Here is a 46,164-nt window from a genome sequence, read left to right as displayed (position 1 = left end):
GGCAGGGCGCCGCCCTGCACCCGCCAAGGGCCAATGGCCCTTGGATCCCGCAACAGGAAGGCAGCAAGCGGCCGCGCGGGCACGGCCGGGGCGGGCAAAGGGCGGCCGGAAAGCCACGCCACGCCCCGGCTCCGGCCCTTCGGACCAGCCGCCCTGAAATCGAAACAAAATGCCCCTCCCCCTCCTTGACCTTGTGCCATAAATAACGTAGCCCTTTTCTCAAGAGACTAAATGTCGACATTTATACAGTCGGCAAAACACAGGAGGCAGCATGTCCGCCAAGCAAGCCATCTGCACCCAGGGTGCCCCGGCCGCCATCGGCCCCTATTCCCAGGCCGTCGTCGCCGGGAATTTCCTCTTCGCCTCGGGCCAGCTCCCCATCGACCCCGACACGGGAACCCTGCTCGACGCAGGCATCGAGGACCGCGCCCGCCAAGTTTTCCGCAACCTGGACGCCGTTGCCCGGGCTGCCGGATGTTCCCTGGCCCATGCGGTGAAGACCACGGTCTTCCTCACCGATCTTGCTGATTTCAAGGCCGTCAACGCCGTCTACGCCGAGTTCTTCGGGCAGCCCCATCCCGCGCGCAGCGCCATCCAGGTCGCCGCCCTGCCCCTTGGCAGCAACATCGAAGTGGAAGCCATATTCACCCTCGGACGCTAGGGGATCCACCGGGGAATCCGCCGCCCGCCGAGCCGCAGCCCCCTCAGGCAGGCGGGCGGCCCCCCCGGCCTCCCTGCGCCCGGCCGACCCGCATCAACCTCGAACCAAGGAGTTGTCATGAACCTGGCCATCTTCCCCCGCCGCGGCTACCTGCAAGGCCCCACGCCCATCGAGGCGTGCCCGGCCTTCTCCAAGGCCCTGGGCGGCAAGGTCAACGTCTACATCAAGCGCGACGACCTGCTGCCGGGCTGCGCCGGGGGCAACAAGACCCGCAAGCTCGACTTCTGCATGGCCGACGCCCTCGAACAGGGCGCCGACACCATCATCACCTGCGGCGCCGTGCAGTCCAACCACTGCCGCCTGACCCTCTCCTGGTCCGTCAAGGAAGGGCTGGACTGCCACCTCGTCCTTGAGGAGCGCGTCAAGGGCAGCTACGACCCCGAATCCTCCGGCAACAACTTCCTCTTCCAGCTCATGGGCGTGAAGAGCATCACCGTGGTCCCCGGCGGCTCCAACATGCTGGGCGAGATGCAGGCCCTGGCCGACAAGCTGCGCGCCGAAGGCCGCAAGCCCTACATCATCCCCGGCGGCGCCTCCAACACCATCGGCGCAACGGGCTATGTGGCCTGCGCCCAGGAAACCCTGGAGCAGCTCTTCGAAATGGGCCTGCGCATCGACCACATGGTCGTGCCCAGCGGCAGCGCTGGCACCCACGCAGGCATCGTCGTCGGCATGGAAGGCTGCAACGCCAACATCCCCGTTTCGGGCATCAACGTGAGCCGCACCAAGGCCGACCAGGAAGCCCTGGTGCTCAAGCTCGCCCGGGCCACCGCCGAGCGCGTGGGCCTGCGGGGCGAACTGCGCGCCGAGGCCGTGACCTGCTTCGACGGCTACGTCGGCCCCGGCTACTCCATCCCCACCGACTCCATGGTCGAGGCCGTGAAGCTGCTGGCCCGCACCGAGGGCATCCTTCTCGACCCCGTGTATTCCGGCAAGGCCATGGCCGGGCTTGTGGACCTCGTGCGCAAGGAGTACTTCCCGGAGGGCTCGAACGTTCTGTTCCTGCACACCGGCGGTTCCCCGGCGCTGTACGCCTACCTGAAGTCCTTCAGATAGGCCGCAACGGGCGCCGCCTCCGCATGCGGCGCCCGCCACCCGAACATCATCGGAAGGAGTCTGCACCATGGAAAAGCGTCTGGAAATGCACGGCGGAATCCTCGGCGGCCTCGTCCCCCTGTTCGTTCTCGTCGGAGGCCTGGTCTGGCTCTCCGTGGCCGAGCGCGGTGGAACAAAGCCTTTCTGGGCCTGCGCCTGGATCGCCATCGTCGTGGGCCTGTTCTTCGCCAGGAACAAGGCCGAGTACTGCAAGGCCGCCATGCGCGGCATCGGTGACCGCACCGGCATCGTCATCGTCACCGCCTGGCTCTTCGCCGGCGTCTTCGGCAAGCTCATGGTCGCCGGAGGGCTGGTGGACGGCCTGCTGTGGATGGGCATGGTCACCGGCGCCCAGGAATCCGTCTTCACCGTCATGGTCTTCATCGCCGCCATGCTCTTCGCCCTGGGCACCGGCACCAGCACCGGCACATGCATCGCCCTGACCCCGGTGCTCTATCCCGCCGGATATTTCCTCGGGGCGGACCCGGCCATGCTCGGCCTGGCCATCCTCTCGGGCGCGGCCTTCGGCGACAACCTCGCCCCCGTGTCCGACACCACCATCGTCTCTGCCTTCACCCAGGGCGCGACCATGAAGGACGTGGTCCGCAGCCGCTTCCCCCTGGCTATCACGGCGGCGACCCTGGCGGCGGTGATCTTCCTGGTCTTCGGCGGCGGCGGCGAGCTGCGCCCCCTGCCGGAAATCCAGGCCCGCATGGACCCCACCGGCGCCTTCATGCTCCTGGCCCTGGTGGTGGTCGTGGTCTCGGCCCTCTCCGGGCGCCACATCATCGAATCGCTCATCTACGGTAACGTCGCGGCCGCCGTCGTCGGCATGCTCACCGGACACACCACCCTGGCCGCCATCTTCAGCATCCCCGAAAAGCGCGGCATCTCCACCGGCATCATCCAGGACGGCATCAACGGCGTCGTCGGCGCCATCATCTTCGCCATCCTCATCCTGGCCGTGACCCAGATCCTGGTGGAAAGCGGCATCATGAAGCGCATCCTGGCCGCCGCCGAGAAGGCCATCATCGGCACCGTGCGCCAGGCCGAGCTGTTCATCGTCGGCGTGACCATCCTGGCCTCCATCCCCATCTCGGCCAACGCACCGGCCGAGCTGCTGGTGGGCCCCTCGCTGGTGCGCCCCGTGGGCGAGAAGTTCGACCTCGCCCCCGCCCGCCGCGCCAACCTCATGGACTGCGCCGTGTGCACCGTGTTCTTCACCCTGCCCTGGCACATCGTGGTCGCCGCGTGGTACGCCGCCCTGGTCACCGCCTCCGAGGCATACGGCATCGCCGCGCCCCCCATCAGCGCCGCCCTGTACAACCCCTACTCCTGGACCCTGCTCGCCGTGCTGCTCTTCTCCGCCGTCACCGGCTGGAACCGCAAGTTCGGCGGCAACGACCAGGCCGTGGCCGAAGCCGAATAGCCCACAAGCAAAAACAACGAAGCAACGCAAAGGGGCCGGGAGTCATCCCGGCCCCTTTGCGCCGCTCCCGCTCCCGCCCCCGCCCCCGCGCACGGGCCGCGGGACCCCGGCGGCTCTTGACCAGCCTTCCCCGGGAATATATCAGCACGGGAAACTTCAACAGAGGGGCCTATGCAGGGCATCACCAAGCGGACCTACTGCGACCAGATCACGGAATACATCAAGGAACGCATCCTCGCGGGCGAATTCGCCCCGGGCGACAAGCTCAACGAGGTGCTCCTGGCCTCGCGCCTGTCCATCAGCCGCGCCCCCATCCGCGAGGCGTTGCAACTGCTGGTCCAGGAGGGGCTGGTGGTCTCCATACCCCAGCGCGGCAAGTTCATCGCCGCCCTGACCTCCCGGGAGATCCGCAACAGCTACTTCACCGGCGGCGTGCTCGAAGGCGCCGCCGCCGCCTCGACCATCCACCTCTTCAGCGACGACGACTTCACCCGCTTGCGCGCCCTGGTGGACGACATGGCCCGGACCGTGGCCGAGGGCGGCGACATGGACCGCCTGGCCGAGCTGGACACGGCCTTTCACGGCATCATCTTCTCGCGCACGGACAACGACCTGCTGGTGGAGCTGTCGCGCCGCTCCTGCCAGGGCTTGTCCAAGTTCCTGCTCTTCCGCCACTGGCGCACGGCCTTCACGCCCCGGGAGGTGCTCGAACGCCACAGCGCCGTGCTCGACGCCCTGCTCACCCGCGACCCCGCGCACATCGAACACGCCATCCGCGACCACTACAGGGAATCGGGCCGCCGCATGGCCCGCTGGGGCACGGACCAGGCAACCCCGCAGGCCGCCGCCCAGGGCTGACCAGGGCGCCCGGGGCGCCCGGGGCCGAAGCAAAAGCCGGTTCGCATCCGCGAACCGGCTTTTGCTTCGTGCGGGCGCAGGTCGGCCCTGCCCGCGGCCCGGGGCGGACCGCCGCCCGCCCCGCCCCTAGCCTTCGGTCTTGGTCGCCTCGCGGATGGCCTCGATGACGTTGTCCAGGGACGAGAGCCTGGTCAGCGCCAGGTAGAGGTGGTCCGAGTCGCGGACCTCGATGGTCAGGTGCAGGTCGCTGTTGCCGTCGACGTTGGAGACGAACGTGCCCGAGGCGATGTTCACGTCCAGCTTGTCCAGGGTCGCGGCGATGCGCGCGAGCATCCCGCGCTCGTTGCGGCAGACCACGCGGACCTTGGCCGGGAAGGGCTGCTCCTGCTGGCCCTCCCAGCTCACGGCCAGCAGCCGCTCGGGCTCCATAGCCTGCACGTTGGGGCAGTCGGTGGTGTGGACGGTCACCCCACGGCCCCGGCTGATGTAGCCGATGATGGCGTCGCCGGGCACGGGGTTGCAGCACTTGGAAAAGCGCACCAGCACATCGTCCACGCCCTTGATGCTGATCTTCTCGCCGGGGGCGGCCGGGCGCTCGGCGGGCCCGGACGCGGACGCCGGGGCGCGGCGCCCGCCGTCCTCGGGGCGGCGCACGTCGCGGCGCTCGTCCTCGTCCAGGCGCGGGGCCAGCCGGTTGAGCACCTGGCGCGGGGTCAGCCGCGAGTAGCCCACCGAGACGAACAGCTCCTCCACGTCCTTGAAGGAGAAGAATTCCGCCACCGGGCCCAGCAGGCCCTCCTTCTGGGCCCGGGACACGTTGATGCCCATGCGCCGCCCTTCCTTCTCCAGCATCTCGTGGCCAAGGGCGATGGCCCGCTCGCGCTCCTCGGTGCGGATGAAGTGCTTGACGCGCGTGCGCGCCTTGGCGGTCTTGATGAATTTCAGCCAGTCACGGCTGGGGCGGCGGTTCTTGTCGGTGATGATCTCGATGGTGTCGCCGTTGCGCAGCTTGCGCGACAGGGGCACCAGCCGCCCGTTGATCTTGGCCCCGGCGCAGTGGTCGCCCACCTCGGAGTGGATGAGGTAGGCGAAGTCCACGGGCGTGGCGCCCTCGGGCAGTTCGCGCACGTCGCCGCGCGGGGTGAACACATACACCTCGTCCTTGAACAGGTCGAAGCGCAGCGACTTCATGAATTCCTTGGGGTCGGCCTCGTCCTTCTGCCAGTCCATGATCTGCCGCAGCCAGGAGTAGCGCTCCATGTCGCGGGTGGCGGTCTTCACCGAGCCCTTTTCCTTGTAGCTCCAGTGGGCCGCCACGCCCAGCTCGGCCAGCTTGTGCATCTCCTCGGTGCGGATCTGGATCTCGATGCGCTCGCCCTCGGGCCCGACCACCGTCGTATGCAACGACTGGTACATGTTGGCCTTGGGCATGGAAATATAGTCCTTGAAACGCCCGGGCACGGGCTTCCAGTCGGCGTGGACCAGCCCCAGCACGGCGTAGCAATCCTTGATGGTCGCCACCACCACGCGGAAGGCGATGAGGTCGTGGACCTCGTCCAGGGTCAGGCCCTGCTGCTCCATCTTGCGCCAGGTGCTGTAGACGTGCTTGACCCGGCCGGACACGTCGGCCTTGATGCCGTTGTCCTTGAGCTTGCGGGTGATGAGCTGCACCACGCGCTCGATGTAGTCGCGCCCGGTTTCGGCGTAGTGCGTCAGGCCCTTGGTGACCTGTTCGGACACGTCGGGGCGGATGTGCCTGAAGGCCAGGTCCTCCAGCTCGGTCTTGAGCAGGTGCAGCCCCAGGCGGTTGGCCAGGGGCGCGTAGATGTCCATGGTTTCCTGGGAGATGAGCTTGCGCTTGTGCGGCTTCTGGAAATCGAGGGTGCGCATGTTGTGCAGGCGGTCGCACAGCTTGACCAGGAGCACGCGGATGTCCTCGCTCATGGCCATGATCATCTTGCGCATGTTCTCGGCCTGGGCTTCCTCCTTGGAGTCGAAGGACATCTGCATCTGGCTGATCTTGGTCACGCCGTCGACGATGTCGGCCACGTCCTCGCCGAACTGCGAGTCGATCTCCTCCACCTCGGCCTTGGTGTCCTCCACCGTGTCGTGCAGCAGGCCGGCCGCGATGGTCGCGCCGTCCAGGCGCATCCCGGCCAGCTCGAAGGCCACGTCCAGCGGGTGGGAGAGATACGGCTCGCCCGACAGGCGCACCTGCCCGGCGTGGGCCGCGGCGGAGAACACATAAGCCTTCTGGATCAGCGCCCGGTCCGCCTCGGGCAGGTAGCTGCAACGGTCGAGGATATCCGTGATGCGGATCATGCGCGCCGCCCTATTGCCGCATGGTGGAGCGCTGAAGCGCCTTGGGGATCCACCACTGCTCGAAATTGTGGGAAATGCCCGCCGGGGCGGGCTCGATGCCCTGGATGCGCCCGGCCACCACGGGCAGGGCCAGGGGACAGTACAGGAAGGTGTAGGGCTGGTCCTCGTGCAGGATGCGCTGCACCTCGTCGTAGACCGCCTTGCGCTCGTCCTGGCCCAGCAGGTGGCGGCCCTTGTCCAGCAGGGCGTCCAGCTCGGGGTTCTTGTAGCCCACGAAGTTCAGCCCGCCGGGCACGGCCTTGGAGGAATGCCAGACGTTGTACAGGTCGGGGTCGATGATGATGTTCCAGCCCATGACCAGGGCCTCGAAGCGCCCGGTGTCGATGAACTCCTTGATGAAGGCCGACCACTCCACGGTGCGGATCTTCACGCGCACGCCCACGGCGCCCAGGTTGGCCTGGACGATGGTGGCGGCCTTGATGCGCGACTCGTTGCCCTGGTTGGTCATCAGGGTGAACTCGAAGGGCCGCCCGTCCTTGTCCAGGGTGCCGTCGCCGTCGCTGTCGGTCCAGCCGGCCTCGGCCAGCAGCGCCCGCGCGGCCTCGGGGTCGAAGGCGTAGTCGCGGATGGCCTCGTTGTAGACCCAGGTGCCGGGCTTGTAGGGGCCGACGGTCGGCTGGCCCAGGCCCAGCAGCACGCCCTTGACGATGGCCTGCTTGTCGATGGCGTGGGCGAAGGCGCGGCGCACGCGCACGTCGGCGAACATGGGGTTGGCCAGGTTGTAGCCCACATAGGTATAGCCGAAGGACAGGTACTCGTACTTGCGGAAATCCGCGTCCCAGTCCGGCCCGGTGGTCTGGAAACGGTACTGCTGCGGGGTCAGGTCCATGAGGTCCAGGTTGCGGGCCTTGAGCTCCATGAACATGGTCGCCTGGTCGGGGATGATGCGGTAGATCACGCGGTCGAAATGCGGGCGGCCCTCGAAGTAGTCGGGGTTGGCCGTAAGCACCAGGCGGCTGCCCGGAATCCACTCCGCCAGCCGGTAGGGCCCGGCCCCCACGGGGGCGCGCGCGAAGGGGGTGTCCAGAAGGTTCTGGCCCTCAAGCACATGCCTGGGCAGGATGCTCAGCATCCACGAGGTCAGGGCCCGGGCCAGGGGCTTGTCGTAGCGCACCTCGAAGGTGTAGCGGCCCGTGACCTTGAACTCCTTGACAAGCTTGTAGTTCTCCGCATAGGCCGTGGGAACGTCGGGGTCGATGTACAGCTTGTAGGTGAACTCCACGTCCTCGGCGGTCAGCTCCCGGCCATCGTTCCACAGGATGCCGGGGCGCAGCTCGAAGCGCAGCAGCCGCCCCCCGTCCAGCACCTCGTAGGACTTGGCCGCCCGGGGCTCGATCTCCAGGTTCTTGTTGTACCTGAGCAGCGAAACGTAAAGCAGGCTGGAGACCTCGAAGGAGGCCGAATCCGACGCCAGGGGGGGGATGAGGTTCGAGGGCTCGCCGATGGTGGCGGTGACGTAGGTTCCGCCGTCCTCGGGCGCGGCGGGGAGCGCCTCTGCCCCCCGGGGCGTGGCGCCGGACTGCCCGCCGCCCCCGGGGCCGGAATCGCAGGCGCCCACAAGCAGGCACGACACGAGGAAAAAGCAAATAAATAAACGAGTGTGAGGCATGGGATTTCCGGCCTTGCCTTTATTGTGAAGTGTGATACATACATCCGCCCCCCGGCAGCAACCTGTTGCCGGGACCTGCGAGTATGGACCACGGCGCCTGAAAAGCCAAGGGGCTCTTGCCAAGCCCGCAAATTTTGGTACCAACCCGGGCAGGGGTGAAAACCCCGACCACGAATCAGAACAGCCCACCGGAAGCCCGACCGGGTGCGCACACGAGGCCAAGGTAAATGGACAGCGGAGAAGAGAAGGTCGTCGAGAGCCTTCTCCAGGAATTCATCAACTTCACCGTTCCCGAATACATCGTCGAGGGCGCTCACGCCATCCTCGCCGCGGGCGGGGTGCAGAAGCTTTCGCTCAACAAGCGCGAGGGCTACTGGGACGTGGAAGGCCAGATCGAGGGCGACGATTTCCAGGCATACAGCCCGGAACTCGGGCTGAACCTCGCAGCCGGGGCCGTGAACTTCTACTGCAACTGCCCGGACTCGTTCTCGGGGGTCTGCCGCCATGTGGCCGCCACGGCCCTCAAGCTCTACCAGACCTTCGAGGTCAAGGACGAGGGCGCGCCCGCCCGGCCCCACGCCGAATGGCGCCAGACCTTCCGCTCCTACTTCTCCACCGAGCCGGACCCCGAGGCGGGCAAGCACTATCTGCTCTACCGCTTCTACCCCGAGCACGGCAGGCTCCAGGTGGCCTTCTTCCGCGCCCGGCAGAACAAGTCCGGGCTGTCCAACGTGCAAAACGAGGTCACCCTCGCCCAGATCATAGAGAACCCCGACTGGTGCGAGATGGCGCCCATGCTGCCGACCCTGGCCCGCCAGATCGCCCATTACCTGGACTACGCCGGGCACCGGGTGGAGATCCCCTCGGGCCTGCACTCCTGGTTCTTCCGGGCCATCCGCAACGAGTACTACCTCTTCTGGCAGGACACCGAGCAGCCCGTGCGCATCGAGCTGAAGACCATGCGCCTGCAACTCTCGCCGGTCATCGGCGAGGAGGGCCTGGCCTTCGACGTGATGCTCTCGCGCGAGGGCAAAGTACCCTTCTCCATCCGCGGGCAGGAGGTCTTCCTCTACGGGCGCATGCCGCTTTGGGTCTGCCTGAAGCAGACCTTCTACCCGGTGCAGACGGGCCTCGAACCCGAGCTGATCAAGTCCATGGTCGAGTCGCCGCCGGTGATCCCCCAGGAGGACATCTCCGAGTTCCTGGACCGGGTCTGGACGCGCCTGCCCGCCTCGGACCTGCACGGGCAGGACGAATTCATCGAGCGCATGAAGCCCATCTTCGTGCCCGCGACCTACAGCCCCAAGCTGTACCTCGACGAGGAGGGCAGCCTGCTGACCCTGCGCGTCCAGAACATCTACGACACCGAGCACGGCGAGGCGTCCCTGCCAGGGCCCAACCCCGACCTGCAGACCGGCAGCTACCAGTACGGCGGCAAGTCGTACCTGCTGCTGCGCGATCAGGCCGCCGAGGGCGAGCTGACCCAGATGCTCGTGGACATGCACTTCCAGCCGCGCAACAACGAAAACTGGTTCCTGGAGCCCGAGGAGGCCATCACCTTCCTGCTGGACGCCTACCCGACCCTGGTGGCCAAGTACCGCGTGTTCGGCGAGAAGAACCTCTCGCGCTACAAGGTGCGCCTGACCTCGCCCACCATCGTCGCCGAAGTCCAGACCGAGGAGGAGCAGAAGTGGTTCAACCTCGAGCTGGCCGTGGACTACGACGGCCAGCGCGTGGACATGGACACCATCTGGGCGGCCTGGACCAGCGGCAAGCGCTATGTGCAGCTCAAGGACGGCACCTACACGAGCCTGCCCGAATCGTGGCTCGAAAAGCTCGGCCACAAACTGCGGGCAATGGGCCTGGACCCCGCCAAGCCGCCCAAGAAGGAGTTCCAGCAGTTCGAGGCCCCGGTGCTGGACAAGATCCTGGAAGACCTGCCCGAGGCCCGGGTGGACGGCTTCTGGGAGGAGCTGCGCACCAAGATCCACCACTTCACGGCCATCCGCCAGATCGACACGCCCAAGGGCCTGAACGCGAGCCTGCGGCCCTACCAGGCCCAGGGCCTGTCGTTCCTGAACTTCCTGCGCGAATACGGCTTCGGCGGCATCCTGGCCGACGAGATGGGCCTTGGCAAAACCATCCAGACCCTGTCGTTCATCCAGTCCATGGTCGAACGCAAGATGGAGGGCCCGAACCTCATCGTCGTGCCCACCTCGGTGCTGCCCAACTGGGAGCGCGAGGCCGAAAAGTTCGTACCCGAACTCACGCGGCTGACCATCTACGGCTCGCGGCGCGACAACCTCTTCCACCACATCGGCGAATCGCACCTGGTGATGACCACCTACGCCCTGCTGCGCCGCGACCTGGAGGAGCTCCAGAAGTTCGAGTTCAACTCCATCATCCTGGACGAAGCCCAGAACATCAAGAACCCGAACACCATCACCGCGCGCAGCGTGCGCAAGCTCGAAGCCAGGCTGCGCGTGTGCCTCTCGGGCACGCCCATCGAGAACAATCTTTTCGAGCTGTGGAGCCTGTTCGAGTTCCTGATGCCCGGCTTCCTCGGCTCGCAGCACTCCTTCCAGCGCGGCATCGTCAAGCCCATCAAGGACGGCGACGAGGAGACCCTGGAGTTCCTGCGCACCCGGGTCAAGCCGTTCATCCTGCGCCGCACCAAGGGCCAGGTGGCCAAGGACCTGCCGCCCAAGATCGAGAACGTGCAGTACTGCGCCCTGGCCGACGAACAGCTGGAGCTCTACGCCAAGCTGGCGAAAAAGCTCAAGGAACAGGTCCTGGCCGACGTGGACGAAAAGGGCATGGCCAAGAGCCAGATGTCCATCCTCGACGCGCTGCTCAAGCTGCGCCAGATCTGCTGCCACCCGCGCCTGCTCAAGCTCGACATGCCCGGCGTGTCCACCAACCTGCCCTCGGGCAAGTTCGACGCCTTCAAGGACATGGTCACGGACATCATCGAAGAGGGCCACAAGGTCCTGGTCTTCTCGCAGTTCGTGCAGATGCTGCACATCATCCGCTCCTGGCTGCAGATCAGCGACATCCCCTTCACCTACCTCGACGGCGCGTCCAAGGATCGTTTCGAGCAGGTGGACCGCTTCAACCAGAGCCCGGACATCCCCATCTTCCTCATCTCGCTCAAGGCGGGCGGCACGGGCCTGAACCTGACCAGCGCCGACTATGTGATCCACTACGACCCGTGGTGGAACCCGGCCGTGGAATCCCAGGCCACGGACCGCACCCACCGCATCGGCCAGACGCGCCAGGTTTTCTCCTATAAGATGATCTGCCAGAACACGGTGGAGGAGAAGATCCTCCAGCTCCAGGACATGAAGCGCGGGGTGGCCGAGTCCATCATCCCCGGGCAGGATTCCTGGAAGTCCCTGACCCGCGACGACCTGGAGATGCTCTTCGAAGTCTAGGGGTCCGGACGGAAGCCGGAAACGCCGAACGGCCCGCCGCGCGATGCGCGGCGGGCCGTTTCGTCTGGGCGCGCCCGGGCGGGCCGCCCGGGGCCTAGCCCTCCCGGCGGCCCCACAGCAGCACCGCGCGGTAGCTCACGCGCACCCCGCCGGGCACGGCAAACAGCTCCGCGTAGCGCCGGGCGAAGGCCCGCCAGCGGGCCGGGGCGTGGGCGCGGGGGGCCGGGGTGGCCGTGGCGCCGGTGCGCCGCAGCCCGTCCAGGGCCGCGCGCACCGTGGGCGCGGTCTGCGCGGTTTCCAGCTCGCGCCAGTCAAAGCGCACTCCGGGCGTGCGGGCCAGGATGTCCGCATACTCCCGGCCCGGACGCAGGGGCAGGACGGAGCCGAAGCCCGTCTCGGTGCTGACGCGCGCCAGCTCGGCCAGGGTGCCCTCGACGAACAGCGCCAGGGCGAAGGCCCCGCCCGGGGCCAGAAGCTCCAGGTTGGCCGGGATGGATCGCCACGGGTCGCGATACCACTGCATGGTCGAGGAGCTGAGCAGCAGGTCGGCCCGGCCCGGACGCAAGGGCGCGGCCTCGCCGTCGGCCACCAGGGCAACCTCGCGCGGGCCGCGCAGCGCGAGCCGGGCCAGCATGCCCGGGGCGATGTCCAGGCCCACATAGCCGCTCCAGGCGCAGCGCGCCCGGGCCAGCCCCGTGAGCAGCCCGCCCCCGGCGCCGATCTCCACGGCCAGCCCGCAGGGCCCGGCGGGCAGCGCCGCCGCGCAGGCCCGGGCCACCTCGGCCTGGGCCAGGGCCGCGCCCTCGTAGCTTTCAGCCGCGCGGCTGAAACGCGCCGCAACCCGTTTCTTCATGCAGGATGCCCAGCAGGATGTCTTCGGGAACATGGTGCCCGGCGTCCACCAGGGAGCGCCAGGAGCCGGACAGCAGCCCGGCGACGTGGGCCGAGGCGTCCAGGGGCAGCACGCGGTCGCCCGCGCCGTGGACCACGCGCACCCGCGCGCCGTCCTCGCCCGCGGCCAGCAGGGCGCGCGAGGTCAGCAGGTAGTCCAGCCCCCGGGCCAGGGCCGGTCCGTGGTCCACGGGCGCCTCGGGCAGCTCCCCGCGCAGGCCGCAGGAGCGGTGGAAGGCGCGCACCGTGCGCCCGGGGCCCTGGGCGGCCACGGCCTGGCGCATGGTCAGCACCGGCTCGCGCGGGACGTAGTCGCAAAAAGCCACGAACGGCGCCACCAGGACGACCTTCTCGAAGCGCGGGAACAGCTCCGCCCGCAGGCGCAGGACCATATGCGCCCCCGTGGACCACGCCACCAGCACCCGCCCCCCGGCGCCCAGCCGCCTTGCGAGCTCCGGCTCGTCCGCATCCACGAAGGGCACGATGAAGTCCAGCACCCGGGACAGGCGCGGGAACAGCGGCGCGTATCCGGCCCAGCCGGAGACGAAGGCCCCCGGGTTCACGGCAGTGCCCCGCGCGAGCGGGCTACGGCCAGCTCCTCGAAGGCCGTGTGGACGCGCTCCATGTCGGCCTCGGTGAGGTCGGCCCGCAGGGATACGCGCAGGCGCGCCGTGCCCGCCGGCACCGAGGGCGGGCGGATGGCCGGAACCAGCACCCCGCGCTCCATGAGGAAGTCCCGCGCGGCCAGGGCCGCCTCGTTGCCGCCCAGGATCACGGGGATGATCTGGGTCACCGAGCGCCCGGTGGCGAAGTCCAGGGCCGCCAGGTGATGGCGCAGGTCCGCGGCGTAGTCGAGGAGCTTGCGGGCCTTGGCGCCCCCGGCGGCCACCAGCCGCAGGGCCGCCAGGCTGGCGGCAACCACCGTGGGCGGCAGGGCCGTGGAAAAGATGAACGGCCGCGCGAAATTGCGCAGCATGGCCACCACGTCCTCGCGCCCGGCCACATAGCCCCCGTGGGATCCCAGGGCCTTGGAGAAGGTGCCCATGTGCACGTCCACGGCGTCGGCAAGGCCCAGCTCGTGGGCCAGCCCGCGCCCCTCGCCCAGCACGCCCGTGGCGTGGGCCTCGTCCACCACCGTCAGGGCCCCGTGCTCCTGGGCCAGCTCCACGATATGCGCCAGGTCGGCCACGTCGCCGTCCATGCTGAACACGGTGTCGGTGACGATGATCTTGCGCGGGGCGTCGGCGTGGCGCTCCAGCAGCCCGGCCAGGTGGTCCATGTCGCCGTGGCGGTAGCGCACATGGGCCGCGCGGGCCAGGGCGACGCCGTCCACGATGCTGGCGTGGTTCAGGCGGTCGGAGAAGACCACGGTGTGACGGTCGGCAAAGACGGTCATGACGCACAGGTTGGCCACATAGCCCGACCCCAGGACCAGGGCCGCGCCCTGGCCCTTGAACTCCGCCGTCAGGCGCTCCAGCTCGTCGCAGGCCGCGAAGTTGCCCGTCACCAGCCGCGAGGCGCCGGAGGTGGTGCCCAGCTCCTGGGCGGCGCGCTCGGCGGCCGCGCGCAGCTCGCCGCGCCCGGCCAGCCCGAGATAGTTGTTGGAGGCCAGGTTCAGCAGGCGCCGCCCCTGCCACAGCAGGGTGCGGTCCGCCCCGCGGTCCACGGGGGGGATGGCGCGCCACTGGGAGCGGGCGCGGGCCTCGGCCAGCCGGGCGGCCATGTGGGCATTCCAGTCGAAGGTGCTCATAGGAGGTGTCCGCCTACCGGAAAACGCGGCGATGCGCAACGGCGCGGCGCGGGCTCAATCCGCCGCGCCGGGGCAGCTCCCGCAGTCGCCGCCGCCGGCGCAGGCCCCGCCCACGGCATGGCCGTCGAAGGAGGCAGGCTCCTCCTCGGGCTCCACATGGATGGTCACCAGGGTACCCGGCAGGCGGGAGACGATGGACAGCTCCACGGCGTCGCACAGGGTGTGGGCCCGGGCCACGCTCGTCGCCCCGGGCACCAGCAGATGGAAATCCACAAAACGGCGCGGGCCGGACTTGCGGGTGCGCAGGCCGTGGTACAGGGCGCCCTGCCCGGCCACGGCGCGGATGGCCTCGTGGATGGCGCGCATTTCGTCCTCGGGCAGGGCCTTGTCCATGAGCCCGCCCAGGGAGCGGCGCACCAGCCCCACGCCCGTGACCACGATATTGGCGGCCATGACCACGGCGATGATCGGGTCGAGCACGGCCCAGGAGGGCGGGGCCACCAGCAGCACCGCCAGCCCGGCCACCAGCCCCGCCGAGGTCCACACGTCGGTCATCAGATGCCTGGCGTCGGCCTCCAGGGTGATGCTGTCGTAGCGCCGCGCGGCTCGCAGCATGCCCCGGGCGGTGAACCAGTTCACCGCCGAGGCCGCCAGGGCCATGACCAGCCCCAGGCCCAGGCGGTCCAGGGGCTGGGGGTCCAGGAAGCGGCCCACGGCGGCCCAGACGATGCCCCCGGCGGCGACGATGATCAGCACGCCCTCGGCGCCGCTGGAAAAATACTCGGCCTTGCCGTGGCCGTAGGCATGGCCGTCGTCGGCGGGCTGCACGGCCACCAGCAGCGCCCACAGCGCCAGCATGCCCGCCGCCAGGTTCACCAGCGATTCGGTGGCGTCGGAAAGCAGGCCCACGGAGCCGGTGAGCGTCCAGGCCCCGAACTTCAGGCCCAGGGTCAGCACCGAGGCCGCGATGGAATAGTACGCATAGCGCACAGGGGAAGACATGAGGGCTCCCGGCCAGAGGTTGCGCGCGGCCGGACCGTGCGGCCCGGCGCATCAGGACGCCACTATAGACGCCTTGGGCCCCGGGTTCAAGGCGCACCGCCGGGCCGAACCCCACCGGGGCGCCCCCGCTGAAACACGACAGAGTTATTCACATGTTGAAACCAGTCCGCAACATCGTCACGAGATGCATCTTCGAGCATAATGCTTGCAAAAAGCAGATGTTGCATGTACGGAACAAGGGATTATCCGTTCGCGATACATCCTGCTTTTGTGGAAAAACCCACGCGGAACCGGCACAGGCAAAGCGCCGCGCCCTTCCGCGCACCTGTCCGGACGAGGCCGCCACATGATCCGATTCGCCGACATCCGCATGAAACCCAAGCTGGTCCTGCTGTTCCTGTTCACCGGCGCCCTGCCCCTGCTGGCCGTGGGCTGGATGGGCACCCGCCTGGCCTCCGAAGCCCTCATGGACCAGGCATTCAACCAGCTGCGCACCGTCCAGGACATCAAGACCGCCCAGATCGACGACTTCTTCCGCGAGCGCGAGGACACCCTGCGCATCCTGGCCGAAAGCGTCCAGACCCAGGAGGCCCTGCGCGAACTGGAGCGGCACAGGGACGGCACGGACGGCCTGCCCGAGCACGCCACGCAGGCGCGCGTCTTCAGCGCCGCACACAACCAGTACCGGCCCTATTTCACCCAATACGCGCGCACCTTCGGCTACCACGACGTGTTCCTGGTCTCCGCCGACGGGCAGATCCTGTTCTCCACCCGCTCGGGCGCCGCCCCGGGCACCCTGCTCACCGTGGGCCAGCTGGCGGACTCCAACCTGGCCGGGCTCTGGCGGACGGTAAGCCGCACCATGCGCCTGGGCTTCGCCGATTTCGAGCCCTTCGCCCTGGCCGAGGGCCTGGAGTCGGCCTTCCTGGGCCACCCGGTCTTCGCTCCGGGCGGCGCCCTGCTGGGCATGGTCGCCGTGCAGCTCTCCCCCGACTCCTTCGAGGCGCTCATGCGCACCCGCCAGGGCATGGGCGAACGCGGCGAGTCGTACCTCATCGCCCGCGACGCCGACCGGGGCACCTTCGAATTCCGCTCGTCCATGCAGACAATGGGCGACGGCGCCTACGTCATCGGCCTCTCCCTGTCGCCCACGGCCTACTGGCTCAAGGCCTTCGAAGCCGGGGCCGAGGGCGGTGCGGGGCGCTTCGCCGACAGCCTGGGCGCGCCCGTGCTGATCGCCTACACCCCCGTGCGGCGCCACGGGCTGGACTGGGCCCTGATCTCCAAGATGGACGAGGCCGAGGTCACCGCGCCCGCCACGACCCTGCTGGGGCGGCTGTCCCTGGCCGGGGCCGCGCTGCTGGCCGCCGTGGCCATCGGCTCGTTCCTGTTCACCCGCCGCCTGGTGCGGCCCATAGACCAGGACGTGGCCTTCGCCCAGGCCATCGCCGACGGCGACCTCTCGGCCCACCTCGACCTGGACCAGCGCGACGAACTGGGCGTGCTGGCCCGGACCCTGAACCGCATGGCCGGCAGCCTGCGCGACATCGACTGGCTGGCGCGCGGCAAGCAGGGCCTGGACGACGCCCTGCGCGGCGTCCACGCCCCCGAAGACATCGCCCGCCGCTTCATCACCTATTTCGCCTCGTTCTGCGAGGCCCAGGTGGGCGCCGTCTATGTGCGCCCCGAGGGCGCCGATTTCCTGGACCTCGTGGCGGGCTACGCCTTCTCGGACCGCCGGGGCAACTTCTCGCGCTTCGCCCTGGGCCAGGGGCTGGTGGGCCAGGTGGCCCTGGAGCGCCAGACCGTGGTCTTCTCCCAGCTCGACCCCGACCAGGCCCCGCCCATCAGCACCGGCCTGGACGAGCGCGTGCCCGCCCATGTGCTCGTCGCCCCCGTGACCCACGACGACGAGCTGCTCGGCGTGGTGCTGCTTGGTTCCGCGGCGCCCTTCTCGCCCCTGGCGCGCCGCCTGATGGCCGAAAGCCTGGACAACCTGGCCGTCCATTTCCTCACCGCCCGCTCCCACCAGGTCATCCAGGACCTCCTGCAACAGGCCCGGGGCCAGGCCCAGGCCCTGCGCGAACAGCAGGAACAGCTGGCCCGCGCCAACGCCGACCTGGAGGCCCAGACCTCGGCCCTGAAAACCTCCGAGGCCGAACTCCAGGCCCAGCAGGAGGAGCTGCGCGTCACCAACGAGGAGCTGGAGGAGCAGACCCGGGCCCTCAAGGCCTCGGAGGAAAAACTCCAGGCCCAGCAGGAGGAGTTGCGCGTCACCAACGAGGAGCTGGAGGAGCGCACCCGGGCCCTGGAAAAGCAAAGTTCCGCCCTGCGCCAGAAGAACATCGACCTGCTGCGCGCCCAGGACCTCATCGAGCAGAAGGCCCACGACCTGGAGGTCGCGAGCAAGTACAAGTCCGAATTCCTGGCCAACATGTCCCACGAGCTGCGCACCCCGCTGAACAGCATCCTCATCCTCTCGCAGCTCCTGGCCGACAATCCGGCGGGCAACCTGACGCCCAAGCAGGTGGAATCCGCCCGGGCCGTGAATTCCTCGGGCGCCGACCTGCTCTCGCTGATCAACGAGATCCTCGACCTGTCCAAGGTCGAGTCGGGCAAGGTGGAGGTGGTGCCCGAGGAGCTGCCCGTACGCCGCGTCACCGCCGACCTCGCGCGCATCTTCACCGAGATCGCCAGCGACAAGGGCGTGCCCTTCGTCGTCGACGTGGCCGAAGACGCCCCGCCCGTGCTGACCACCGACGCCCAGCGGCTGCAACAGGTCCTGCGCAACCTCATCTCCAACGCCTTCAAGTTCACCGACCAGGGCACGGTGACCCTGGCCATCTCGCGCCCGGGGCCGCAGGCCGACCTCTCGGCCAGCGGCCTGGACCCCGCCGCCGCCCTGGCCTTCGCCGTCACCGACACGGGCATCGGCATCCCCGAGGACAAGCAGGCCGTCATCTTCGAAGCCTTCCAGCAGGCCGACGGCACCACCAGCCGCAAATACGGCGGCACGGGCCTGGGGCTGTCCATCTCGCGCGAGCTGGCGCGGCTGCTGGGCGGCGAGCTGCAACTGGCGAGCACCCCCGGCCAGGGCTCGACCTTCACCCTGTTCCTGCCCGAGACCTACCGCGCCCCCGAGCCCGACCCCGAGCAGGACAAGGGCGCCTGGACATCCCGCTCGGCCCGCAAGGCGGCGGCCAGAAAGGCCCAGGCCAAGGCCCAGGACGCCGGGGACGCCCCGGCGCCCGAGGCGCCCCCGGCCCAGCCCCCGGCCCCGGCGCCCGAGGCGCCCCGGGCGGCGCCCCCCCGGGAACCCCGGGCCGACGAGCACCACCGGGAGGCGTCCGCCGAGCCCCAGGCCCCGCCCGCGCCCCTGGAATCCACGGACCAGATTCCCGACGACCGCAAGTCCATACGCAAGGGCGACCGGGCGCTGCTCATCGTGGAGGACGACCCCAACTTCGCGCGCATCCTCGTGGACATGGCCCACGACCGGGGCTTCAAGTGCCTGGTCGCCGGCGACGGCGAAACGGGCCTGCACTTCGCGGACTACTACCGGCCAAGCGCCGTGGTGCTGGACATCGGCCTGCCCGGCATCGACGGCTGGACGGTCATGGACCGCCTGAAGAGCAACCCCGAGCTGCGGCACATCCCGGTCCACTTCATGTCCGCCGCCGACGAGACCCTGGACGCCATGCGCATGGGCGCCGTGGGCTACCTGACCAAGCCGGTGACCCTGGAGGCCGTGAACAAGGCCCTGGCGCGCATCGAAGGCGTGCTGTCCAAGCCCGTCAAACGCCTGCTGGTGGTGGAGGACGACGCCCTGCAACGCGAGAGCATCCGCGAGCTGATCGGCAACGGCGACGTGGAGACCGTGACCGTGGAAACCGGCGAGGAAGCCTGCGAGATGCTGGAGACCGAGGCCTTCGACTGCATGATCCTCGACCTCGGGCTGAAGGACATGTCCGGCTTCGAGCTCCTGCGGCGCATCCGCAACGACGGGCTGGCGCGCAGGCTGCCCATCATCGTCTACACCGGGCGCGAGCTGAGCCGCGAGGAAGAGGAGGAGCTCTCGCGCCACGCCGAGAGCATCATCATCAAGGGCGCGCGCTCCCCCGAGCGCCTGCTGGACGAGACCACCCTGTTCCTGCACCGCGTGGAGGCCAACCTGCCTGCGGACAAGCAGCGCATGCTGCGCATGGTCCACGACAAGGAGGCCCTGCTGGCGGGCAAGAAGATCCTGCTGGTGGACGACGACATGCGCAACGTCTTCGCCCTGTCCAGCGCCCTGGAGGCCCACGGCATGGAGGTGGCCATCGCGCGCAACGGGCGCGAGGGCGTGGAGAAGCTCTCCGCCAACCCCGACACCGACCTCGTGCTCATGGACATCATGATGCCCGAGATGGACGGCTACGAGGCCATGCGCGCCATCCGCAAGCGCAAGCGCTTCCAGGCCCTGCCCATCATCGCCCTGACGGCCAAGGCCATGAAGGGCGACCGCAACAAATGCATCGAGGCCGGGGCCAGCGACTACATGGCCAAGCCCGTGGACACCGACAAGCTCTTCTCGCTGCTGCGGGTCTGGCTGTACCAATGAGAACCGACACCGAAGAACCGACCCCCGCGCCCGGCGCCCCCCCCGACAACGGGGCCGACGTGGTCGACATCGAGGTCGACTGCCTGCTGGAGGCGGTCTTCCGCCGCTGGGGCTACGATTTCCGCGACTACTCGCGGGCCCACGTCCGCCGCCGCCTGCTGCACCGCATGGACATGGCCGGCATGGGCAACGTGGCGGAGATGATGCACCGCGCGCTGACCGACCGCGAATTCTTCGGCTCCCTGCTGGCCGCGCTGTCCATCAACGTCACCGAGATGTTCCGCGACCCGCCCTTCTACCGCGCCCTGCGCGAGGAGATCGTGCCCCGCCTGCGCACATGGCCCTTCGTGAAGATCTGGCACGCGGGCTGCGCCACGGGCGAGGAGGTCTACTCCATGGCCATCGTGCTGCGCGAGGCAGGGCTGGAGGGCCGCGCGCGGATATACGCCACGGACTTCAACCCCGAGGCCCTGCGCCGCGCCAAGGACGGCATCTACCCCCTGGAGGCCATGCGCAACTACACGCGCAACTACCAGGCCGCCGGGGGCGAGGGCTCCTTCGCCGACCACTACACCGCGCGCTACGACAGCGCCCTGCTCGACCGCTCCCTGCGCGCCAACATCGTCTTTTCCGAGCACAACCTCGTCACCGACGGGGTTTTCGGCGAGATGCACCTCATCTTCTGCCGCAACGTGCTCATCTACTTCAACGCCCAGCTCCAGGCCCGGGTGCTGGACCTGTTCCACGACAGCCTGTGCCCGGGGGGGTTCCTGTGCCTGGGCACCAAGGAGAGCATGCAGTTCTCCGGGCACCCCCAGGCCTTCGAGCAGGTGCTGGCGGGGCAGAAGATCTTCCGGCGCAGGCTGGCGCCCGGCGCGGCGCGGGAGGACGAACCATGAGCCCCCGCCCGAGGGCCGTGGTCGTGGGGGCCTCGGCCGGCGGCATGGAGGCCCTGGCCCTGGTGCTCGGCGCCCTTGAGGCCGACTTCCCCCTGCCCGTGCTGGTGGTGCAGCACATAAGCCCCGCAGCGGCCACGGCCATTCCCGAGCTGCTGGACGAGCGCTGCCGCATCCGCGTCAAGGAGGCCGACGAGAAGGAGACCCCAAGGCCCGGAACGGCGTATCTCGCACCCCCCAACTACCACCTGCTGGTGGAACGGGACGCGACCCTGTCCCTGTCCACGGAGGGGCGGGTCTGCTTCGCGCGGCCCTCGGTGGACGTGCTTTTCGAAACGGCCGCGCTGGCCTTCGGCCCGGCCCTGGTCGGAGTGGTGCTCACGGGCGGCAACGAGGACGGCAGCAGGGGCCTGGCGGCCATAGCCCGCGCGGGCGGGCGGACCATCGTGCAGGCTCCCGCGACGGCAGTCGCTCCCGAAATGCCCCGGGCGGCCCTGGCGGCCACCCGGGCGGACCATGTCCTGCCCCCGGAGGACATCGGCCCCCTGCTTTCAAGGATGGCGCAAGACGATGACTGAACGCATCAAGATCCTCGCGGTGGACGACCGGCCCGAAAACCTCCTGGCCATCGAGGCCCTCTTCGACGGCCCCGAGGTCGAAGTGGTCAAGGCCACGTCGGGACAAGAGGCCCTGGGGCGCATGCTCGGGGAAGACTTCGCCCTGGTGCTGCTCGACGTGCAGATGCCCGAGATGGACGGCTTCGAGACGGCGCAGCTCATGCGCGGGCACAAGAACACCCGCGGTGTGCCCATCATCTTCGCCACGGCCATCAGCAAGGAGCGCAAGCACGTCTTCAAGGGCTACGACGCGGGCGCCGTGGACTACATGTTCAAGCCCCTGGACCCGGACATCCTGCGCAGCAAGGTGGACGTGTTCCTGCGGCTGTACCGCCAGCGCCGCGACCTGGAGGACAAGACCCGCGAACTGGACGCCAAGATCCAGGAGCTGGAGACGCTGCGCAGCCAGCTGGAGCGCTCCAACGCGCTGCTGGAGCGCCTGTCGTCCATCGACGGGCTCACCGGGATATACAACCGCCGCCGCTTCGACGAGGTGCTGGACATGGAATGGCGCCGCGCCCTGCGCCACCAGTTCCCCCTCTCGCTCATCTTCGTCGACCTGGACTGCTTCAAGAACTACAACGACCACTACGGGCACCTGGCGGGCGACGACTGCCTGCGCCACGCGGCCGAGGTCATGAGCGGCGTGCTCAAGCGCCCCTCGGACACCATCGCCCGCTACGGCGGCGAGGAGTTCGCGGCCATCCTGCCCGAAACCACCGCCCGGGACGCCGCCGCCCTGGCCGAGCAGATGCGCGCCAGCGTCCAGGGGCTGGACCTGGACCACGCCTGCTCCTTCGTCTCGCACTGCGTCACCGTGAGCATGGGCGTGGCCTGCATGATCCCGGAGCGCGGCATCCAGCCCTCGACCCTGGTGGCGGCGGCGGACACGGCCCTCTACGAAGCCAAGCAGACCGGGCGCAACCGCGTCATCGTCCACCCCGACGCGACCCTGTAGCCCGCCGCTTCCGGCCCGGGTCGCCGCTCCGGTCAGTATATCTTGCGCCGCGAGAACGACGAGCCGATGACGCTGAACGTGTTCTCGGCGATGAACAGGGCGTGCTCGTCGGTGGTGAAGACAACCTCCTCCAGGCGCTTGAGCTGCACGTTGTTGACCACGGTCATCAGGATGTCCTTGGGGTTGCCCGTGTAGGCGCCCCGGCCCTGGATGAACGTGCCGCCCAGGCTCAGCTCGTCGCGCAGGCGCTGGCAGATGCGCTCGCTGGCGTCGGAGATGATGTAGACCACCTTGCGCTGGGAGAACAGGGCCAGAAAATACTCCATGACCACCGAGGTGATGAAGACCATGATCAGCGAATCGATGACCAGGTCCACGTCAAGTGCGGCCAGGGTCATGGAGAACAGGCCCAGGTTGAACAGGAAGTAGAACTTGCCGATGCCCAGGTTGTAGCGCTGGAAGAGCATCACGGCGACCACGTCCAGCCCGCCGTTGGACCCCAGGGAGCGCAGGACCATGCCCACCCCCGCCCCGCAGACCACCCCGGCGGCGATGGCCGCGTGCAGCGGGTCGCGGATGCCGAAATCGGCCTGGATGACCTCGAAGGCCACCGAGGACACGACCATAGCCCACAGGCTGTAGTAGAGGAAGCGGCGGCTGATGAAGAACCAGGCCAGGGCGAAGAGCGGGATGTTCAAAAGGAAATAGAGCACCCCGGGGCTGGCCAGCCCGGTGGAATAGTGGGCCAGCAGCGCCACGCCGAACACCCCGCCGGACACGAAGCCGTGGGGCGCCACGATGGCCTTGGCGCCCAGGGAGAACAGCACCGAGCCCACGAAGATGAGCCCGAGGTTCCAGGGCACGGAATAGGTCAGGTCGAAACGCGAACGGGTCATGGCCTCCCCGAGGAGCGCCGCCTGGCGGCGCGCCGGTCTTATGGCTGCTGCGGCGGCACCGGGCCCGGGGGCCCCGGCGCGGACGGACCCCGCGTCCGCCCGCACCGCGCGCCCTCAGCTCCGGCGCCGGTACCAGACATTCATGCTTTCGATGCCGCCCGCGATGTGCGTGTTGTTCACCAGCGTTCCGGCGAAACGGTAGCCCTGGCGGGCGAAGGTCGCGTTCATGCCGTGCGAGGCGGCCCGGGCGATGGTGTAGAACAGGTCCACCCCGCGCCCGGCCATGTCCTTCTCCAGGGCCCGCAGCAGGTGGCGGGCCAGGGCCTTGCCCCGCTGCCGGGGCAGCACGGCGAAGTCGGTCATCTCGGCGTTGCGCGCGGCGTAGTCGGGCTCGGCCGAGGCCAGCCCCACCAGCTCCCCGTCGTGCCAGGCGCCCATGAAGACCACGCCCTGCTCCAGGGCCCGGCGCAGGTAGGCCGGGTCGTGGATGGGGAAGGGATAACTGGCGAAGACGCGGGAGTAAAGCCCGGCCATGACCTCGACGTGCTCCGGGCCGGGCGGGGCCAGGGCCAGCCCCGGAGCCAGGGCCGGGGCGCGGCGCGGCGCGGCGGCCTTGGCCCGCGCCGCGCGCACCACCCCGGCCAGGGCCGCGGGGTCGGCGGGCTCGCGCCGCCGGGGGCACAGGAACTTGCCCAGGAACACCCCGTCCTCGCGCCCGGCGAAAAACCCCGGCACCACGGCCTCCTCACGATAGCCCCGGCGCAGGAACCAGCGCGTCTCGCACGCGGGAACCTTGGCGAAGACCTTGGTGTAGCCCCGGTGCCTGGCCATGTCGTCCAGCACATCCACGATCTGCGGGCAGTCGCCGGGGTCCAGGTGCATCAGGTACACGCGGTTGGACTGCGGCCCGTGCTGCACCGTGGAGCCGCCCAGGGCGGCGATGCGGTCGGCGCTAGTGGTCATGGCGCCTGCGCTCCAGCCGCTCGTTGCCCCGCGGGGTCAGGCTGCGCGTGTCGTCCCAGTCGGTGATGAGCTTCTCGATGCCCACGGCGGTCCACTCCTCGGCGTCGTCGGTCATGAGGCTCAGGGAGCAGGCGTCGCAGCGCCGGTCGCACCCGGCGGCGCGGTAGTCGTCGGGCTCGTCGTAGGTGGCGATGACGCCTTCGTAGTTGCGCAGCACGATCTTGTTCACGCCCCAGGACAGGATGTAGTTGGGCATGACCGGAATCTTGCCCCCGCCGCCGGGCGCGTCGATGACGTAGGTCGGCACGGCGAAGCCGCTGGTGTGCCCGCGCAGGCTCTCCATGATCTCCATGCCCTTGGCCACCGGGGTGCGGAAGTGGGCCAGGCCCTCGGAGAGGTCGCACTGGTATATGTAATAGGGCCGCACCCGGGCGCGAACCAGCTTGCGCACCAGGGCGCGCATGATGCGCGGGCAGTCGTTGACCCCGGCCAGGAGCACGGTCTGGTTGCCCAGGGGGATGCCCGCATCGGCCAGGCGCGCCAGGGCCCGGCGCGACGAGCGCGTGAGCTCGCGCGGGTGGTTGAAATGCGTGTTCAGCCACAGGGGGTGGTGGGTGCGCAGCATGGCCACCAGATCGTCGGTGATCCGGTAGGGCAGCACCACGGGCATGCGTGTGCCGATGCGCACGACCTCCACATGGCCGATGCGCCCCAGCTCGCCCAGCAGCCAATCCAGCCGCTCGTCGGACAGCATCAGCGGATCGCCGCCGGAGAGCAGCACGTCGCGCACCGCCGGGGTGTTGCGGATATAGGCCAGCCCGGCCTCCAGGTCGCGGCGCGAGGGCACGCCCTCGGCGTCGCCGACCTTGCGCTTGCGCGTGCAGTGGCGGCAGTACATGGAGCACAGGTTGCTGACGTGGAAGAGCACCCGGTCGGGGTAGCGGTGGGTGATGCCCGGGGCGGGGCTGTCGCGGTCCTCGTGCAGCGGGTCGGCCATGTCGTGGGGGCCGATCTCCAGCTCGCGCGGCGAGGGGAACGACTGGCGGAACACGGGATCCCCGGCGTAGTCGTTGGCGTCGATGAGCGAGAGGTAGTACGGCGTGACGGACATGGGAAAGCGCCCGGCGGTCAGGGCCACGCGCGCGCGGTGCTCGGGGTCCAGGCGGAATCCGGCCAGGCGCTCGAAGGTTTCCACGTCGCGCACCGAATGCCTCAGGTGCCAGCGCCAGTCGGTCCAGTTGCCCTGGTCGGCCCCGGCGCTGATGCGGCGGGCGACCTCGCGTTGGTGTTCGTTGAAAGCCTGCATGGTCCTCCTCGGGTTGCGGTTGGCGCGGCCTACAGGATCTGCGCGAGGAACTCGCGGGTCCTGGGCTGCTCCGGGGTCTCGAAAATCCGCTCGGGCGGGCCCTGCTCCACCACGACCCCCTCGTCCATGAAGTACACGGTGTCGGCCACCTCGCGGGCGAAGCCCATCTCGTGGGTCACGACCATCATGGTCATGCCCTCGGCGGCCAGCTCGCGCATGACGCCCAGCACCTCGCCCACCAGCTCGGGGTCCAGGGCGCTGGTGGGCTCGTCGAAGAGCATGGCGTCGGGCTCCATAGCCAGGGCGCGGGCGATGGCCACGCGCTGTTTCTGCCCGCCCGAGAGCATCCCGGGATAGGCGTCCACCTTGTCGCCCAGGCCGACCTTTTCCAGGTAGCCCAGGCCCGTCCTGCGCGCCTGGGCCCGGGGCACGCCCTTGACCTGCACCGGGCCCTCCATGACGTTGCCAAGCACCGTCATGTGCGGAAACAGATTGAAATGCTGAAAAACCATGCCCACATGGGTGCGCATGCGGTTGATGGCCCGCTCGTCCTCGGGCACCACCTCGCCCCGGATGCGCACCTCGCCCTTCCGGAAGCGCTCCAGCTTGTTCACGCAGCGCAGGAGCGTGCTCTTGCCCGAGCCGCTGGCGCCGATGACCACCACCACCTCGGACTGGCCCACCGTCATGTCCACCCCGCGCAGGACGTGGTTGTCGCCAAAATACTTGTGCAGGCCGCGGATCTCGATCATTGGCGCCCTCCTAGGCATAGCCACCGGCCTCCAGGCGGCGCTCCACCCTGCGGAAAAGCACCGTGAACAGGCCGGTGTAGAGCAGGTAGAACAACGCGGCGATGGTCAGCATCTCCATCATCATGAAGTTGCTGGAGGCCAGTTGCTGGGACTTGAGCAACAGCTCGTTGATGGTGATGGTGCTGGCCAGGGACGAATCCTTGAGGGCGATGATGAACTGGTTGCCCAGGGGCGGCACCGCGCGCTTGAGCGCCTGGGGCAGGATGATCCGGCGCATGGCCCGGGCGTGGGTCATGCCCAGGGAGCGCGCGGCCTCCATCTGCCCGCCGGAGATGGAGCGGATGGCCCCGGCGAAGATCACCGCGATGTAGGCGCCGTTGTGGACGCCAAGGGCCAACACGGCCGAGGGCACCGCCGCAAGCCCCAGCACCCCGCGCAGGCCGTAGTAGATGAACAGCAGCTGCAACAAAAGCGGCGTGCCGCGGATAACGTAGATGTACAGCCGTGCCGGGCCGTTCAGGGCTAGGCGCGGCGACAGCTGGAGGAAGGCCGTACCCAGGCCCAGGGCCAGGCCCAGGGCGATGCCCAGCACGGTGACCTGCAGGGTCATCCACGCCGCGGGCAGAAAATAGGGAAAATAGTGCGCGAGCACCGAAACGTCGTAGTGCATGGTTGCGTCCTCGGGATGGCGAAGGAAGGCGGGGCGGACGCGCCGCCCCGCCGGGGATGGCTAGCGGACCGAAACGTCCACCCCGAGCCAGCGCATGGAACAGGCTGTCAGCGTGCCGTCCTCGCGCATGGCCGCGAGAATGGCGTTCACCGCGTCGCGCAGGGCGCCGTCGTCCTTGCGGAAGGCCACGCCGATGTCCTCGCTGCGCAGGGGGCCGCCCAGCAGGCGGACGGCGAATTTGCCGCTGTTCATGGCCCCGATGCCGACCACGCGGTCGGTGATCACCGCGTCGACGACGCCGTTGTCCAACTCAAGGAGGGTCTGGGTATCGTCCTTGTACAGGCGCACCTCGCCCGCCCCCAGGGCCTTGGCGTCGCCCTCGAAGGTCGTCCCCGTGACCAGCCCCACCGCGCGTCCGGCCAGTTCGGCGGGCACGGCGTAGGGCGCGTCCTCGCGCACCAGGAGCTGCGCGCCGGAGTAATAGTACGGCTGCGAGAAATCCACGACCTTCTGCCGCTCCTCGGTAATGGCCATGCTGCCCAGGATGCCGTCGTAGGCTCCGGCGCGCAGGCCCTCGATGATCCCGCTCCACTCGGTGGTCACGGGCTTCAGCTTCACGCCCAGGCGCCTGGCCACCTCGGTGGCCACGTCCACGTCGAATCCGACCAGCTCGTTGCTTTCGTTGTAGAAATTGAACGGCGGATAGCCGCCGCTCATGGCGAAGCTGATCTCCCCGGCGGCCTTGACCCGCTCCAGGGCGGTTTCCGGCTCCCGGCCGCATCCGGCCGTCAGGACGACGAGACAGCACGCGGCCAGCAGCGGCAGGGCGCGCAATGGTTTAGGAAGGTTCGGCATGGGCTGCTCCTTGGCTTGCGGTTGACAGGGACGCCCCCCGGGCGCCGCCGCGGGCGAGGCGCAAGACGCGCGGCCAAGGCGGGCGGACCAAAGGAAACCGGGGCACGATGGGGCATGACGCCGGGCGTGGCGTAAAAATCAGCAACACCTGGCATGCGCATGATCCGGGTGAATCAAGGGCGGCAGGAAGAGGATCAATCGAAGAAAATCACTCCACAAATCTTGATACCCGAAACAAACTTCGACATTATATACGGTATCATGGCGGCCATGTCAAATAGGATAGAGCTGCATCATTTAGAGATGACATTACTTTCGAAATGAATAAACCATGTGCATTCGAACATTAAAATCAAAATTATATATTTTTTACCGGAGATGAATACTATAAATTCGCCACTGAACCACGCGGCAAAAGAAGTACAACGGCACAGGATGACGTTTTGGCCCGCCTCTCCACACGGCCCTGCGGGCGGAGGGTTTCCGGCGGCGGCTTTCGCGCCCTTTTGCGGCGGGGCGGGCGCGTGTGCCGCCTGCGCCACCCCCGCGCCAAGACCGCGCACACGCGCAACGGGGCACGAAGCGGCACCCCGTTGCGTGGCGAAACGGCGCGCGGGGATAGCGAAAAATAAATACGAACCATCAGATAATATGATTCGGTCCGTATCGGCGGCGGACTGTGGACATTTGAAGAGATTGACATGCCAATCGATGCGCCGAACAACTTTCGCTGAAGCGTTGATAAAGCGGGAGAAACGGCCGCAACCCCGACTGGCGCGTCTGCCCCGGGCGGGCCGCGCCGCCCCCGGGCGGGTCCGCCGGGCCGGGCCGGGGGCCAGCGGAGACAAAAAACAGGAAAAAAGAATTAAAACGGAAGGCTAAAGCAGAAAAACAGGGCTCCCAGGTGCAAAAGGGTGCGCATTCCTCCTGTTTTTGACCCCACGGCCCCCGGGTCATAGGAGGATAGTCATGATACTCCGGTCCCGGCCCGCAGATGGGCCGCCCCGGAGGCGAAGCCCGCGCATGGGGCAAGGGCGGCTCGTCTTTCTCAATATGCTGCCACAAGCATAATGCGGCCGGGGACCAGAAGACGCCAACCGGCGGCCGCGCAACCAGAGGGAGGTCAACCATGGACATTTCGAGGCGAAGTTTCCTCAAGGTCGCGGGAGCCGGGACCGTGGGGCTGACCCTGGGCCAGCTCGGCCTGGACCTGAGGCCCGTCGCGGCGCACGCCTACGCGATGAAGATCGACGGCGCCAGGGAGGTCATCTCCATCTGCCCGTTCTGCTCGTGCTGCTGCAACGTGCTCATGCACGTCAAGGACGGGACGGTGGTCAACGTCGAGGGCGACCCGGACTATCCGGTGAGCCAGGGGGCGCTGTGCGCCAAGGGCGCGGCGCTGCTGACCATGCACGTCAACGACCACAGGCTGACCAAGCCGCTGTATCGCGCCCCCGGCTCCGCCCACTGGGAAGAGAAGGACTGGGACTGGACCCTGGCGCGCATCGCCCGCCGGCTCAAGGATACCCGCGACCGCGACTTCAAGACCGTCAACGACAAGGGCCAGACCGTCAACCGCGTGGAATCCATCTTCCAGCTCGGCACCTCGCAGATGGACAACGAGGAATGCGCCGTTTCGCACCAGATGCTCCGGGGCCTGGGGGTCGTGCATATCGACCACCAGGCGCGTATCTGACACAGCGCCACTGTACCGGCTCTGGCAGAGTCGTTCGGACGCGGCGCGATGACCAACCACTGGACTGACATCGAAAACGCCAACGCCATCCTCATCATGGGGAGCAACGCGGCGGAGCACCACCCCATCTCCTTCAAGTGGGTCCTCAAGGCCAAGGAGAAGGGCGCGGTGGTCATGCATGTCGATCCCAAATTCTCCAGAACCTCCGCGCGCAGCGACTTCCACGTCCCCCTGCGCTCGGGCACCGACATCGCCTTCCTGGGCGGCATGGTGAAGTACATCCTGGACAACGACAAGTTCTTCCACGACTACGTCGTCCAGTACACCAACGCGGCCTGCATCGTGGGCGAGAAGTTCTCCTTCTCCAACGGCCTGTTCGCCGGCTTCGACAAGAAGACCAGGCGCTATGACCGCAGCCTGTGGGCCTTCGAGCGCGACGAGAACGGCCTGCCCCGGCGCGACACGAGCCTCAAGCACAAGCGGTGCGTGCTGAACCTCATGCGCGCCCACTACGGCCGCTACACCCTGGACCGCGTGTCCAGCACCACCGGCGTCTCGCGCGAGAACCTGATGCGCGTGTACGAGGCCTTCGCCGCCACGGGCGCCCCCGACAAGGCCGGAACCATGATGTACGCCCTGGGCTGGACCCAGCACACCGTGGGCGTGCAGAACATCCGCCTGGCGGCCATCATCCAGCTCCTGCTGGGCAACATCGGCGTGGCGGGCGGCGGCATCAACGCCCTGCGCGGCGAACCCAACGTCCAGGGCTCCACGGACCACGCCCTGCTTTACCACATCCTGCCCGGCTACCTGCCGATGGTGCAGGCCAAATGGCCGACCCTGGCCGACTACAACAAGGCCAACACCCCGGTCTCCAACGACCCGCAAAGCGCCAACTGGTGGCAGAACAGGCCCAAGTACATGGCCAGCCTGCTCAAGTCCTGGTTCGGCGACAACGCCACCGAGCAGAACGAGTTCTGCTACGGCCTGCTGCCGCGCCTGGACGAGCACGGCGACTACTCGCTCATGTACCTCTTCGACAGGATGTACAAGGGCCAGATCAGCGGCGGCTTCGTCTTCGGCACCAACCCTGCCCAGAGCGCGCCCAACACGCACAAGACCCGGCGCGCCCTGTCCAACCTGGACTGGCTCGTGGTCGGCGAGCTGCACCACACCGAAACCTCGGACTTCTGGCGCGGCCCGGGCATGAACCCCTCGGACATCGGCACCGAGGTCTTCCTGCTGCCCAGCGCCCAGCGCGGCGAGAAGGAAGGCAGCATCACCAACTCCGGGCGCTGGCTCATGTGGCACTACATGGCCCAGCAGCCCATCGGCGAGAGCCGCTCCCTGGGCGCCATGGTGGTGGACATCATGAACGCCGTGCGCAAGCTCTACCGCCAGGAGCCCGGAGCCTTCCCCGAGCAGCTGCTCATGCACGACTGGCCCCAGGCCTTCGACCCCGACCGCATCGCCAAGCGCAACAACGGCTGGTTCACCCGCGATGTGGAAATCGGCGGCGTGGCCTACAAGAAGGGCCAGCAGATACCCGGCTTCGGCAACCTCCAGACGGACGGCTCCACGGCCTGCTCCTCCTGGCTGCAATGCGGCTCCTACCTCGACTCCGGCAACCTCGCCAAGCGGCGCGACCTGAGCCAGACCCCCATGCAGGCCAACATCGGGCTGTTCCCGAACTTCGCCTGGGCCTGGCCCATGAACCGGCGCGTGCTCTACAACCGCGCCTCCGTGGACGCCAACGGCAGGCCGTGGAACCCGGCCAAGCCGGTCATCTCCTGGGAGGACGGCAAGTGGGTGGGCGACGTGCCCGACGGCGGCTGGCCGCCCATGGCCAGCGGCAAGGGCAAGCTGCCCTTCATCATGGCCGCCGACGGCTACGGCCAGCTCTACGGCCCCGGCCGCCTGGACGGCCCGCTGCCCGAGCACTACGAGCCCGCCGAAACCCCGCTGGCCAGGAACCCCTTCTCGGGCCAGCTGAGCAACCCGTGCATGAAGCGCATGATCAGCGACGCCGACCCCCTGGCCAAGCCCGCCGACAAGCGCTACCCCATCGTGCTCACGACCTACTGCCTGACCGAGCACTGGTGCGGCGGCGGCGAGACGCGCAACACCCCCGTGCTGCTTGAGGCCGAGCCCCAGCAGTATGTGGAGATGTCGCCCGAACTGGCCAAGGAGAAGGGCATCGCCAACGGCGACGTGGTGGTGGTGGAAAGCGCGCGCGGCCGCGTGGAGGCCGTGGCGATGGTCACTGTGCGGATGCGCCCGCTGCCTGTGGAAGGCCGGATCATCCACGAGATCGGCATGCCCTTCTGCTTCGGATGGACAACGCCCAAGTGCGGCGACGCCGTGAACCGGCTGACCCCCGCCGTGGGCGACCCCAACACGACCATCCCGGAGTACAAGGTCAGCCTCGTGAACATCCGCAAGGCCGACAAGGTGACCGAACTGTAGCCAACCCGCCGGGCGGGCGGGAACGCGCCCCCCGCCCGGCGGACCACCAAGGAGTCGGACATGCCCAAGGCATTCTTCATTGACACCACGCGCTGCACGGCGTGCCGGGGATGCCAGGTCGCCTGCAAGGAATGGCACAACCTGCCCGCGGTGCAGACCCGCCAGACCGGGACGCACCAGAATCCCCCGGACCTGAACCCGTTCAACTACAAGCTCGTGCGCTTCAGCGAGCACCTCATCGACGGCGTCATCCGCTGGTACTTCTTCCCGGACCAGTGCCGCCACTGCTTCCAGCCGCCCTGCCTGTTCACCGCCGAGGACTATGTGCCCGGCGCCATCGTGCAGGACGAGGACACCGGAGCGGTGCTCTACACCGACCTGACCAGGCACCTGAGCGCCGAGGAGTTCGAGGAGGTGCGCCACGCCTGCCCCTACGACATCCCGCGCCGCGACAGCGGCACCGGGCTGGTCTCCAAGTGCGACATGTGCATCGACCGCGTGAAGAACGACAAGCTGCCCATGTGCGTCAATACCTGCGCAATGGGGGCCATGCACTTCGGCGAGTACGACGACATCCGGGCGCTGGCCGAAAAGCGCCTGGAGGTCGTGCGCGGGGAGTTCCCCAACGCGTCGCTGGCCAACCCCGACGACGTGGCGGTGGTCTACCTGCTGGCCGACGAGCCCGAACGGCTGCACCAGCACGCCGTGGCCCAGGCACCCGCACCCATGACCCGCAAGCAATTGCTTGCCCGGCTGGCCCGGCCCCTGAACAAGGCCAGCCGCGCCTAAGCACACCTCCAACCGTCGGCGGACGGGGGCCCGGGGCCCCCGTCCGCCGCACGCACAAGGCGATATGATGGATCGAAGCCAAGAACTGGAACGACTGCGCACCTGGACCGAGCGGCTGCGAACCGAAAACGCCTCCCTGGCAGGGGTTCTCGACGCCTTCGCGCCGCTGTTCGCCGAACTGCTCAAGACCAGGGCCGCCCTGCTGGCGGCGGGCCTCTCCCCCGTGGACCCCGACCCCCAGCGGCTGGCCCGGCGCCTGCCCCGCTTCGTGGACGCGCCCCTTGGCGAGTACGCCCAGGCATTCCTGGCCTCGGCCAGGCGCATCCTGCCGGTGATGGCCCGCTCCTTCCCCGGCATCTCCGAGGACCTGCGCAAGCTCATGTATGCCCTGGAATCCGACGCCGTGGACTCGGCGGCGCTCATGGAGGGCGTTGTTCGCGGCGACGAGGCGGCCCTGGCGCGCCAGGCCAAAAGCCTTGGCGTGGACGCCCGCAGCCTGGAGCTGGCGGCGGGCCTGGCCCTGCGGCCCGTGCTGGAGGCCGTGGGCTCCGAGGTCGCCCGGGCCGCGACCCTGGGCGCCTGGGGCCAGGGCTACTGCCCCGTATGCGGCGCGCTGCCCGCGCTGGCCATCCTGCGCAGCTCCGGCCAGGACGACGCCTACCTGAAGAACCACGGCGGCCAGCGCTGGCTGCACTGCTCGCGCTGCGCGGCCCAGTGGCGCTTCCAGCGCCACGCCTGCCCGCACTGCGGCAACGAGGAGCACGGGACGCTGGAATACCGCCATCCCGAGGGCCGGGCCGAGGCCCGCGCCGACCTGTGCCGCAAGTGCAACCGCTACCTGGCGACCTGCGACGCCTCGGGCGCCTTGGACGAACCGGTGGCCGACGTGGCCGCCCTGGGCCTGCTGCCCATGGACGTGGTCATGCAGCGCGACGGATTCGCCCCGGTGGCCCGCACGGCCTGGAACAGCCTGGACCCCTGACCGCAGGAGGAAGGAAATGAAGACGCTACTCGCCGCCGCGCTGGCGGCCATGATTCTGACCGGTTGCGCGACCTTCGGCTCCAGCGGGGCCGACGACCAGACGCTCCTGGAATGCCGCGCCCAGGCCGACGAAATCCACAAGGCGCGCTACACGCCGCAGTGGGAGGCCGCAGTGCGGGACTGCGCGGCGGCCCGGGGCCAGACCGCGCCCTAGCGCCGCACCGGCCAGGGAAACAGCTCGTCCGCCAGGGCGAAGGCGTGATCCTGCACGGCGTGCAGCCAGGCCTCGTAGGCTTCGAGCAGCCGGAGCCCCTCGGCGGACAGGCTGTAGCCGCTCTTGTTGCCGCCGGTCTTGACCACCAGGCTCCGGCCCAGGTTCTCCTCGACCTTCTTGATGTGCCCCCAGGCCGCCCGGTAGGACATGCCCAGGTTCCTCACCGCGCCGGACAGGGAGCCGCTGCGCTCGATCTCGCGCAGCAGCATGGCGCAGCCCGGCCCGAAAACGAGCCTGTCCTCATGCTCCAGCCATATCTTGACCCGCATCCTGGGTTGCAGCTTGTCCATGCGTTCCTTCCTTTGGGGCTTGCGCCAGCCCGTCGTGGCGCAGCCCCACCCTAGCAGTTTCCCCGGGCGCGGGAAACTCTCCGTAACGAGGCATTTTCACAGGGGTTCCCTCTTGACCTGTAACAGCGGTCGTGCTCAACTGGGCACAAGGTGAATATGCTCACAAGAGCATAGCAAGGCTGGTCGCCCGGCCACCGGGCGGCCCGAGTATAAAGTCCCCGCAACGCAAGAGGTTGCGCCAGTGATGAAGTCCGTTCCCGTCCACGAGGCGGTGGGGATGGTGCTGTGCCACGACATGACGCGCATCGTCCCCGGAGAATACAAGGGCCCGGCGTTCCGCAAGGGCCACGTCGTCACCCGCGACGACATCGAGCCCCTGCTGCGGATCGGCAAGGAGCACATCTACGTCCTGGACCTGGAGCCCGGGCAGCTCCACGAAAACGACGCGGCCCGGCGCATAGCCGAGGCCGCCGCCGGGCCGGGGCTGACCCTGTCCCCGGTCTGCGAGGGGCGCATCAACCTGCGCGCCGAGCCCGGGCTGCTGTGCGTCAACGTCCAGGCCCTGGCGCGCATCAACGCCATCGACGAGGTGGTGCTGGCCACGCTGCACACCGGCCAGCACATCGCCGCCCCGCGCGACGTGGCCGGAACCCGCGTGGTGCCCCTGGTCATCGACGAGGCCAAGATCGCCCGGGTGGAGGCCATCTGCGCCGAGAACAGCCCGGTGATCCAGGTCAAGCCGCTGCGGCCCCTGTCCGTTGGCGTGGTCACCACCGGCAGCGAAATCTACAGCGGGCGCATCCAGGACAAGTTCGGCCCGGTCATCCGCGACAAATTCGGCGCCCTGGGCTCGACGGTGGTCGGCCAGCGCTTTGTCGGCGACGACCCCCGGGCCACCTGCGCGGCCATCGAGGCGTTCCTGGCCGAGGGCGCGCAGATGGTCGTCGTCACGGGCGGCATGTCCGTGGACCCCGACGACCAGACCCCCGCGGCCATCCGCGCCACGGGGGCCGAGGTGGTCACCTACGGCGCCCCGACCTTCCCGGGCGTCATGTTCATGCTGGCCTACAAGGGCGATGTGCCCATCGTCGGGCTGCCGGGCTGCGTCATGTATTACCGGGCGAGTATCTTCGACCTGGTGGTGCCGCGCATCCTGGCCGGGGAGCGGCCCACGCGCGAGGACATCACGGCCCTGGGCCACGGCGGCTTCTGCGCCGGGTGCCCGGAGTGCCGCTACCCGGTGTGTCCCTTTGGCAAATAGGCGAGGCCGCGCCCCGGGCGGGGCGCAGGCCGTCGCGGAAAAACACCCCGCACAAGGAGGGGAACCATGCTCAGACTGACTCTCAACGTCAACGGCGTGGACCGCATGGTGCTGGCCGATCCGGAAAGCACCCTGGTCCAGTATCTGCGCGAGGGCCTCGGGCTGACCAGCGTCAAGGTCGGCTGCGGCACGGGCCAGTGCGGCGCGTGTACCGTCTACATGGACGGCAAACTGGTCCGCTCCTGCACGCGCAAGATGAGCCGCGTGCAGTCCGGCTCCCGCATCCTGACCCTGGAGGGCATCGGCACCCCCGGGCAGCTGCACCCCATCCAGCTGGCCTGGATCGCCCACGGCGGCGCCCAGTGCGGCTTCTGCTCCCCGGGCTTCATCGTTTCCACCTACGCCCTGCTGGAAGCCAACCCCGCCCCCACCCGCGAGGAGGTGCGCGACTGGTTCCAGAAGCACCGCAACGCCTGCCGCTGCACCGGCTACAAGCCCCTGGTGGACGCGGTCATGGACGCCGCCGCCGTCCTGCGCGGCGACATGAGCACCGACGAACTGCTGTTCAAGGTTCCCGAGGACGGGCGCATCTGGGGCACCAAGTACCCCCGGCCCACGGCGGTGGCCAAGGTCACCGGAACGTGGGACTTCGGCGCCGACCTGGCCCTGCGCCTGCCCCCCGGCAGTCTGCATTGCGCCCTGGTCCAGGCCGAGGTGTCCCACGCCAGGATCCTGGCCATCGACACCGCCGAGGCCGAGAAGATGCCCGGCGTCTTCAAGGTCGTGACCCACAAGGATGTCAAGGGCAAGAACCGCATCACCGGCCTGATCACCTTCCCCACCAACAAGGGCGACGGCTGGGACCGGCCCATCCTGTGCGACGAGAAGGTCTTCCAGTTCGGTGACGCCCTGGCCATCGTCTGCGCCGACACCGAGGCCAACGCCAAGGCCGCGGCGGCCAAGGTCCGCGTCGAGCTGGAGCAGCTGCCCGAGTACATGAGCGCCCAGGCGGCAATGGCCGAGGACGCCATGGAAATCCACCCCGGCACGCCCAACGTCTATTACACCCAGAAGATCGCCAAGGGCGAGGACACCGCGCCCATCTTCGAGAAGGCCGACGTGGTCGTGGAAGGCGACTACTTCACCACCCGCCAGCCGCACATGCCCATCGAGCCCGACACGGGCTTCGCCTACCTCGACGAGCAGGGCCGGCTGGTGATCCACTCCAAGTCCATCGGCCTGCACCTGCACCTGTACATGATCGCCCCCGGCCTGGGCCTGGAGCCCGACAAGATCGTCATGGTCCAGAACCCCACGGGCGGCACCTTCGGCTACAAGTTCAGCCCGACGATGGAGGCCCTGGTGGGCGCGGCCTGCCTGGCCACCGGCCGCCCCGTGTACCTCAACTACACCTGGTTCCAGCAGCAGACCTACACCGGCAAGCGCTCGCCCCAGTTCACCTCCGTGCGCATGGCCGCCACCAAGGACGGCAAGCTCCTGGGCATGGAGACCGACTGGACCGTGGACCACGGCCCCTACTCCGAGTTCGGCGACCTGCTGACCCTGCGCGGCGCCCAGTTCATCGGCGCGGGCTATGACATCCCGGCCATCCGCGGCGAGGGCCGCACCGTGTGCACCAACCACGCCTGGGGCGCGGCCTTCCGCGGCTACGGCGGCCCCGAGGCGGAATTCGCCTCCGAGGTGCTCATGGACGAGCTGGCCGAAAAGCTGGGCATGGACCCACTGGAGCTGCGCTACAAGAACGTCTACCGCAAGGGCTCGACCACGCCCACGGGCCAGGACCCCGAGGTCTACTCCCTGCCCGAGATGATCGACAAGCTGCGCCCCAGGTACGAGGAAGCCAGGAAGCGCGCCGCCGCCTCCTCCACCGACGCCGTGAAGCGCGGCGTGGGCGTGGCCGTGGGCGTGTACGGCTCGGGCCTCGACGGCCCCGACTCCTCCGAGGTGGACGTGGAGCTGAACGAGGACGGCGGCGTGACCGTGTACACCTGCTGGGAAGACCACGGCCAGGGCGCGGACATGGGCTCCCTGGGCACGGCCCACGAGGCCCTGCGCCCGCTGGGCATCGCCCCCGACAGGATCCGCCTGGTCATGAACGACACCAGCAAGGCCCCCAACGCGGGCCCCGCCGGCGGCAGCCGCTCCCAGGTCATGGCCGGGCAGGCGACCAAGAACGCCTGCGAGGTGCTCATCGCGGCCATGAAGAAGCCCGACGGCTCCTTCCGCACCCATGACGAAATGAAGGCCGAGGGCCTGGCCCTGCGCTACAGCGGCAAGTTCACCGCACCGGCCCGCGACTGCGACGCCAACGGCCAGGGCAGCCCCTTCTGCTGCTACATGTACGGCCTGTTCATGGCCGAGGTCGCCGTGGAGATCGCCACCGGCAAGACCACCGTGGAGAAGATGACCATGGTGGCCGACATCGGCAAGGTGAACAACTTCCTGGTCACCGACGGCCAGATCTACGGCGGCATCGCCCAGGGCATCGGCCTGGCCCTGTCCGAAGACTACGAGGACATCAAGAAGCACTCGACCATGGTCGGGGCGGGCTTCCCGTACATCAAGCAGATCCCCGACGACATCGAGATCGTCTATGTGGAAACCCCGCGCCCCGACGGCCCCTTCGGCGCCTCGGGCGCGGGCGAGATCCCGCTGTGCGCTCCGCACCCGGCGATCATCAACGCCATCTACAACGCCTGCGGCGTGCGCATCACCGCCCTTCCGGCCCTGCCGGAGAAGGTGCTTGCCGGGCTGAAGGCCAAGGCGTAAGCAAACCATGAAACAGGCGGCGGCGCTGCGGGTTGCCGCAGTGCCGCCGCCTTCTTTTTTGGGAGGGCGCCGATGGGCATGGACCAAAAGGAATTGCGCCAGTGGGAGGCCCGCTGCACCCAGGAGGAACCCCCGCGCTGCCAGGCGGCCTGTCCGCTGCACCTGGACGCCCGGGGCCTGTGCACGGCCCTGGCCGAAGGCCGGGTGGACGCGGCCTGGGCCACGGCCTGCCGCACCCTGCCCCTGCCCGGGGTCATGGCCCGCATCTGCGACGCGCCCTGCCGGGCGGCCTGCCTGCGCTCCGGGCTGGGCGGCGCAGTGGAAATGGGCGCGCTGGAGCGCTTCCTGGCCCGGGCCGCCACGCGCACCCCGCCCGTGCGGCCCCTGCCCGCCCGGGGCAAGGCCGTCCTGGTGCTCGGCGACGGGCTGGCCGGGCTGGCCTGCGCCTGGGACCTGGCCAGGAAGGGCTACGCCGTGACCCTCGCGGCCCGCGACCCGGGCCGCGCCCTGCTCGCCCGCCACGGCGACGAGCTGCCCGAGGCCGCCCTGGCCGAAGCCCTGGCCGCCCTGGAGCGCATGGGCGTTGCCCTGCGCACCGGCGCCGACCCCAGCCCGGCCCTGGCCGCCCGCGAGGACGACCCCCACGCCCTGCCCGAGGGCGTGGACGCCGTGTTCGCGGACCCCGAAACCCTGAGCCCGCAGGCCCTGGGCCTGGGCGAGCCCGACGCACTGACCCTGGGCACCACCCGCCTGGGCCTGTTTGCCGCGCCCCTGCCTGCGGGCGGGGCCGCGGGCGCGCCCCCGTCCCCGGCGCTGCTGGCGGCCCTGGGGCGGCGCGCGGCCAATTCCATCGAGCGCTTCACCCAGGGCGCGTCCCTCACGGCGGGGCGCGAACGCGAGGGCCCCTTCGACTCGCGCCTGTCCACGGACCTGGACGGCGTGGCCCCCGCTCCCCCGGCCCCCCTGCCCGCCCAAGGCGCCGACGCCGCCTGGGCCCGGGCCGAGGCCGCGCGCTGCCTGCGCTGCGAGTGCATGCAGTGTGTGCGCCGCTGCGCCTACCTGGAGCACTACAAGGGCTACCCCAAGACCTACGCACGCCAGATCTACAACAACGCCTCCATCGTCATGGGCATGCGCCAGGCCAACACCATGCTCAACTCCTGCATGATCTGCGGGCTGTGCGAAACCGTGTGCCCCGAGGACTTCGACATGGGCGGGCTGTGCCTCACGGCGCGGCGCGACATGGTCGAGCGCGGCAAGATGCCGCCCTCGGCCCACGAGTTCGCCCTGGACGACATGGCCCAGGCCTGCGGGCCGGACTGCGCCCTGGCCCGCCACGCCCCCGGCCAGGACGCCAGCGCCTTCGCCTTTTTCCCCGGCTGCCAGCTCCCGGCTTCGGACCCCGGGGCCGTGGAGCGGGCCTACGCCCTGGCGCGCGCGGCCCTGCCGGGGCCAACGGGGCTGCTCCTGCGCTGCTGCGGCGCCCCGGCGCACTGGGCCGGACGCGAAGCCCTCCTCGCCCAGACGGGCGAGGCCCTGCGCGCAGACTGGCTGGCCCTGGGCCGGCCGGAGCTGGTGGTCGCCTGCCCCACCTGCGTCCTGACCCTGCGCCGCGTCCTGCCCGAGGCACGCATCGGCACCCTGTGGGCGGCCCTGGCCGGGCCCGGCGCCCCGGCCCCCGGGGCCGCATCCGGCGAGGCCCTGGCCGTGCACGACCCCTGCGCGTCGCGCCACGACCCGGCCCAGCGCCAGGCCGTGCGCGAGCTGCTGCACCGCCTGGGCCGCACGACGGTGGAGCCAGCCCTCACGGGCGAATACACCGAGTGCTGCGGCTTCGGCGGCCTGCTCGACGCGGCCAACCCCGCCCTGGGCGCCCAGGTCGCCGCCCGGCGCGCCCGGGCCGCCCAGGAGGACTTCGTCACCTCCTGCGCCATGTGCCGCGACATGCTCGCCCGCGCGGGCAAGCGCGCCCTGCACCTGCTGGACCTGCTGGCCCCGGGCGAGGAGCCCGACCCGGCGGCGCGCCCGGCCCCCGGGCACTCCGCCCGCCGCGAAAACCGCGTGCGCCTGCGCGAGGGCCTGCTGCGCGGGCTGTGGGCCGAGGAGCCCGGGCCGCGCCCGGCCCACGAGGCCCTGGCCCTGACCATCGCCCCCGAGGCCGCCCGGGCCATGCAGGACCGGCGCATCCTGACCACCGACCTGCAAAAGGTCATCCTGCATGCCCGCGAGACGGGGCGGGCCCTGGTCGACGCCGCCACGGGCCGCCACCTGGCCAGCCTGCGCCCCGGCCCGGTGACCTACTGGGTGGAATACGAGCCCGACGGCGCGGGCGGATTCCTGGTCCACAAGGCCTGGAGCCACCGCATGCAGATCATGGGAGGCCCCGCATGAGCACCCTGAAGGTTCTGGACGGCGACTACTCCGGCTGGCGCTGCGCGGCCTGCGGACAGTCCCTGGTCATGGCCCCGGCGGTCCTGGAATACATGGGCAGCCGCTTCGAGGTGGAGCTGCCGCGCTGCCCGGCCTGCGGCCTGACCCTGGTGCCCGAGGACCTGGCTCTGGGCAAGATGCTCGAAGTGGAAAAGCTCCTGGAGGACAAGTGAGCCCCGGCCCCGGCCCCGGCCCCGGCCCCGGCCCCGACCTCGGCCCCGCCCCCCGGGCCGCGCCGTGCGCCGTGCCCTCGTGGCGCGACCCGGCCGTGCGCGCCGCCGCCGGGCCGACCCTGCGCCCCGGGGGCTTCGCGCTGACCGAGCGCGCCGTGGCCCTGGCCGGGCTGCGCCCCGGCTGGCCGGTGCTCGATGTCGGCGCGGGCAGCGGGGCCAGCGTGGCCCGGCTGCGCAGTCGCCACGGCGCCCGGGCCGTGGGCCTGGAGCCCGACCCCGGGCAGCTCGGCGCCCCTGCGGCACCCGGGCTGCCCCTGGCGCGCGCCGTGGCCGAGGCCCTGCCCGTGCGCTCGGGCAGCCAGCGGCTGGTGTTGTGCGAATGCGTGCTCTCCCTGGTGCCCGACCCGGCGACGGCCCTGGGGGAATTCGCCCGCGTGCTGGCCCCGGGCGGGACGCTGGCCCTGGCCGACCTCTGCCTGCCCCCGGGCGCGCCCCGGTCCAAGGCCGCCCCGGGCGGCGCGGCCCCGTCCTGCGTCGCCGGGGCCATGACTGTGGCCGGGGTGACGGCCCTGGTGCGCGCCGCCGGGCTCGACCCCGTGGCCGTGGAGGACCACGGCGCCCTGGCCCGGGAGCTGGCGGCCCGGCTGGCCCTGTGCGGCGCGGCCCCGGGGTGCGCGGCGCGGCGCGGCTATTTCCTGCTTCTGGCCCGCAAACCCGGAGAACCGAGATGACCGACACGATGAGCGACACCTCCCTGCGCATGGCGCGGCTGGCGGGCGCCGGTTTCTGCTGCGCCCAGATTTTCGTGCTCCTGGCCCTGGAGGACCTGGGGCGGGACAACCCCGACCTGGTGCGCGCCGCCCAGGGCCTGTGCCTGGGCGCGGGCGACTGCGCCGGGCCCTGCGGCGCCCTGACCGGGGCGGCCCTGGTCCTTGGGCTGCACGCGGGCCGGGGCCAGGCCGGGGAGCAGCCCCACGACCGCCTGCCGCTGATGCTGGCCGAACTGAACGACTGGTTCCGGGAAACCGTGGGCGCGCGCCACGGCGGGGTGCACTGCGGGGCCATCACCGGCGGGGACTGCACGGCGCCCGACCGGGCCGTGTGCGGGGCCATCGTGGCCGAGACCTTCGAGCGGACCCTGGACCTGCTGGCCGAAAACGGCATCGACCCCACCCAGGGCCGCCCGGCATGAGCGCCCCCGAGGCCCGGCAGCCCACGGCCAGCGTCTGCCCCGTCTGCCTGAGGACCATCCCGGCCCGGCGCGAGACGGCCGACGGGGTGACCCGGCTGGTGAAGGCCTGCCCGCTCCACGGCGAGTTCTCCACGCCCGTGTGGCGCGGGGCCCCGGCCTTCGAGGGCTGGCTGCGGCCCAAGACGCCCTCGCCCCCGGCCGAACCCGCCACGCCCCGGGCCCGGGGCTGCCCGTACGACTGCGGCCTGTGCCCGGACCACGGCCAGCACACCTGCACCGCCCTGGTGGAGGTCACCTGGCGCTGCAACCTGACCTGCCCGCTGTGCTTCGCCAGCGCGGGCGAAACCCCGCGTCCCGACCCGACCCCCGAGGCCGTGGCCCGGCTGCTGGAGGGCGTCATGCGCCACTCCGGGCCGTGCAATATCCAGCTCTCGGGCGGGGAACCCACGGTGCGCGACGACCTGCCCGCCCTGGTGGCCCTGGCCAAGGGCGCGGGCTTCCCCTTCGTGCAGCTCAACACCAACGGCCTGCGCATCGCCCGCGAGGACGGCTACGCCGAGGCCCTGGCCGCCGCCGGGCTGGATTCGGCCTTCCTGCAATTCGACGGCGTGACCCAGCGGCCCTACGAGATCCTGCGCGGGCGGCCCCTGCTGGAAGAAAAGCTCGCCGCCGTGGAGCGCCTGTCGCGCGCCGGGGTGGGGGTGGTCCTGGTGCCCACGGTGGTTCCGGGGGTCAACGCCACCGAGCTGGGCGCCATCCTGCGCCTGGGCGTGGAACGGGCTCCGGGGGTGCGCGGGGTGCACTTCCAGCCCGTGAGCTATTTCGGGCGCCACCCGGGCCCCCCGGCCGACGCGGCGCGCATCACCCTGCCCGAGGTCATGACCGCCCTGGAGGCCCAGACCGGCGGGCTCGTCCGCGCCGCCGACTTTTCGCCCCCGGGCTGCGAGCACGCCCTGTGCTCCTTCAACGCCAGCTACCTTGTGGGCGAGGACGGCGGCCTGACGCGCCTGTCGCGCGGGGGCGGGAACTGCTGCGCCCCGCGCCCCGCCGCCGAGGGCGCGGACAAGGCCAAGGCCTATGTGGCCCGCCAGTGGGCCGCCCCCCGGGGCGCGGCCCTGCCCATGGCCGGGCCCGCCGACGACCTGGACCGCTTCCTGGCCCGGGCGCGCACGCACATCTTCGCCGTTTCGGGCATGGCCTTCCAGGACGCCTGGACCCTGGACCTGGAGCGCCTGCGCGGCTGCTGCATCCATGTGGCCGCGCCCGACGGACGGCTGATTCCCTTTTGCGCCTACAACCTCACGGCCACGGACGGCTCGCCGCTGCACAGGAGCACCGCTGGCCGCCGCACCAGCCATGACGCCCCTTGACCGCTGGCTGAACCGGCGCATGGGCCGCCCCGCCCCGGGGCCGCCCCCCGGCCCCGAAGAGCTTGCGGCCTGGCAGATGGCCCGCCTGCGCGAAACCGTGACCCTGGCCCGGCGCGAGAGCCCCTTCTACGGCCAGCTCCTGGCGGACGCGGACCCCGCCACCCTGCGCGCTCCGGCCGACCTGGCCCGCCTGCCGCGCATGGACGCCCAGACCCTGCGCCAGGCGCCCGAGCGCCTGCTGTGCACTTCCCAGGACGAGGTGGCCCGGGTGGTCACCCTGTCCACCTCGGGCTCCACGGGCGCGCCCAAGCGCCTGTTCTTCACCCGGGCCGACCTGGACGCCACGGTGGATTTCTTCCGCCACGGCATGGAGCTGCTCGCCGCCCCCGGCGACACGGTGCTGGCCCTGCTGCCGGGCGCCAGCCAGGACGGCGTGGGCCGACTCCTGGCCCGGGGCGTGGAGGCCCTGGGCGGGCGCTGCCTGTGCTGCCCCGAGCCCTGGGACGTTCCGGCGGCCCTGGCCCTGCTGGAAGGCTCCGGCGCCCGGGTGCTGGTGGGCACGCCGGTCCACGTCCACGCACTGGCGCGGCTGGCGGCGGCCCGGAGCCCGGGGCCCGGCCCGGTGCGCCGGGCGCTGCTCTGCTGGGACACGCCGCCCCCGGGGCTGGCCCGGCGCGTGGAAACCCTGCTGGGCTGCGCCGTCCACGAACACTGGGGCATGACCGAAACCGGGCTGGGCGGCGCCGTGGGCTGCGGCCAGGGCCCGGGCATGCACCTGCGCGAGGCCGACCTGCTGGTGGAAATCACCGACCCGGCCACGGGCGCGCCCGTGGCCGACGGCCAGTGGGGCGAAATCGTGATCAGCACCCTGGGCCGCCGGGCCATGCCGCTCATCCGCTACCGCAGCGGCGACGCCGGGCGCCTGCTGCCCGGGGCCTGCCCCTGCGGCAGCCCCCTGCGGCGGCTGGACACGGTGCCCGGGCGGCTGGCCGCAGGCGGCGAACCGGGGCGCGCCGCCCTGGACGCCGAACTGCTGGCCCTGGCGGGCGTCCTGGACTATGCCTTGAGCCGGGGGCCGGACCCCGAAGATTTGCGACTGGACCTGTACCTCGCGCCCGGCGCGGCGGACCCCGCGCGGGCCGCGGCCCGCGTCCTGGCGGCCCCGCCCTGGGGCGTCCCGCGCCCTGTGGTGCGGGTCGCCGCGCGCGACGGGCGCATCGCCCCGGGCTTCGCCAAACGGGCCATGCCCCGGACAAACCACGGAGAAACGTCATGAACGATTGCCTACGCGCCGTGCGCACGGCGCTGGAAGCGGGAGAGGAACTGGTGCTGGCCACCGTGGTCTCCAGCAGCGGCTCCACCCCGCGCGGAGCCGGGGCCATGATGGCCGTGCGGCCCGACGGGAGCATCGAGGGCACCGTGGGCGGCGGCCTGCTGGAGGCCCGGGCCATGCGTGCCGCCGGGGAGCTGTTCTCCCGGGGCCCGGCCGCGGCCCTGCTGCAACGCCACGAGCTGGACAACGAACTGGCCGCCAAGGCCGACATGGTCTGCGGCGGGCGGGTGACCGTGCTGCTGGAGCGCCTGGGCGGCGCCGACGCCCCGGTCTTCGCGGCCCTGGACGACGCCCTGCGCCAGGGGCGGCGCGTGACGCTGCTCGCGGCCCTGGACGACGCCCCGCAGGACCGGGGGCCGGGGGCCTTGCGCGTCGCGGCCCGGGCCGCCCTGGCCCCCGGGCAGACCCCGCCACCCTGGCCCGGGCGCGACGCCGCCGCCCTGGCCTCGGTGCTGGCCCAGGCCCAGGCATCGGGGCGGCCCCAGGCCGTCCCCGGCCCGGGGGGCCTGCTGGCGGCTCTGCCTCTGGCCCCGCAACCCGCCGTGTTCATCTTCGGCGCCGGGCACGTCTCGCGGCCCACTGCCCAGGTGGCGCGCATCGCGGGCTTCCGCACCGTGGTTCTGGACGACCGCGCCGAGTTCGCCAACCGGGAGCGCTTCCCCGACGCCGACGCCGTGCTGGTGCCGCCCTCCCTGGACCGGGCCCTGGAGGGCCTGGAGGTAGGCGAGGCCGATTCGCTGGTCATCGTCACCCGGGGCCACCTGCACGACAAGACCGTGCTGGCCGCCGCCCTGAAGACCCCGGCGCGCTATGTGGGCATGATCGGCAGCACCCGCAAGCGCGACGCCGTGTATGCCGCCCTGCGCGAGGAGGGCGTGGCCGACGCGGCCATCGCCCGCTGCCACTGCCCCATCGGCCTGGCCATCGGCGCGCGTACGCCCGAGGAAATCGCCGTGAGCATCGTGGCCGAACTGGTGCAATGCCGCGCGGCGGCCGAGGGCGGCAAATGATCGCGGCGCAGAACGGGCCGGGCTTCCCCGCCGTTCCGGACGGCCTGCGCCTGGGCGCCGTGGTGCCTGCGGCAGGGCTGTCCTCGCGCATGGGGCGGCTCAAGCCCGCCCTGCCCCTGGGTACGGCCACGGTGCTGGAGTGCGCCGTGGCCTGCCTGCGCGAGGCCGGGGCCGCCGAGGTGGTGGTGGTCACGGGCCGCGAGGCCGACACCGTGGGCGCCCTGGCCCGGCGCGCCGGGGCCCGCCCGGTGCATAACCCGCGCTACGCCGAGGGCATGTTCGGGTCCATGACCACGGGCATGGCCGCCCTGGGGCCGGAGGTGGACGCCTTTTTCGTGCTCCCGGCCGACACGCCCCTGGTCCGCCCGGCCACCTGCCGCGCCGTGGCCGGGGCCCTTGCGGCGAGCGGCGCGGACTGGGCCGT

The 46,164-nt window shown here is 70.1% G+C and carries 36 protein-coding genes; 23 read left to right on the top strand and 13 right to left on the bottom strand.

The genetic code is table 11. The annotated features are described in order from the left end of the window. The first annotated feature begins 271 nt into the window (after window positions 1-271). From M0P34_RS00180 to M0P34_RS00165, 4 genes are all read left to right on the top strand, one after another. Window positions 272-661: a RidA family protein gene (locus M0P34_RS00180; protein ID WP_291495074.1), complete on the top strand. Its 390-nt coding sequence runs from the start codon at window positions 272-274 to the stop codon at window positions 659-661. A 117-nt stretch (window positions 662-778) separates the two neighbouring features. Beyond that, complete coding sequence (locus M0P34_RS00175) at window positions 779-1,777, top strand: D-cysteine desulfhydrase (protein WP_291495072.1); 999 nt, start codon at window positions 779-781, stop codon at window positions 1,775-1,777. A 67-nt stretch (window positions 1,778-1,844) separates the two neighbouring features. Further along, entirely contained in the window at window positions 1,845-3,245 is a 1,401-nt protein-coding gene (locus M0P34_RS00170; RefSeq protein ID WP_291495070.1) for a Na+/H+ antiporter NhaC family protein, read from the top strand. Between the two features lie 171 nt (window positions 3,246-3,416). Continuing rightward, window positions 3,417-4,103, top strand: a complete 687-nt coding sequence (locus M0P34_RS00165; protein ID WP_291495068.1) for a GntR family transcriptional regulator — start codon at window positions 3,417-3,419, stop codon at window positions 4,101-4,103. Between the two features lie 126 nt (window positions 4,104-4,229). On the opposite strand, the gene M0P34_RS00160 is transcribed toward M0P34_RS00165, so the two are convergent. Both M0P34_RS00160 and M0P34_RS00155 read right to left on the bottom strand, forming a co-directional pair. After that, the gene (locus M0P34_RS00160; RefSeq protein WP_291495066.1) at window positions 4,230-6,425 is read right to left on the bottom strand and encodes a bifunctional (p)ppGpp synthetase/guanosine-3',5'-bis(diphosphate) 3'-pyrophosphohydrolase; all 2,196 of its coding nucleotides are present in this window, start codon (window positions 6,423-6,425) and stop codon (window positions 4,230-4,232) included. Window positions 6,426-6,435: 10 nt separating this feature from the next. Further along, window positions 6,436-8,094, bottom strand: coding sequence for a peptide-binding protein (locus tag M0P34_RS00155; protein ID WP_291495064.1), 1,659 nt, complete (start codon window positions 8,092-8,094; stop codon window positions 6,436-6,438). 227 nt (window positions 8,095-8,321) lie between these two features. Between M0P34_RS00155 and M0P34_RS00150 the strand changes: the two genes are divergently transcribed. Further along, complete coding sequence (locus M0P34_RS00150) at window positions 8,322-11,528, top strand: DEAD/DEAH box helicase (protein WP_291495063.1); 3,207 nt, start codon at window positions 8,322-8,324, stop codon at window positions 11,526-11,528. Between the two features lie 94 nt (window positions 11,529-11,622). Here the strand turns inward: M0P34_RS00150 and M0P34_RS00145 are convergent, their stop codons facing one another. From M0P34_RS00145 to M0P34_RS00130, 4 genes are read right to left on the bottom strand one after another with little or no spacing between them, the layout of a single operon-like run. Further along, window positions 11,623-12,381 carry a methyltransferase domain-containing protein gene (locus M0P34_RS00145; RefSeq protein WP_291495061.1) on the bottom strand — a complete coding sequence of 253 codons (759 nt, stop codon included), beginning with the start codon at window positions 12,379-12,381 and terminating at the stop codon, window positions 11,623-11,625. Continuing rightward, a complete protein-coding gene (locus tag M0P34_RS00140; protein ID WP_291495059.1) occupies window positions 12,341-12,982 on the bottom strand; it encodes an alpha/beta hydrolase in 642 nt (213 codons plus the stop codon). The genes M0P34_RS00145 and M0P34_RS00140 overlap by 41 nt, the downstream gene beginning before the upstream one ends. Continuing rightward, window positions 12,979-14,169 carry an 8-amino-7-oxononanoate synthase gene (locus M0P34_RS00135; RefSeq protein ID WP_291495057.1) on the bottom strand — a complete coding sequence of 397 codons (1,191 nt, stop codon included), beginning with the start codon at window positions 14,167-14,169 and terminating at the stop codon, window positions 12,979-12,981. The genes M0P34_RS00140 and M0P34_RS00135 overlap by 4 nt, the downstream gene beginning before the upstream one ends. Window positions 14,170-14,223: 54 nt before the next feature. Continuing rightward, window positions 14,224-15,171 (bottom strand): cation diffusion facilitator family transporter, encoded by a 948-nt coding sequence (locus M0P34_RS00130; RefSeq protein ID WP_291495054.1) that lies wholly within the window; start codon window positions 15,169-15,171, stop codon window positions 14,224-14,226. Between the two features lie 346 nt (window positions 15,172-15,517). Here M0P34_RS00130 and M0P34_RS00125 point away from each other — a divergent pair, with 346 nt between their 5' ends. The 4 genes from M0P34_RS00125 to M0P34_RS00110 are packed head-to-tail and all read left to right on the top strand — an operon-like array spanning window position 15,518 to window position 22,242. After that, window positions 15,518-19,771, top strand: a complete 4,254-nt coding sequence (locus tag M0P34_RS00125; protein ID WP_291495052.1) for a response regulator — start codon at window positions 15,518-15,520, stop codon at window positions 19,769-19,771. Next, window positions 19,768-20,670, top strand: coding sequence for a protein-glutamate O-methyltransferase CheR (locus M0P34_RS00120; protein WP_291495050.1), 903 nt, complete (start codon window positions 19,768-19,770; stop codon window positions 20,668-20,670). Before M0P34_RS00125 ends, M0P34_RS00120 begins: the two co-directional genes overlap by 4 nt. Further along, complete coding sequence (locus tag M0P34_RS00115; protein ID WP_291495048.1) at window positions 20,667-21,245, top strand: chemotaxis protein CheB; 579 nt, start codon at window positions 20,667-20,669, stop codon at window positions 21,243-21,245. Before M0P34_RS00120 ends, M0P34_RS00115 begins: the two co-directional genes overlap by 4 nt. After that, window positions 21,238-22,242 carry a diguanylate cyclase gene (locus M0P34_RS00110; RefSeq protein WP_291495046.1) on the top strand — a complete coding sequence of 335 codons (1,005 nt, stop codon included), beginning with the start codon at window positions 21,238-21,240 and terminating at the stop codon, window positions 22,240-22,242. The genes M0P34_RS00115 and M0P34_RS00110 overlap by 8 nt, the downstream gene beginning before the upstream one ends. Window positions 22,243-22,274: 32 nt before the next feature. Here M0P34_RS00110 and M0P34_RS00105 read toward each other — a convergent pair whose 3' ends face one another. The 6 genes from M0P34_RS00105 to M0P34_RS00080 form a co-directional block, all read right to left on the bottom strand. Further along, a complete protein-coding gene (locus M0P34_RS00105; RefSeq protein ID WP_291495043.1) occupies window positions 22,275-23,138 on the bottom strand; it encodes a YitT family protein in 864 nt (287 codons plus the stop codon). A 114-nt stretch (window positions 23,139-23,252) separates the two neighbouring features. Beyond that, on the bottom strand, window positions 23,253-24,101 hold the full coding sequence (gene ablB, locus M0P34_RS00100; RefSeq protein ID WP_291495041.1) for a putative beta-lysine N-acetyltransferase: 849 nt from the start codon (window positions 24,099-24,101) through the stop codon (window positions 23,253-23,255). Continuing rightward, on the bottom strand, window positions 24,091-25,407 hold the full coding sequence (gene ablA, locus M0P34_RS00095) for a lysine 2,3-aminomutase (RefSeq protein ID WP_291495039.1): 1,317 nt from the start codon (window positions 25,405-25,407) through the stop codon (window positions 24,091-24,093). The genes ablB and ablA overlap by 11 nt, the downstream gene beginning before the upstream one ends. Window positions 25,408-25,436: 29 nt before the next feature. Beyond that, window positions 25,437-26,159, bottom strand: a complete 723-nt coding sequence (locus tag M0P34_RS00090; protein ID WP_291495037.1) for an amino acid ABC transporter ATP-binding protein — start codon at window positions 26,157-26,159, stop codon at window positions 25,437-25,439. Window positions 26,160-26,169: 10 nt separating this feature from the next. Further along, a complete protein-coding gene (locus tag M0P34_RS00085) occupies window positions 26,170-26,829 on the bottom strand; it encodes an amino acid ABC transporter permease (RefSeq protein ID WP_291495035.1) in 660 nt (219 codons plus the stop codon). Between the two features lie 60 nt (window positions 26,830-26,889). Next, entirely contained in the window at window positions 26,890-27,684 is a 795-nt protein-coding gene (locus M0P34_RS00080) for an ABC transporter substrate-binding protein (RefSeq protein ID WP_291495033.1), read from the bottom strand. 1,129 nt (window positions 27,685-28,813) lie between these two features. Here M0P34_RS00080 and fdnG point away from each other — a divergent pair. The 4 genes from fdnG to M0P34_RS00060 all read left to right on the top strand — a co-directional run bounded on the left by fdnG (window position 28,814) and on the right by M0P34_RS00060 (window position 33,831). Then, complete coding sequence (gene fdnG / locus M0P34_RS00075) at window positions 28,814-31,846, top strand: formate dehydrogenase-N subunit alpha (RefSeq protein ID WP_291495031.1); 3,033 nt, start codon at window positions 28,814-28,816, stop codon at window positions 31,844-31,846. A gap of 60 nt (window positions 31,847-31,906) precedes the next feature. Then, window positions 31,907-32,635, top strand: coding sequence for a 4Fe-4S dicluster domain-containing protein (locus M0P34_RS00070; RefSeq protein ID WP_291495029.1), 729 nt, complete (start codon window positions 31,907-31,909; stop codon window positions 32,633-32,635). Between the two features lie 64 nt (window positions 32,636-32,699). Continuing rightward, the gene (locus tag M0P34_RS00065) at window positions 32,700-33,617 is read left to right on the top strand and encodes a formate dehydrogenase accessory protein FdhE (RefSeq protein WP_291495027.1); all 918 of its coding nucleotides are present in this window, start codon (window positions 32,700-32,702) and stop codon (window positions 33,615-33,617) included. 16 nt (window positions 33,618-33,633) lie between these two features. Continuing rightward, on the top strand, window positions 33,634-33,831 hold the full coding sequence (locus M0P34_RS00060) for a hypothetical protein (RefSeq protein WP_291495025.1): 198 nt from the start codon (window positions 33,634-33,636) through the stop codon (window positions 33,829-33,831). Here M0P34_RS00060 and M0P34_RS00055 read toward each other — a convergent pair. After that, a complete protein-coding gene (locus M0P34_RS00055) occupies window positions 33,828-34,181 on the bottom strand; it encodes a LysR family transcriptional regulator (RefSeq protein ID WP_291495023.1) in 354 nt (117 codons plus the stop codon). The genes M0P34_RS00060 and M0P34_RS00055 overlap by 4 nt on opposite strands. 244 nt (window positions 34,182-34,425) lie before the next feature. On the opposite strand from M0P34_RS00055, the gene M0P34_RS00050 reads away from it, so the two are divergent. The 10 genes from M0P34_RS00050 to M0P34_RS00005 all read left to right on the top strand — a co-directional run. After that, entirely contained in the window at window positions 34,426-35,442 is a 1,017-nt protein-coding gene (locus M0P34_RS00050) for a molybdopterin-binding protein (RefSeq protein ID WP_291495021.1), read from the top strand. 66 nt (window positions 35,443-35,508) lie between these two features. Then, entirely contained in the window at window positions 35,509-38,232 is a 2,724-nt protein-coding gene (locus M0P34_RS00045; RefSeq protein ID WP_291495019.1) for a molybdopterin-dependent aldehyde oxidoreductase, read from the top strand. 72 nt (window positions 38,233-38,304) lie between these two features. Then, the gene (locus M0P34_RS00040; RefSeq protein ID WP_366061655.1) at window positions 38,305-40,623 is read left to right on the top strand and encodes a pyridine nucleotide-disulfide oxidoreductase/dicluster-binding protein; all 2,319 of its coding nucleotides are present in this window, start codon (window positions 38,305-38,307) and stop codon (window positions 40,621-40,623) included. Then, entirely contained in the window at window positions 40,620-40,835 is a 216-nt protein-coding gene (locus tag M0P34_RS00035) for a DVU_1557 family redox protein (RefSeq protein WP_291495017.1), read from the top strand. The genes M0P34_RS00040 and M0P34_RS00035 overlap by 4 nt, the downstream gene beginning before the upstream one ends. Further along, window positions 40,832-41,566, top strand: a complete 735-nt coding sequence (trsM, locus tag M0P34_RS00030; RefSeq protein WP_291495015.1) for a DVU_1556 family methyltransferase — start codon at window positions 40,832-40,834, stop codon at window positions 41,564-41,566. Before M0P34_RS00035 ends, trsM begins: the two co-directional genes overlap by 4 nt. After that, window positions 41,563-42,027 (top strand): DVU_1555 family C-GCAxxG-C-C protein, encoded by a 465-nt coding sequence (locus tag M0P34_RS00025; RefSeq protein ID WP_291495013.1) that lies wholly within the window; start codon window positions 41,563-41,565, stop codon window positions 42,025-42,027. The genes trsM and M0P34_RS00025 overlap by 4 nt, the downstream gene beginning before the upstream one ends. Then, window positions 42,024-43,397 (top strand): radical SAM (seleno)protein TrsS, encoded by a 1,374-nt coding sequence (trsS, locus tag M0P34_RS00020; protein ID WP_291495010.1) that lies wholly within the window; start codon window positions 42,024-42,026, stop codon window positions 43,395-43,397. The genes M0P34_RS00025 and trsS overlap by 4 nt, the downstream gene beginning before the upstream one ends. Then, on the top strand, window positions 43,384-44,673 hold the full coding sequence (locus tag M0P34_RS00015) for a DVU_1553 family AMP-dependent CoA ligase (RefSeq protein ID WP_291495008.1): 1,290 nt from the start codon (window positions 43,384-43,386) through the stop codon (window positions 44,671-44,673). The genes trsS and M0P34_RS00015 overlap by 14 nt, the downstream gene beginning before the upstream one ends. Further along, complete coding sequence (locus M0P34_RS00010; protein WP_291495006.1) at window positions 44,670-45,740, top strand: XdhC family aldehyde oxidoreductase maturation factor; 1,071 nt, start codon at window positions 44,670-44,672, stop codon at window positions 45,738-45,740. The genes M0P34_RS00015 and M0P34_RS00010 overlap by 4 nt, the downstream gene beginning before the upstream one ends. Beyond that, window positions 45,737-46,164, top strand: a 428-nt coding sequence (locus M0P34_RS00005) for an NTP transferase domain-containing protein (RefSeq protein ID WP_291495004.1), incomplete at its 3' end; no start/stop codon positions are given. The genes M0P34_RS00010 and M0P34_RS00005, both read left to right, overlap by 4 nt.

This window comes from Desulfocurvus sp. (assembly GCF_023230885.1).
Classification (GTDB): Bacteria; Desulfobacterota; Desulfovibrionia; order Desulfovibrionales; family Desulfovibrionaceae; genus Desulfocurvus.
This window is presented reverse-complemented; position numbering and strand designations above follow the sequence as displayed.

What these genes read in the sequence shown, in the direction of transcription:
- M0P34_RS00180 (WP_291495074.1), top strand. Translation starts at nt 272, where the DNA reads ATGTCCGCCAAGCAAGCCATCTGCACCCAGGGTGCCCCGGCCGCCATC.
- M0P34_RS00175 (WP_291495072.1), top strand. Translation starts at nt 779, where the DNA reads ATGAACCTGGCCATCTTCCCCCGCCGCGGCTACCTGCAAGGCCCCACG.
- M0P34_RS00170 (WP_291495070.1), top strand. Translation starts at nt 1,845, where the DNA reads ATGGAAAAGCGTCTGGAAATGCACGGCGGAATCCTCGGCGGCCTCGTC.
- M0P34_RS00165 (WP_291495068.1), top strand. Translation starts at nt 3,417, where the DNA reads ATGCAGGGCATCACCAAGCGGACCTACTGCGACCAGATCACGGAATAC.
- M0P34_RS00160 (WP_291495066.1), bottom strand. Translation starts at nt 6,425, where the DNA reads ATGATCCGCATCACGGATATCCTCGACCGTTGCAGCTACCTGCCCGAG.
- M0P34_RS00155 (WP_291495064.1), bottom strand. Translation starts at nt 8,094, where the DNA reads ATGCCTCACACTCGTTTATTTATTTGCTTTTTCCTCGTGTCGTGCCTG.
- M0P34_RS00150 (WP_291495063.1), top strand. Translation starts at nt 8,322, where the DNA reads ATGGACAGCGGAGAAGAGAAGGTCGTCGAGAGCCTTCTCCAGGAATTC.
- M0P34_RS00145 (WP_291495061.1), bottom strand. Translation starts at nt 12,381, where the DNA reads ATGAAGAAACGGGTTGCGGCGCGTTTCAGCCGCGCGGCTGAAAGCTAC.
- M0P34_RS00135 (WP_291495057.1), bottom strand. Translation starts at nt 14,169, where the DNA reads ATGAGCACCTTCGACTGGAATGCCCACATGGCCGCCCGGCTGGCCGAG.
- M0P34_RS00130 (WP_291495054.1), bottom strand. Translation starts at nt 15,171, where the DNA reads ATGTCTTCCCCTGTGCGCTATGCGTACTATTCCATCGCGGCCTCGGTG.
- M0P34_RS00125 (WP_291495052.1), top strand. Translation starts at nt 15,518, where the DNA reads ATGATCCGATTCGCCGACATCCGCATGAAACCCAAGCTGGTCCTGCTG.
- M0P34_RS00120 (WP_291495050.1), top strand. Translation starts at nt 19,768, where the DNA reads ATGAGAACCGACACCGAAGAACCGACCCCCGCGCCCGGCGCCCCCCCC.
- M0P34_RS00115 (WP_291495048.1), top strand. Translation starts at nt 20,667, where the DNA reads ATGAGCCCCCGCCCGAGGGCCGTGGTCGTGGGGGCCTCGGCCGGCGGC.
- M0P34_RS00110 (WP_291495046.1), top strand. Translation starts at nt 21,238, where the DNA reads ATGACTGAACGCATCAAGATCCTCGCGGTGGACGACCGGCCCGAAAAC.
- M0P34_RS00105 (WP_291495043.1), bottom strand. Translation starts at nt 23,138, where the DNA reads ATGACCCGTTCGCGTTTCGACCTGACCTATTCCGTGCCCTGGAACCTC.
- ablB (WP_291495041.1), bottom strand. Translation starts at nt 24,101, where the DNA reads ATGACCACTAGCGCCGACCGCATCGCCGCCCTGGGCGGCTCCACGGTG.
- ablA (WP_291495039.1), bottom strand. Translation starts at nt 25,407, where the DNA reads ATGCAGGCTTTCAACGAACACCAACGCGAGGTCGCCCGCCGCATCAGC.
- M0P34_RS00090 (WP_291495037.1), bottom strand. Translation starts at nt 26,159, where the DNA reads ATGATCGAGATCCGCGGCCTGCACAAGTATTTTGGCGACAACCACGTC.
- M0P34_RS00085 (WP_291495035.1), bottom strand. Translation starts at nt 26,829, where the DNA reads ATGCACTACGACGTTTCGGTGCTCGCGCACTATTTTCCCTATTTTCTG.
- M0P34_RS00080 (WP_291495033.1), bottom strand. Translation starts at nt 27,684, where the DNA reads ATGCCGAACCTTCCTAAACCATTGCGCGCCCTGCCGCTGCTGGCCGCG.
- M0P34_RS00070 (WP_291495029.1), top strand. Translation starts at nt 31,907, where the DNA reads ATGCCCAAGGCATTCTTCATTGACACCACGCGCTGCACGGCGTGCCGG.
- M0P34_RS00065 (WP_291495027.1), top strand. Translation starts at nt 32,700, where the DNA reads ATGATGGATCGAAGCCAAGAACTGGAACGACTGCGCACCTGGACCGAG.
- M0P34_RS00060 (WP_291495025.1), top strand. Translation starts at nt 33,634, where the DNA reads ATGAAGACGCTACTCGCCGCCGCGCTGGCGGCCATGATTCTGACCGGT.
- M0P34_RS00055 (WP_291495023.1), bottom strand. Translation starts at nt 34,181, where the DNA reads ATGGACAAGCTGCAACCCAGGATGCGGGTCAAGATATGGCTGGAGCAT.
- M0P34_RS00050 (WP_291495021.1), top strand. Translation starts at nt 34,426, where the DNA reads ATGAAGTCCGTTCCCGTCCACGAGGCGGTGGGGATGGTGCTGTGCCAC.
- M0P34_RS00045 (WP_291495019.1), top strand. Translation starts at nt 35,509, where the DNA reads ATGCTCAGACTGACTCTCAACGTCAACGGCGTGGACCGCATGGTGCTG.
- M0P34_RS00040 (WP_366061655.1), top strand. Translation starts at nt 38,305, where the DNA reads ATGGGCATGGACCAAAAGGAATTGCGCCAGTGGGAGGCCCGCTGCACC.
- M0P34_RS00035 (WP_291495017.1), top strand. Translation starts at nt 40,620, where the DNA reads ATGAGCACCCTGAAGGTTCTGGACGGCGACTACTCCGGCTGGCGCTGC.
- M0P34_RS00025 (WP_291495013.1), top strand. Translation starts at nt 41,563, where the DNA reads ATGACCGACACGATGAGCGACACCTCCCTGCGCATGGCGCGGCTGGCG.
- trsS (WP_291495010.1), top strand. Translation starts at nt 42,024, where the DNA reads ATGAGCGCCCCCGAGGCCCGGCAGCCCACGGCCAGCGTCTGCCCCGTC.
- M0P34_RS00015 (WP_291495008.1), top strand. Translation starts at nt 43,384, where the DNA reads ATGACGCCCCTTGACCGCTGGCTGAACCGGCGCATGGGCCGCCCCGCC.
- M0P34_RS00010 (WP_291495006.1), top strand. Translation starts at nt 44,670, where the DNA reads ATGAACGATTGCCTACGCGCCGTGCGCACGGCGCTGGAAGCGGGAGAG.